Below are 42,021 nucleotides of genomic sequence, written 5' to 3' on the forward strand. Positions count from 1 at the left end.
GGGTCGTCGATGTCGTCCCATGCAAGGGGCCCGTGCCAGCCCTCGGCAACGGCTCGCCGCTCGTTCTTCCAGCTGTTCCCTCGTCGGCTGACGAGCTGCCGGTAGGCGTTGGCGAGGGCGGTTGCCGCCCGGTTGTCGATGATCTTCCAGCGGCCGTCGGCGAGGAGGCTGATGCTGGCCTTGCTGAGTCCGCTGAGGGCGGCGATGTCGGCGCGGCTGTGGCCGAGGCTGTACAGGGCGCGGACACGGCGGGTGGAGCCGACCGCGGGTCGCTCGGCGTTGCCGTCGAAGCGGCGNNCGCCGGCCTGCCGGGCGATGAGTGTCTGGCTCATGCCGCTGGCGCGGAGCATCTGGATGTGGGGCAGCACTTCCTCGATGGGGACGAGGTTGCGTTCGCCTCTCTGCCGTCGCAGTTCTCGCTGGAGGTCGGCCTGTCGGTGGGCGCGGGTGCAGCGGGCGCATCGGCAGGGCGGTCGGGTGCCGGTGCGGTTGCCCTTGTAGCGGGCGTCGGTGCCGTGCGGGGGCATTGTGGTGGTCTTCACTGGGTCTCCTCCTTCCGGCTGTAGCGGGCGATGACGGCGGGGTTGGCGAGGTGGGCTTCGAGGTGCCGGGTGCGGGCCCTGTCGCGGAGGCAGCGGCCAGCGGCGCCGAGGGCTCCGCCGATCGCTCCGACCGCGACCGCGGCCAGCCACAGAAAGGCGAGGTAGCGGGCCATCACGCCACCTGCCGCTGCTGCTCGGCGCAGGCGGCCTGCCGCTGCTTGATGTAGTCCCGGCCGGGCGCCGTCAGCGCGTAGACGTTCACCGGCTTGCCGTGGGCCCGCGGGTTGATCGACGGCTCGTCGCCGACCCGGATCAGGACGCGCGGGGTGCGCAGGTGGGTGAGCCGGGCGAAGTACAGGCCGCAGGCGGCGCGTCCGGTCTCGGGCAGCACCTGCCACAGGTCGTTCGCGGAGAACGGCCGGCCGTCGCCCGCTATGGCGAGCAGGGCCTGGTCGAAGAGGGCCTCGGTCCAGTCGGTGACGGCGGCGTACAGGGCGGCCAGCTGTTCGTTGGCCTGCTGGCGGGACTGCTCGGGGGTAAGCGTCATGACGTAATCTCCTGGGGAGTTGCGGGGTCGCCGCAGGTTCGGGCCGCGGCGACCCCGGGGCGGTTACTCGGTGGGCTCGGTGTTGAGCCAGGCGAGGAGCGGGGCAGCGATGTCGCGGGCCCCGACCGGCCGCTTGATGACCTTGCGGTGGAGGTCCGGGCAGCGGGACTTGAGGACTTCGAGGGTGTTCTCCAGGTCCATCGCGAGGGCGACGTCGAACTCGTACTCGATGCCCTTGCGCTGCTCGGGCCGCATGCCGACCCGCTCGGGCTTGCCACCGTTCAGCACCCACTCGGTGTAGGAGCGCATCGAGCAGACGACGTGGCCGGGGTAGGCGAGGATCGCGGCGACCATGTCGTTCTGCAGCGGGGTGCCGTCCTTCCAGCCGGCGAACTTGTTGCCGCCGTACCGGCTGCTGGCCTTCTCGACCTGGTCGAGGGTGCCGTCGGTGCCCTTCCAGAAGTGGCTGAGGCTGTCGACGAACACGGTCGGGTAGCCGGCTTGGGCGGCGGAGTCGAGGACGCGGACGAGGTCGCGCGGGTCGTAGCGGTCCATGGAGACGGTGTCGAACTGGATGCCGCCGATCCCGGCGTAGAGGCTGGCGGCGCCCTTTTCGGTGTCGATGACGGCGAACTTGCGGCCCTCAGACAGGCCGTGGGCGATCGACAGGCCGGTCCACGTCTTGCCGGAGCCGGACATGCCCTGGATGGACAGGCGGGCCTTGCGGCCGGCCTTGCTGGCGGGGCGGAACGCGAACTGCTGCGGGGCACCGTTCTGTTCGGCGGCCGGGCGTCCGGTGCGGACGGGCGGCGGAAGCTGGGACATGCGGGAGGCTCCTAGGCGTACTGGCGCTCGACCCACGGGGGGAGCGAGATCATCGGGTTGGGGAGGTAGCCAGGCCACTCACCGCTGGCGCGGCAGATGGCGTAGGTGTTGAGGGCGACCTCGTTGAGGTGGCGGCCGATGCCGCGGGCCATCGGGTCGCAGGTCGTGACGACCACCAGGTAGGGCGGGTCCTTCTCCTGGACCACGAACTTCATGGGCTGCTCGGGGTCGGCGACGGCGAGGGCTTCGCCGCCGTCCTCGTACCAACTCTGCTGCTGGTGGTAGCCGTGCTCGTTGAACGCCTTCTCCAAGTCCTCCCGGCGGCAGGACCGGGCGGTCTTGTAGTCGACGATCTGGCCGTCGTGGCGGAGCCAGTCGAAGCGGCAGCGGCGCCAGACTCCGCGGTCCTCCCAGAAGGCGGACATTTCGGCGAGCCCGGAGCCGGGCTCCAGCAGCGCGGCGGCTTCCTCGTCGGCGCGCAGTGCGGCGGCCATGGAGCGGACTTGCTCCAGCTCGTGGCGCTTGAGCGGGATGTCGCCGGCCGCCCTGATCGCGGCGACCTCGGCCCTGATGCTGTCGGTGTCCCACCGCGGGGCGTCGACGAGGACCAGCTCGGGTCCGTCGTCGAGAACCAGCTTGTGGGCGGCGGTGCCGAGATCGAGGGCCTTGTTGTGGGGCTGAGGGTTGTCGAGCTGCCACTTGAAGACGGCCGGGCAGTGCTTCACGAGCGTGCGGGCGCCGGTTGAGGAGAGGCTGCCGCCGGGGATCGGGTCGGCGTGGTACTGCTCGGCGGGGATGTCGTACAGGCCGGGCTCGACCTCGGCCGGCGCCGCGCTGGCGCCGTCCTCGCAGTCCTCGCAGAGGCCAGTGCCCGGGACGAACGGCCCGTCAGTGGAGCCGCACTGGCGGCAGGCGAGCGGGCTCACGCGGCCACCTGCCCGCCGGCGATGGCCTGCAGGACGGCGATGCCGTTCTCGTCGTACTTGGCGAGGAGGACCGCGTCGCCGTAGTCGGGGAACGCGGTGCAGAGCTTGGCCCGGTTCACCATGTCGGCGCGGTCGATGAGGCTGATCAGGGACTCGGTCCAGTCGCCGGCCGGGTAGCCGCCGCGGCCGAAGTGGGAGAGGACGTGGGAGGCGACCTCGGCGGGGATCCTGGGGCGCTTGGTGCTCATGTGAGGCTCCTGAGGGTGTGCTGGGTGGCGGCGGCCAGCCCCGGCTGGGGGATATCCGGGGCTGGCCGCCTCGGACGCCGCGGAGCGAGGGGGGCGCTCGACACGGCGGGCTCTGGTGCGGTCAGGCGGCGGTCTCGGCGGCCCGCTCGTCGGCGAGCTTCTTGAGGTGGGCCTCGTACTCGTCGTGCCACTTCTGCGGGTCGAAGCCGGCCTTCTCAGCCTCGTCCCGGGCCCACTCGTTGATCTCGCCGGACTCGCACTGCTGGGTGACGTCGTCGAGGGTCTTGCGCAGCAGGTCCGGTGCCGCCTTCTCCATGACCTTCAGCAGTCGGTACGCGAGCCACGACTGGGTACCGGCCAGCGCGTAGGCGGCGAGCGCGCCGGTGTCACCGGTCGCCACCTTGAAGATGTCCGTGGTGGAGCGGAGAGTCTGCTTCAGCAGATCCTCGATGTAGGTCTCGACCAGGTGGTCCTTCTCCTCCAGGGCGGCAGCCTCCCAGTGGTGCAGCGTCTGCTCCTGCTCGACCGTCGGGCCGGTCTCGCCGAGAGAGCCCTTCCACGACTCCCACCGTCCGGCCGGGGACTCGTCGTCGCCGATCCGCCTGGGCATCTGCAGGCCGACGAAGTTCGTGGCGTAGATGACCACGGGCTTGTCGAAGGCGGGCTGCCAGGTGGTGATGCCGTCTCCGACTTCCTGCCAGCGGGCGAGGAGGCGAGTCCGCCAGCCACTCCACGGGGACTCGGTCGGCGCGTGGTTGAGGGCGGTGCGAATGAGGTCGCGCCACTCGGGGAAGTAGCCGCTGCTGGCCTGCAGGACGAGCTTGCTGCGGTTGCTGCTGACGGTCAGCTCGTCGGCGCTGGCGGACAGGTGGACGTTTTCGCCGCCCGGGTGGGCGTCCGCCCAGGCCCGGAGCGCGGTGACGTTGTCGGTCCACTCGGCTGCGCTGATGGTGAGCTTCCAGGCGGGGGCGATGCCGACGGCGCGTTCGCGGGCGACGGCGAGGGTGTAGCGGTCGGTGGCGACGGCGTGCAGGTGCTGGCCGTCGTAGTCGAGGTGGACGCCCTCGATGGCGCCGGACCCGCTGTTCCGTCCGATGTGGGGGTCGACTCGGCGGAGCAGCTCGGTGAGCTGGTAGGCGGTCAGGCTGGTCAGAGACACGTGATCTCCCTGTGGAATGCTGGTGGTGGGTCCCCGGGCGTCTGCCGCGCTCGGGGTTTCTGCTTGGACGCCGACCCAGCGGGGGTGCTCACCGCCGGGCCGGCGGGTCAGTGGCCGGGCTGGGCCGGCTGGTCGCCTCCGAAGTCGGCGGGGATGTCGACGAGCCCGCACGCGATGGACTCGATGAGGCCCGGGTCGGTGATCCAGTCGGGCGCCCGGCGGGTGATGCCGAGGCCGGACAGCAGGCCGGGCAGTATCACCGGCTCGGCGTCGGCCGGCATCGGCGGCAGGTCCAGCGGGGCGGTCATCAGGCGTCTCCGCCGTCGCGTTCCGCCTTCAAGCGGGCAATCTCCTCGCGGGCGGCAGCCAGTTCGTCCGCGGCGGTGCGTTCGCGAGCCGCTTCCTCGACGATGGCGTTACGCCAGTCGGTGACGCCCTTCAGGAACGTCTCGGCGATCTTCACCCTGTCGTCGTGGCTCAGCTTGCTCGGCATCTGCAGCGCGATGTTCCCCGGGCCGTGCCAGCCGTCAGGCTCGATGTACAGAACCGGGTTGGCGAGCGAACTCCCTCGGACGTTGGTGCGCGGCTCCAGGAAGATGGTGATGCTGTAGCTGCTCACGACGCCTCCCCGAGCCCGAGCTGGGTGGGGAACGCGGCGGCGTAGTAGCGGTCCCAGGTCTCCTCGAACACCGGCCGGTGTCGCACCGTCCACGCCTTCGTCTCACGGACCGTGCCGTTCGGCAGCTCCGCCTGGCGCTTCCCGATCTCCTCGCCGGTCCGCTCCTTGTAGATGGCGGCGGCTCGGCGGCCGAACCAGGACTGCACCGAATCGATCTCCCGACGCCGCAGGCCCTTGCCCTTCAGGAAGTCGGGCACGTACAGGGGCACGTCCAGCGGGTCAACCTCGGGCTCCTCGCCCAGCGCCCGGGCGGCGACCACCCGCGCCTTCGTCTCCAGCCAGGCGGAGTCGACGATGCCCTCGGCGACCTTCAGCACCCGCATTCGGGCCTCGGCCAGTTCGATCGCCTCGACGGCCTCGGAGCGTTGCTGCGCGGTCGCCTTCTCCTCGACCTCAAGCAGGTAGGTGCGAACCTTGCGGGCGACCTCGGATTCGGCCAGCAACTGACCGACGTTGAGGATCGCGCGGCGGGTGAACACCGTAATGGCGGGCGCCTTTGTCTCCGTCAGGTTGGCGGAGAGAAAGGCCCTCCGCTCTGCGCCGCGGAGTACGCGGAGGCCGTTCTCGCTGAGCTCCTCGCGGTGCCGGCGGATGACGCTCTCGATGGCGTCCGTGCCGGTCTCAAAGAAGTTGGCGACGATGTCGATCGTGGCGTGCACGCCGTCGGGCAGCAGCGCCAGCGCCTTGACCTTGTCGAGTACGTCGACCCGGTCGGCGGTCTGCGCCCGCATCGTGCGGGACTCCGTCAAGACCAGCTCGCTGGGCTGGTCAGGCATACTGGGCACAGGCGGTCCTCTCGTTCAGTGCGTTCGGTTGGGGATCGCGAGGTCGTCCCGGGTCACTGTCGGGGCGGCCTCTTTGCGTGCCGCGTCAGGCGGCGGCGAGTGCCAGGTCGGCCGACTCGGAGTCGCTGTTCATCCAGGCGTCCAGGTCGGCGATCTTGTAGCGGTAGCGGCGCCGGCCGTGGAGCGTTCCCTGAGGGCCGTAGCCGTCACGGCGCCAGCGGTAGAGGGTGGTGACGCAGACGCCGAGGTAGTCGGCGGCGTCTTCACTCCAGAGCCAGCCCTTCGGTGCGGCCTTGGTTTGCTTGGTGGGCATTCGGTTCATTCCTCACTCGTGTGGGCTGCACTTCGAGACGTGCGGTTCAGTTTTGGAGACGCTGGGGGCGCGAAAAGGACGAGGATGGCGACCCCGAGGGCCTCCGCGAGGGCTGTGGCGTCCAGAACGTCCGCCGTGCGCTGTCGGCCAGTGAGGAGCTTTTCGATGACTCCCTGGCCGACACCCGAAGCGTCGGCCAGGGAGCGGACCGAGAAGGACTCCCCTCGGCCGGGATGCTGCATACAGTGCCTGAGTATTTCGATCTTGCGCAGGGCGTAGCGTCGACTCACGAGTCCCCCGTGTGTTGCGGAGCGGCTTGCCTGACATAGCTAAGCACAGCCGAGACGAGTCGTCTACAGAACGGAGACGACAAGGGTCGAGTATCGGCAAAGTTCATGGCTCGATAGCATGTTTCCGTAGACGGATCGTCTCCGATCTCGGATGGTTGTACAGACTGAGCTGGTATTTTCTCGACGTCCATCACCATCTACAGAGACAGTCGGTACTGACGTGACCCGAGAGGACGAGGACATGACGGCAGCGGCCACTGCCCCTGACCAAGGCGCGGCCGAGACGAGCCCCCGTGGTGCACTCTCACGACTGATCCGGGACGCCAACGACCGCGGACTGTCCTACTCGAAGATGTCCCAGCGAGCCGTCGACCCTGAATCGGGCACCAGACTGTCCAAACCGTACCTGCAGCGCCTCGTGACCAACCCGCCTGCCAACGCGCCCAGCCCAGCACAGATGCGGGCTCTGCAAGCCGCCCTCGGCGTGAGCCTTCGCCGCGTCAAGGCCGCAGCGGCCGAGCAGTGGCTGGAATACGAAGCCACCGAACTGGCAGGCTATAACGACGAAGTGCGCATCATCGTCGGCCACTTGGCCGGGATGCCCGAGGCTGAGCTGCGTCGTTGGCGTGCAATGATCGAAGCCGACGAGCGGGCCCGCCGCGAAAACGAGTAGCGCGCACCAGCAGATCGCGACGTCGAATGGCTGAAAAAGTATATAAGTAGACTTTCAGCTGAACGGATTGTCGCGCTCTGTTTACGCGACGTACCCTTCCATAACCGTGTGCGTTCGCGCTCTTGCGCCCACGCGCACCGCACCAACGGGAGGGCACATGCTGCGCGTCGTGTACGAAGCCACCACCGACATCGCTCCGGGCCGGCTGGTGCAGATCCAGGAGACCCGCGGACGGGTCAGCGTCAAGCTCCGCCAAGGCGTCACCGCCGACGAGTACATCCCGCAGCTGAACGCCGCGCTCAAGGACTTCGTCAGCCAGTGCAGCTGGTTCCAAATCTGGCGCGGGAAGATCATAAGCGCCAACTCCCCCGACAGCCCGCTCACCGTCCAGTACGAGGCAGACTCGAATGTCGACCGGAAGCAGGCCGTCCAGATCCGGGAACATCGCGGCGTCGTCAGGCTGCACATCTGCCCCGACCTGACCTCCGAGGAGCTGGCCCTCGCGGTGAACAAGCCGATCGAGCTGTTCCTGGCCGGCGGCCAGTGGTTCCAGCTCTGGCAGGGTGAGATCGTCACGATGGAAGAGCCAGGCAGCACTGCGGCCTGACATGCAACTCCAGGAGGTACCCGGTGCCCGGCTACATCGAGGACCGCTGGTACAAGAAGGGCCCCGACGGCAAGCGCACCATCCCCACCGACCGGTGCAACCAGGGCAAGCGCTACCGAGTGGCCGGCGTACCCGGCGTGCGGGACCGCAGCTTCGACAAGCTCACGGGAATCGACGGCGCCAAGGCCTGGCTGGCCAAGGCCCAGCACGAGTCGACTCGGGGCGAATTCATCGACCCGCGCGACGGCACGATGCTGCTCCGCGAGTACGTCGAGGACCATTGGTGGCCGAACCAGAACTACCCCGACCCCATCACCAGGGCCACGATGCGCGGCAAGCTGCGCAACCACATCCTCGCCCACCTCGGGGCGAAGCCGCTGAACACCATCAAGACGCCGCAGCTGCGGGCCTGGCTGAAGACGCTGAACGCCACATTGGGCCCGGGCACGGTCAACGACGTGTGGGGTGCGCTGTCGTCCATCCTGCAAGCTGCCGTCGACGATGAGCGGATCACCAAGAACTACTGCAGATCCCAGCGGACCGTGCGCCCGCCGGCCCGGCCCGAGCCGAGGGCGACCGCCTGGTCGCGCGAGCAGGTACTGCTGGTGCGGTCTCACATCGACTCTCGCGTGCAACTCGCCGTCGACGTAGGGGTTGGCGCCGGGCTGCGGCAGGGAGAGGTGTTCGGACTGGCCGTCGAGGACATCGACTATGACGCGCAGGTCATCCACGTGCGACGTCAGGTGAAGAAGGTCGGCTCCAAGTTGGTGTTCGCCCTGCCGAAGGGGCGGAAGGTCCGGTCTGTTCCGGTGCCTCCGCATCTTCTGCAGCGCGTGAGGGAGCATCTGGAGCGCTGGCCCGCCAAGACCGTCACGCTGCCGTGGGGGGATCCGGAGGAGGGGGCCACGGAGAAGGAGATGAAGGAGCGGGCGCCGCGGACGTTCGAGCTGCTCCTCACGTCAGCCCGCGGTGGTGCCTGGCGGCGTGACTACTTCAACGACACGCTGTGGAAGCCGGCCCTCGAAGCGGCCGGGCTCATCGGTCCGCCAGAGGAGAAGAAGCGGCCGATCGCCGGGAAGCCGGGGAGGTTCCGGACGGTCAAGCGGTACGCGGAGGAACGGGAGATGGGCTTCCACTCGCTGCGGCACACGTTCGCGTCGGTGCAGCTGGACGCCCGGGAGAACGTTGTGGCAGTCTCGAAGTGGCTGGGCCACGCGGATCCGTCGATCACACTCCGGATCTACGCGCACATGATGCCCGAGGCGGATGGCCGGGGCCGTACTGCGATGCAGAACTGGTTCGAGGGAGACACGAAAAAGATCTCCCCAGCCGCTCCCCGGGTTTTGGAAGCCCCTGTTCCAGTGCTCTCCGACACTCCCCAGGAGCAGGGTGCAGACGTCCCTGATTCCCTCGCGGTAGTCCTCTGACCTGTGCGTATCTTGCTGTCGCGCCACGCCGGGCGATGTCCGGCGTGGCGTCTGACGTGGCTGGCGGGGAGATGTTGTGCCAGATGGTGTTGTTCAGCCATGTCGCCTCGGGCACGGGTGTGTGGCCGTAGACCACCGCGGCGCGGCCCCGGTAGTCCTCCGCCCACGGGTAGCGCACCGGCAGCCCGAACTCGTCGGTCTCGCCGGTGGTGTCGCCGTACAGGGCGTGCGAGCGGACCCGGCCGGAGGTGCGGCCGTGGTACTTCTCGGGCAGCCCGGCGTGGCAGACCACGAGCCGGCCGCCGTCCAGGACGTAGTGGCTGACCAGCCCGTCGATGAACGCGCGGACCTCGGCCCGGAACTCCTCGCTCTCGCCCTCCATCTGCGCGACGGTCTCGGCGAGCCCGTGGGTGTGCTGGACCTTGCGGCCCTTGAGGTACCGCCCGTACTTGTTCTCGTGGTTGCCGGGGACGCACAGGGCATTGCCGGACTTCACCATCGACATCACGCGGCGCAGCACGCCGGGGCTGTCCGGGCCGCGGTCGACCAGGTCGCCGACGAACACGGCGGTACGGCCCTCGGGGTGCACGCCGTCGGCATAGCCCAGCTTGGCCAGCAGCGCCTCCAGTTCGGCGGAGCAGCCGTGGACGTCGCCGATGATGTCGAACGGGCCCGTGAGGTGGGTGAGGTCGTTGTAGCGCTTCTCGGTGACGACGGTGGCGTGCTCGGCCTCCTCGACCCCGCGCAGCACATGCACCTTGCGGAAGCCCTCGCGCTCCAGGTGGCGCAGGGAGCGGCGCAGTTCGCGGATGTGCCGCTGGATCACCCGGCGGGGCATGTCGGCCCGGTCGGTGCGGGCCGCGTTGCGCTCGGCGCACACCTCCTCCGGCATGTCCAGCACGATGGCGATGGGCAGCACGTCGTACTTCTTCGCCAGCTCGATCAGCTGCCGGCGGCTGTCCTGCTGCACGCTCGTGGCGTCCACGACGGTACGGCGGCCGGCGGCCAGCCGCTTGCCGGCGATGTAGTGCAGGACGTCGAAGGCGTCCCGGCTGGCGCTCTGGTCGTTCTCGTCGTCGGCGACCAGGCCGCGGCAGAAGTCGGAGGAGATCACCTCGGTGGGCTTGAAGTGCCGGCGGGCGAAGGTGGACTTGCCGGAGCCGGAGGCGCCGACGAGGACGACGAGGGAGAGGTCGGTGACGGGGAGGACCCGCCCCTGGTGCTGTGTGCCGGTCATGCCGCCTTCGCCTCCTTCTCGGTCCTGATCGTGAAAGTCGCCATCTGGGTGGGCGGGCCCACCTCGGGGTCGTCGGGGCCGACAGGCGCGAAGGCGACCTCGTACCCGTGCCGTTCCGCCACGGCCTCCGCCCAGCCGCGGAACTCCTCGCGCGTCCACTCGAAGCGGTGGTCGCCGTGCCGGACGTGTCCGGCGGGCAGGGCCTCCCAGCGGACGTTGTACTCGACGTTCGGGGTGGTCACCACGACCGTGCGCGGGCGGGCGTGCCCGAACACCGCGTACTCCAGGGCGGGCAGCCGGGGCAGGTCGAGGTGCTCGATCACCTCGCTGAGCACGGCGGCGTCGTAGCCCTTCAGCCGGTTGTCGGTGTAGGCGAGGGAGCCCTGGACGAGCCGGACGCGCGCGGCCTGCCGCTCGCCCATGCGGTCCAGCTTCAGCCGCCGGGCGGCGATGGTCAGGGCGCGCATCGACACGTCGACCCCGAGGATCTCGGTGAACCGCGCGTCCTTGAGCAGCGCCTGCACCAACTGGCCCTCTCCGCAGCCGAGGTCGAGGACCCGTGCGGCGCCGGCGGCCCGCAGCGCCTCGATGATCGCGTCCCGGCGCTGCACGGCGAGCGGGGTCGGCTTCTCCTCCGTCTCGGTCTCGTCCGCGACGGCGTTGTCGATGTCCGCCACGTCGCTGTCGTCGGCCTCCGCGAGCCGCACCAGTTCCAGCCGCTCCATCGCCTGGCGGGTCAGCGACCAGCGGCGCGCGAGATAGCGGCTGGTGATCAGCTTCTGTTCCGGGTGCTCGGGCAGCCAGCCCTCGCCGGCCCGCAGCAGCTTGTCGACCTCGTCGGCGGCGACCCAGTAGTGCTTGGCGTCGTCGAGCACCGGCAGCAGCACGTAGAGGTGGCGCAGCGCCTCGGCGAGGGTCAGCCGGTCCGACTCCAGCAGGAGCCGGACGTACCGCGAGTCGCCCCACTCCGGGAACGCGGTGTCGAGCGGCACGGGGTCGGCGGTGACGGTCCAGCCGAGCGGTTCGAAGAGCCGTCGTACGAGGTCGGGACCGCCGCGGGCGGGCAGCGCCGGGACCTCGACGCGCAGCGGCAGCGGGGCGGCGGCCCGCTCCGGGCGGGCGGTGCACACCCCGCGCAGGGCGCTGGAGAACACACTGCTCAGCGCGACCGCGAGCAGGGAGGAGGCCGCGTAGGGGCGGTCGTTGACGTACTGCGCGAGGGCGGCGTCGGGCGCGCCGCCGCGGCCCTTGCCCTTGCCCCGGCGGACCAGCGCGACCGTGTCGATCTCCAGCAGCAGGGCGGCCGTGCAGCGCTCGGCGTCCGCCTCGGGGTAGAAGACGTGCGCCGTGCCGTACGACGTGGAGAACGCCTGCGCCTTGTCGGGGTGCTTGTGCAGCAGGTACCCGAGGTCGGTGGCCGGGCTCCCGGCCGTCCCGGTGGTGGAGATCGTCACGAACATGCTGTCGAGTGTCCCTGGTCGGGGCCCCTCGGACCACCTGTTTTAGGGGTGCCCCGGCGGACGGCCGGGCGGGCCGGACCGACCCCCGCGCCGCTGCGCCCGGGGCCCCCTCGGGCGGAACTCGCCGCTCAGGACCGGTCGTCGACGATCTTCCGGGCGTTCGCCATGGCCCGCTCGGCGCCGGCCCGCTGCTCGTCCAGCTCCTTCTTGTGCGCGGCGATGGCCTTCTTCTGGGCGCGGCTCTCGACGGCGTGCACGGCCTGGATGTAGCCGGTGTCGAGTTTGCACCGGGCGTCCGCGGCGGCGGTCTTCTTCTCCTTCTGCGACGGCTTGTCGCCGCGGAACCAGGCGCTGTCGGTGGACGCCTCGTCCGGGTCCGGGTAGCGGAAGCCCTCGTCCTTCATGCAGTCCGACCACGCGCGGTCGGCCTTCTTCCAGGCGGGGTCCTTCCGCGCCGCCTTGTGCGCCTGGTACCAGTACTGCGCGGCGAGCGAGTAGTAGCCGCTGAGCTGCACGCCGCCCACCTTCACGGGCTTGGGCTCGGGGCCGTAGATCTTCCGCACCGCCTCCCCCATGCAGCCCTTCTTCGGGATGGGGTGGCCGTGCGCCCGGCGGCTGTCGCCGGACTCGAAGGTGCCGGTGAGGGCCGCGTACTGGTCGGCCGGCCACTCCATGGGCTGGGTGCCGGGCTCGTCGCGCTGCCGGTTGTGGTAGCCGTGCTCGGCGGCCAGGTCCGGGTCGTCCACCCCGTACGGGCTGTCGTCGCCGACCTTGCTGCTGCTCGCCAGGGTGCCCTGCCGCACCGGGTAGGTGCCGTCGACGGTCCTGATGTCGAGCGTCTTGAAGCCGGTGAACCCGAGCCGGACCATGCACTGTTTGGCGAGGATCCACTGCGCCGTGCCGACGGCCTTCCCGTCGGGGGAGGTCGCGTCCGGGATGTAGGCGTTCAGCGGGAACGACTTCATGGTGTTGAGGCGGCGGGCCTCGTCGTCGGAGTCGTCGTCGCCGACGAACTGGCATGCCGACACGGCGAGCAGGCCGGTCAGAGCCAAGGGGAGGAGTTTACGCACGCGGTCATACGACCAGCCGGGGATCATGTGCGCTGTGATGGAAGCCACAGTTCCGGCACACGGTGTTCACAGAAGACCCATGTGATCTCCGTTACGGCCGCACGGACCGGGACCTGATGGAGTGAGCCCCCGTCAACTGACCACTGACAGAAGGGGGAACCATGACCGACGACCAGGGCTTCCGGGTACGCAGGAGAGCCGCCGTCGCCGTGGCGACCGGTGCCGTCCTCGGCGCGGGGATCCTCGCGACCGCTCCCGCCCAGGCCGCCACGGCGACGCCCGCGGCCTCCGCCCCGCGCTCCGCCGCCGCGGCACCGGGGGTGTCGGCCCAGGGCGCGTACGCGATGAACGCGGCCACGGGCAAGCAGCTCTTCGGCAAGGCCGTGGACGGCCGGCTGCGCACCGGCTCCACCACGAAGATCATGACGGCGCTGGTGGTGCTGTCGCAGCGGAACGTGGACCTCGACAAGAAGGTGAGGATCAAGAAGGCGTACACCGACTACGTCATCGACCCCACGACGCACATCCAGCGCTACTCCAGCGCCAACCTCATCCTCGGCGACTCGATGAAGGTGCGCGACCTGCTGTACGGCCTGCTGCTCCCGTCGGGCTGCGACGCGGCCTACGCGCTGGCGGACACCTACGGTTCGGGCTCGACGACGGCCCAGCGGACCAAGTCGTTCATCGGCAAGATGAACAGCAAGGCGCGCGAACTGGGCCTGAGGAACACCCACTTCGACTCCTTCGACGGGGTGTCCAACGGGAAGAACTACTCCTCGCCGCGCGATCTGACCAAGCTGGCCGGGGCCGCGCTGAAGAACAAGACGTTCAAGAAGGTCGTCGGCACCAAGGTGTACGACGACATGCAGTCCTACCGGCCCGGCGGCGGCACGCACGCCATGCAGCCGTGGAAGAACTCGAACAAGCTCCTCGGCTCGTACCGCGGCGCGTTCGGCGTGAAGACCGGCTCCGGGCCGGAGGCGAAGTTCTGCCTCGTGTTCGCGGCCACCCGCGGTTCCCGGACGGTCGTGGGCACCGTGCTCGCGGACACCTCGGCGGACCAGCGGTTCAAGGACGCGGCGAAGATCCTCGACCACGGCTTCGCCCAGCGCGGCTGAGCCGGCCCGGGGGGATCAACGGATCCCCCCGGCACCGGGCAGCCCTCCCGGCGTCCCCGCCCTCTCACCCGACGCACGGGCCGGCCCAGGAGTCGGAGGAACCGACCGTGCGCCGGACCGCCCGGACCGGCAGCGGCGGGCGCGCGGGGGTCCTGGCCGCCGTGGCGCCGCTCGCGGCGTCCTGCGGCACCGGCCGCCGGTGCCCGCCGGTGCCGGCCCCTGCCGCGGCCCGCGACGCCGGCCGGCGCACCGGGAAGGCCGCGTCTCCCGGCCCGCTTCCGGCCCTGGGCCGCACGGCACGGCGCGGAGGGCCCCGCGGCCACGGCCACCCGGGGGTCCTCGTCCGCCTCGGCGAGGACGCCTACGACGTCGGACTCACCGGCGCCCGCGCCCCGGGCGACCGCGGGACGGGCCCGCAGCGGCGGCCGACGCGTTCCCGACGTGGTGGGACGGCGCCGGCGGGGACACCGGCGCCGCCTGGAACCTGCTCGTCCTCACACGGGACGGGGGCCGTCTCCTGACCCGGGGTCCGTGACCGGCACGCGCGGCTCCGGGCGGCGGTCGGCCCACGTCCGGGCGAGCACCCCGAGGGCCACGGCGGCCAGGCCCAGGGCGAGCACGAGGAGGTTGATCCAGAAGTAGCCGGGGCTGCTCGGACGGGTGCTGCCGTCGGCCAGGACGCAGTCGAAGCGGAGCGGCAGGAACGAGCCCGACTGGCCCACGAGCACGCCGGGCGGGAAGTCGTCACGGCACTCGTGGGCCGGGGTGGAGTCCGCGCCGGAGGAGGACTCGTGCACGGAGATCGCGACCGCTCCGGCGCCCAGCAGGTAGAGGACGAGGGCGGCCCAGCCCGCCATCCACGCCGACCAGCGCATCAGGTCGAGCCGCCAGTCCGGGCGCCGGCCGGGCATCGCGACGGAGCCGAGCTTGACGATCAGGGCGATCAGCCAGGCGGGGACCGCGAGCAGGGCCGGGAAGAGCAGGAGGCCGAAGAGGAGGCCGAGCGGGGAGTCGTCGTCCATCGGGCGATCCCAGCAGGGCCGCCCTCCCCCGGCCGTGACGGAAGCCATAGTTCCGGTCACAGGCTCGTCACAGCCGGGAGCGGGGTCCCGGGGCTCGTGGGCCGGGCTCCGGGACGGGCAGGACGGGTGGCTACGACAGCTGGGCCTGGACCTGGCTGGAGATCAGCTCCAGGTGGTCCAGGTCGTCGAGGTCCAGCAGCTGGAGGTAGATGCGCTGGGAGCCGATCTCGGCGTAGCGGCCGATCTTGTCGACGACCTCGGCCGGGGAACCGGCCAGTCCGTTGGCCTTCAGCTCGTCCACCTGACGGCCGATCGCGGCGGCGCGCCGGGCCACCTCCTGGTCGTCCCTGCCGACGCAGACGACGAGCGCGTTGGAGTACGTCAGCTCGTCCGCGGCACGGCCCGCCGCCACCGCCGCCTCCCGCACCCGGCCGAACTGCCGCGCGCTGTCCTCGATCGAGGCGAAGGGGATGTTGAACTCGTCGGCGTACCGGGCGGCGAGCCGGGGGGTGCGGGTGGCGCCGTGGCCGCCGATGAGCACCGGCACCTTCTTCTGGGCGGGCTTGGGCAGCGCCGGCGAGTCGGTGAGGTCGTAGTAGGCGCCGTGGAAGTCGAAGGTCTTGCCGACCTCGGTCGCCCACAGCCCGGTGACGATCGCGAGCTGCTCCTCCAGCCGCGCGAACTTCTCCTTCGGGAACGGGATGCCGTACGCCTTGTGCTCCTCCTCGAACCAGCCCGCGCCGAGGCCGAGTTCGACCCGGCCGCCGGACATCTGGTCGACCTGGGCGACCTGGATGGCGAGCACGCCGGGCAGCCGGAAGGTGCCGGCGGTCATCAGGGTGCCCAGGCGGATGCGCTTGGTCTCGCGGGCCAGGCCGGCCAGCGTGATCCAGGCGTCCGTGGGACCGGGCAGCCCGTCCACGTTGCCCATGCGGAGATAGTGGTCCGAACGGAAGAAGGCGTCGAACCCGAGGTCCTCGGTGGCCTTCGCCACGGTGAGCAGGGTGTCGTAGGTGGCCCCTTGCTGGGGCTCGGTGAAGATTCGAAGGTCCATACATCTATCCTGCACGGCGCCGGCCGCGCCGACCGCGCCGGTACCGGCCGCACGGCCTTGCCCGGTCGGGTGAAATTCGTCCACCCTGCGCGCGGGCCTCGCCCCGGGCCAGTGACCGGCCCCGGCGGTGATCGTTGGGCCGTCGGAGCCGGACCGCCCGGCGCCCGCGCCGGACGGTGGCCGCCGTCGCGCGTCACCGCGCCGGCCCGGCCGGGCCGGGGGCCGAGGAGGCCGTCATGTCCGAAGAGTCCGTTCCCCCGCAGGGAGGCGCCGCCGGTCGGCCGAAGGGGTTGCTGGAGCAGATGGAGGAACTGATGGCGGCACTGAACGCGGACCTGTCGGCCCTGGCGGACCTACAGGCCTCGGCACCGGCACGGGGCACGGCCGACGAGGCGGACTGAAACACCCCGCCGCGCGGCACGACCCACGCTCCGGCCCAGGTCACCCGGCTCACGGCACCCGGCCCACGGTTCAGGGCTCACGGCTGTGCCGTGCGGCTTGCCCCGTACGGTCCACGGCGCGGTCCTCGCTCGGCACGGGCTCCGGGCATCGCTCCGGCACGGGCTGGGGACATCGCTCCGGCGCGGGCCCGGTCGTTCACACCCCGGACGGGCTGTCCTGGGCGTCCTCCGGCAGCACCTCCTCCCGGGCCGCCAGCTTGCGCAGCATCTCCAGGACGCGGTCGCGGGACTCGTCGGCCGCGTCGATCGCCTCCATGCACTGCCAGTACGTCGTCTCGTCGGCCGCCGCGCTGGCCATGCCGACCAGGGCTATGCCGACCTCACCGAGCAGGCCGCCGAGGCAGAGCAGGGTCTCGCGGGCGTCGTCCAGCTCGGTGAGCTGGGCGGCACGCAGGTCGCCCGGGTCGAGTTCGGGCGGGTCCAGGACCCCGCAGCCCCGGCCCGCCAGCTCGGTCAGTCCCAGCGCCTCGCCCCGCAGCTCCGGCGGGCCGGAGACCGCCAGCCGGCTCCCGATCGCCTGCGCCAGGGCCTGCGCCTGCCAGACCTCCGCCATCATCTCCGGCGTGTCGACGCCGCCCGCCAGGGCTCGCCTGCTCGTGAGGATGAGCCGTACCGCATCCATCCGATGCCCCCGTCCCTCCGCCGCGCCATCCTGCACGGCTCACTGAACTCTCCTGTCCACTACCCAGAGTGAGGGCCCGTGAGACGAAAAGCCAGAGGAAGGCGGAAAATTCTGGACAACAATTCGGAGTCAACCGGCGATTTGACTGCGGAGAGTAATAACGGACTTCAGGAGTCCGCTTGTTGCTCCCCGGCTCGCTCCTCCGCACCCGGAACCGGGAACCGGCGTTCGTTGCGCTCGATCTTGGCGGCCAGGGCGGCCAGCGGGTCGATGCCGAGGACCTCGCACAGCTGGAGCAGGTAGGCCAGGACGTCGGCGACCTCGTCCGTGACGCGGTGCGCGGTGCCGGGGTCGTCCATCACCCGGGCCGACTCCTCCGGCGTCAGCCACTGGAAGATCTCGACCAGTTCGGAGGCCTCCACGGAGAGGGCGGCGACCAGGTTCTTGGGCGTGTGGTAGGGCTGCCAGTTCCGCGCGGCGGCGAACTCGGCCAGCCGGCGCTGGAGTCGGGCCAGGTCGGGGTGTTCCGTCACGGGTTCAGGTGTACCACCGTGACGCCCGGGGCCCCGGCGGCCCAGGAGGCGTCCTGCACGGCGGCCACGCAGCGGATGTGCCCGCGCTCGCCCATCCGGGCGGCCGTCCGCAGCAGTTCCCGGCGCTGGCGGGGGTCCAGGCCGCGGTCGAAGCCGTCGGCGAGGACGGTGAGGGTCCGCAGGGCGTCGGGCACCTCGCCCGGGGCGTCCACCTCCAGCACGCCCGGACCGGTCAGCAGCACCAGCGTCAGCGCGACATAGCGCAGCTCGCCGTCGCCGAGCCGGGCGAGTTCGGTGCGGAAGCCGTCGCCGCGGTCGAGCAGCGCCCGTACCGTGCCGTCCGCCAGCGGCTCGGCGACCAGGTCGGCCACCCGGCCGGAGCAGCCCCCGCGCAGCGCCTCGACCAGCTGGCCGTGCCGCCGGCCGCACTCCGCGCGCGTGCGCCACAGCACATCGGCGAGGTTGTCGCAGCCGGGCAGCAGCCGGCCGGAGCCGGTGGGCACGGGGACGCGCATGTACTCGGGGCGGGGATCGCAGGGGAAGACCGAGCGGAGGGCGACGACCATCTGCTCGGCCGCGGCGAGCACACGGCGCTGGCCGTCCGTCTTGCCGGCCACCCGCAGCGGCAGCAGGGCCGTGCCCAGGCGGTCGTCGGGGAGCGGGGCGCGGGTCACCGGGGCGGTGCCCGCGGTGTGCCAGGCGGCCTGGACGGTCCGGCGCCCGGGGTCGCGCAGCGCGGTCTCCAGCAGGACGACTCCGCGCGCGGTCAGCCGTTCGCCGACGATCCGCAGGTCGGGTTCGGCCTGTACGGCGAGGTCGAGCCGGACCGGGCCCTCGGCGCCGTCGGCCGTGCAGCCGATCCGGAAGCCCCGGCGCCGCTCGGCGTCGGGCCGCGCCCGTTCCGGTACGCAGGCGACCGGGTCCGGGAACGCCTCGACGAGCGGAGCTCCGCCGCCGAGCCGGGCCAGCGCCTCGAACACGGCGAGCGCGGTCGTCTTGCCGGATCCGCTGGGTCCCGCGAAGACCGTGACCGGTCCCAGCGGAAAGCCGGCCCGCCGGTGTCCCGCGAAGGCCGACAGCCGCAGCTCGGTGATGCGGGCGCGGATGTCGAGGGGGGCGCGGGACTGCGCGGGAACGGTGGCGGACGCGTGGGCCGCCGGCGGCTCAGCGGACACGGAGGGCACGGCCATAGGCGGACCGTATGGGGGCGTTCCCGCGAGGAAGCGTTTCACCGCCGTGACGTTCCTACGATCGGGGGACGGTCCGCTGCGGCGCGGTGCGGCTACGGCTACCGGGGCGGGGCTGCCGGCTCGCTGCCGAGTGCCGGGCCGTTCGTGGTTGCTCGCGCCGTTCCCCGCGCCCCCAGCGGGGCGCTGCGGCCTGGGGGGTCAGCCGCCCGAGAGGCCGGCCCCTTCCATCAGGCCGCTGACCTCCGTGCCGGGTGGGGTGAGGAGGAAGACGTTGCGGTCGACGCGGTGCATCCCGCTGCCCAGGCCGAAGACGACGCCGGTGCTGAAGTCGAGGACGCGCTTGGCGACGTCGCCCTCCGCGCCGGAGAGGTCGAGCAGGACCGGTACGCCGGCCATCAGGGTCTCGGCCACCTCGCGGGCGTCCGCGAAGACGTTGACGCGCAGGACCACGAACCGACGCCGCGTCTCGGTCTCGGCGTCGGGCAGCGAGCGGTGGTTCACCGCGGACGGCCAGGCGTCCCGGCCCCGCAGCGGCACGACCTGGGCGAGCCCTTCCCACTGTTCATCGGTGACGTCGTAACGGCTCACCGGCTCCCCCTGACCTGACTCGCATTCGATCCCTGCACCAGCCAATTCTTACGCCAAGTCACCCGTTCGGCCCAACAACGACACGGTGCGCGACCGGCCCGGTCGCCCCTCCCGCGGCAGGGGCGAGGAGTTGTGTCCGCATATGGCCCGCTTCTCACCGGGTTCACACCCGGCTCTTCACCGGCCGGGGCATGAGCCGGTCCCGGTCGCTGGTGCTCGCCTGCCTCCAGCGGGCCGGCCGCGACCTGCTGCGCGACACCTCCGCCCGGCTCGCCGGCACCGTCCGCCAGGCCCTCGCCGACTCCATGGGCCCCGAACAGCGAGCGGCCATGTGCGCCCGCGGGCCGGCCCCGCGGAACCGGAGCGACACAGGTCACCACCGCAAGAAGAGAAACCTCACAGCCCGTGCTCCGCCTAGGCTCCATCGGCCTGCCCTAGCATCCGAGCCATGACGGTCCTGCCTGACGACGGGCTCTCACTGGCCGCCGAGTTCCCTGACGCGACACACGAGCAGTGGCAACGCCTGGTCGAGGGCGTACTGCGCAAGTCGGGCAAGGAATTCTCCGGCGCGGCAGCTGAGGACGCCCTGTCCACGACGCTGGAGGACGGGCTGCGCACGCGGCCCCTGTACACCGCGCGCGACAGCGCGCCCGACCCCGGCCTGCCGGGCTTCGCCCCCTTCGTGCGGGGCGGCCGCCCCGAGGGCACCAGCCCGAGCGGCTGGGACGTACGGCAGCGGCACACGGCGCTCACGGACGGCGCCGTGCTCGCCGACCTGGAGAACGGCGGCACCTCCCTGTGGCTGGTGCTCGGCGAGGGCGGCATCCCGGTCGCCGAGCTGGACCGCGCCCTCGACGGCGTCTACCTCGACCTGGCGCCGGTCGTCCTGGACGCCGGCCGCGACACCGAGCAGGCCGCCGAGGCCCTGCTGCGGCGGTACGCGGAGCAGGGCGTGGCGGCCGAGGCCGTGCGCGGCAACCTGGGCGGCGATCCGCTCGGGTACGAGGCGCGCACCGGGACCGCGCTCGGCTTCGCGCCGTACGCCGCCCTGGCCGAGCGGTGCGCCGAGGGGTACCCGGGGCTTCGTGCGCTGACCGTGGACGCGCTGCCGTACCACGAGGCCGGCGGCTCGGCCGCGCAGGAGCTGGGCGCCTCGCTGGCCACCGGGGTGGCCTATCTGCGGGAGCTGACCGAGGCCGGGCTCGGCGTCGAACAGGCCGCCGCCCAGCTGGAGTTCCGCTACGCGGCCACCGCCGACCAGTTCCTGACCATCGCCAAGCTGCGCGCGGCACGCCGGCTGTGGGCGCGGGTCGCCGAGGTGTGCGGGGCGCCCGGCGCGGGCGCGCAGGTGCAGCACGTGGTGACCTCGCCGGTGATGATGACCCGCCGCGACCCGTGGGTGAACATGCTCCGCACGACGGTCGCGACGCTCGCCGCGGGGGTCGGCGGCGCCGACTCGGTGACCGTGCTGCCGTTCGACCACGCGCTCGGCCTGCCCGACGCGTTCGCCCGGCGGATCGCCCGCAACACCTCCACGATCCTGATCGAGGAGTCCCACCTGGCCCGGGTCATCGACCCGGCGGGCGGCTCCTGGTACGTCGAGCGGCTCACGGCCGAACTCGCCGAGGCCGCCTGGCAGTTCTTCCGGTCCATCGAGCGCGACGGCGGCCAGCCGGCCGTGCTGCGCTCCGGCCGGCTGCGCACCGACCTGGCGACGACCTGGGCGGAGCGGTCCAAGCGGCTCGCCAAGCGGCGCGAACCCATCACCGGCGTCAGCGAGTTCCCGCTGCTGGCCGAGAAGCCGGTGGAGCGCGCGCCCGCGCCCGAACCGCCGTCCGGCGGCCTGCCGCGGGTGCGTCGCGACGAGGCGTACGAGGAGCTGCGCGCCCGCTCCGACGCCCATCTCGCGGCGACCGGCGCCCGGCCCCGGATCTACCTCGCCACGCTCGGCTCCCCCGCCGAGTACACCGCCCGCGCGACCTTCGCCGCCAACCTCTTCCAGGCCGGCGGCATCGAACCGGTCACCGAGGGAAGCTTCGAGGACAGCGGCGCCACCGAGGCCGTGCTGTGCTCCAGCGACGCGCTCTACGCCGAACAGGCCGAGCGGACCGCGGCGGCGCTGCGCGCGGCCGGCGCCCGGCATGTGTTCCTGGCGGGCCGGGGCGAGCACTCCGGCATCGACTCGTACGTCTTCGCGGGCTGTGACGCCGTGGATGTGTTGTCCGCGACCCTCGACCGCATGGGAGTGTCCTGATGGGAATCCCCGATTTCTCCGGCATCGAGCTGGGGACCCCGGTCGCCGACGCCACCGACGCCGAGTGGCGGGCGGCCCTGAAGCAGGCCACCGGGGGCACCGAGCCGCTGTGGGAGACCCCGGAGGGCATCGGGGTCAAGCCGCTGTACACCGGCCGTGACCTGGAGGGCCTGGACTTCCTGGGCACCTACCCGGGCATCGCGCCGTACCTGCGCGGCCCGTACCCGACGATGTACGTCAACCAGCCCTGGACGATCCGCCAGTACGCGGGCTTCTCCACCGCCGAGGAGTCCAACGCGTTCTACCGGCGCAACCTGGCGGCCGGCCAGAAGGGCCTGTCGGTCGCCTTCGACCTGCCCACGCACCGCGGCTACGACAGCGACCACCCGCGCGTGACCGGTGACGTCGGCATGGCGGGCGTGGCGATCGACTCGATCTACGACATGCGGCAGCTGTTCGACGGGATCCCCCTCGACAGGATGACCGTGTCGATGACGATGAACGGCGCCGTGCTGCCGGTGCTGGCGCTGTACATCGTGGCGGCGGAGGAGCAGGGCGTACCGCCCGAGAAGCTGGCCGGAACCATTCAGAACGACATTCTGAAGGAGTTCATGGTCCGCAACACCTACATCTACCCGCCGAAGCCGTCGATGCGGATCATCTCCGACATCTTCGCGTACACCTCGCAGCGGATGCCCCGCTACAACTCCATCTCCATCTCCGGCTACCACATCCAGGAGGCGGGCGCGACGGCCGACCTGGAGCTGGCGTACACGCTCGCGGACGGCGTGGAGTACATCCGGGCGGGCCGGGAGGCCGGTCTGGACGTGGACGCGTTCGCGCCGCGCCTGTCCTTCTTCTGGGCGATCGGCATGAACTTCTTCATGGAGGTCGCCAAGCTGCGGGCGGCGCGCCTGCTGTGGGCCAAGCTGGTCGCCCAGTTCGACCCGAAGAACACCAAGTCGCTGTCCCTGCGCACGCATTCGCAGACCTCGGGCTGGTCGCTGACCGCGCAGGACGTCTTCAACAACGTCACGCGCACGTGTGTGGAGGCGATGGCGGCGACCCAGGGCCACACCCAGTCGCTGCACACCAACGCCCTGGACGAGGCCCTCGCGCTGCCGACCGACTTCTCGGCGCGCATCGCCCGCAACACCCAGCTGCTCATCCAGCAGGAGTCCGGCACCACCCGGGTCATCGACCCGTGGGGCGGCAGCGCCTACGTGGAGCGGCTGACCTACGACCTCGCCCGCAAGGCGTGGGCGCACATCCAGGAGGTCGAGCAGGCGGGCGGCATGGCCCAGGCCATCGACGCCGGCATCCCGAAGCTGCGCGTGGAGGAGGCCGCGGCCCGCACCCAGGCCCGCATCGACTCCGGGCGGCAGCCGGTGATCGGCGTGAACAAGTACCGGGTGGACAGCGACGAGGCGATCGAGGTCCTCAAGGTCGACAACTCGGCCGTGCGCGCCCAGCAGATCGAGAAGCTGCGGCGGCTGCGCGCGGAGCGGGACGAGACCGCGTGCCGGGACGCGCTGGACGCGCTGACCCGGGCGGCCGACGGTGACGGCAACCTGCTGGAGCTGGCCGTGCGCGCGGCCCGTGCCAAGGCGACGGTCGGCGAGATCTCCGACGCTCTGGAGAAGGTGTACGGGCGGCACGCGAGCCAGATCCGTACGATCTCCGGTGTGTACCGCAACGAAGCAGGCCAGTCCCCGTCCGTGGACCGCACCCGGGCCCTGGTGGACGCGTTCGAGGAGGCCGAGGGGCGCCGGCCGCGCATCCTGGTCGCCAAGATGGGCCAGGACGGCCACGACCGCGGCCAGAAGGTGATCGCGACCGCCTTCGCCGACCTCGGCTTCGACGTCGACGTCGGCCCGCTGTTCCAGACGCCGGAGGAGGTCGCCCGGCAGGCGGTCGAGGCGGACGTGCACGTGGTCGGCGTGTCCTCGCTGGCCGCGGGCCATCTGACCCTCGTCCCGGCGCTGCGCGAGAAGCTCGCCGAGGAGGGCCGCGAGGACATCATGATCGTGGTCGGCGGGGTGATCCCGCCGCAGGACGTGCCGACGCTGCTGGAGATGGGCGCCACGGCCGTGTTCCCGCCCGGGACGGTGATCCCGGACGCGGCCCGCGACCTGGTCAAGCAGCTGTCGGCCGACCTCGGCCACGAGCTGTAGCGCCGATGGCAGCGATCGATCTCGACACGTATGTGAAGGGTGTGCTCGACGGGAAGCGGGCCCTGGTGGCCCGCGCCATCACGCTCGTCGAGTCCACCCGGCCACAGCACCGGTCGCTGGCGCAGCAGTTGCTCACCGAGCTGCTGCCGCACAGCGGCCGGGCGCGGCGGATCGGCATCAGCGGGGTGCCGGGTGTCGGCAAGTCGACGTTCATCGACGCGTTCGGCACGATGCTGACCTCGCTGGGGCACCGGGTGGCGGTCCTCGCCGTCGACCCCTCGTCCACCCGGACGGGCGGCTCCATCCTGGGCGACAAGACGCGGATGGAACGCCTGGCGGTCGACCCGGCGGCTTTCGTCCGCCCCTCCCCCAGCGCGGGCACGCTGGGCGGGGTCGCGAAGGCCACCCGCGAGTCGATGGTGGTGATGGAGGCGGCCGGCTACGACGTGATCCTCGTGGAGACCGTCGGCGTCGGCCAGTCCGAGACGACGGTCGCCGAGATGGTCGACTCCTTCCTCCTGCTGACCCTGGCCCGCACCGGTGACCAGCTCCAGGGCATCAAGAAGGGCGTGCTGGAGCTGGCCGACGTGATCGCCGTCAACAAGGCCGACGGCCCGCACGAGCGCGACGCCCGCGCCGCCGCCCGGGAACTGGCGGGCGCCCTGCGCCTGATGCACGGCAAGGACGCCTTCTGGACCCCGCCGGTCCTGCACTGCAGCGCCCGCGAGTCGACCGGCCTGGACACGGTCTGGGAGCGGCTCGAACAACACCGCACCCTGCTCGACTCCACCGGCCGGCTCGCCGCCAAACGCCGGGACCAGCAGGTCGGCTGGACCTGGGCGATGGTCCGGGACGAACTCCTCGGCCGCCTCCACGCCGACCCCGCGGTCCGCGCCACCGCACCGGACCTCGAACGGCAGGTCAGAGAGGGGCGGTTGACGGCGACCCTGGCCGCGGAACGGATTCTGGCCGCGTTCGAGGGCCGTACGACATCCTCGGCCGACGGCTGAACGACCCGGCCCGCCGCGTCCGCCGACGCGGCGGGCCGGCCGTCTTCCACGGCCCTGGCGAACAGAAGAGACGACATCCCGTGCAGAGCTACGACATCAAGAGGGAACGGCGCGACCTCTACTCGGCCGCGCGGGGCCGGTTCGAGATCGTCGATGTGCCGCGCATGGGCTTCCTGATGGCGGACGGCCGTGGCAACCCGAACGCCTCGGCCGACTACCGCGCGGTGGTCGAGGCTCTGTACACCACCGCCTACGCCGTGCGCGCGATCGCCAAGGACCGGCTGGACCGGGCCCACACCGTCGGCCCGCTGGAAGGACTGTGGTCGGCGGACGACCTCAGCGTCTTCCAGACCCGTGCCCGCGACGAGTGGGTGTGGACGCTCATGATCGTCCAGCCGGGGTGGGTCACCGCCGCGATGGCCGACGAGGCGATGGACCGCGTCCAGCGGACGAAGGACCTCGCCGCCGGACACCGCGTGCGGTTCGACCACTACACCGAGGGGCGGTGCGTACAGACCCTGCACGTCGGACCGTACGACGAGGAGGCGCCCACGATCGCGCGCCTGCACGACGAGTTCCTGCCCGCCGAGAAGCTGGTCCCGCGCGGTCACCACCACGAGATCTACCTCTCCGACGCCCGCAGGACGGCCCCCGCCCGACTGCGCACCATCCTCCGCCAGCCCGTCGGCCCGGCGCACGGCTGAGGGCCGGCTCCCCATCCCGAGCCGGGCGGCAACTGAACCGCAACTAAACTTAACCGGTTTCGTTCGAACGGTTGTAACGGTCGGAAGACTTGTTCTAGCCTCACTGCCAGCCGCCGACCGGAGGGTCTTCTCCCCAGCTCTTTCGATGGCGAGCACGGCCATGCGTGTCCTTCGTCGGCGACTCGCGTCCCGCTGCCCGGTATGAGCCGCTGTCCAGAACGCGGGCGGCGGGATGTCCAACCGGCTCGGACCTTTTCCTTTCCACCGGTGCTCGCCGGCGGAAAGGGACGAGCCGGAAAGCGCCACCCCCACCATGACCGGCAGTGCCGTGCGACCCGGGCGTGTCCGGCGTCCGGCCGCACGAGCCACCACCTCGGGAGCAGCATGAGGAAGAGACTGGCCACCGCAGCGGGAGCGTTGCTGGCCCTGGCCGCCGCGGTCCTGGCCGCGCCGTCCCCCGCCCAGGCCGGGACAGCCGCCGGAACCCAGGCCGCACCGGGCTTCCACGTCGACGCCGGCCGGCTGGTGGACGCGGGCGGCAGGGACTTCGTCCTGCGCGGCGTCAACCACGCCCACGCCTGGTACCCCACCAGGACCGCGCAGGCCCTCAAGGACATCAAGGCGCTGGGCGCCAACTCCGTGCGGGTGGTGCTCGCCACGGGCGACCGCTGGGCCAAGAACGACACCGCCGACGTCGCGGCCGTCGTGTCGCAGTGCAAGCAGAATCGGCTCGTCTGCGTCCTGGAGGCGCACGACACCACCGGTTACGGCGAGCAGGACGGCGCCGTCCCGCTCTCCCGCGCCGTCGACTACTGGATCGGTGTCGAGGACGCGGTGAAGGGCCAGGAGAAGTACGTCATCCTGAACATCGGGAACGAACCGTACGGCAACGGCAGCTCCGGAGCCACACCCTGGACCGCCGACACCAAGAACGCGATCGGCCGCATGCGGGCGGCCGGATTCGAGCACACGCTCATGGTGGACGCCCCCAACTGGGGCCAGGACTGGTCGTTCACCATGCGCGACCACGCCGCGGAGGTATTCGCCGCGGACCCCGCGAAGAACACCGTGTTCTCCGTCCATATGTACGGTGTGTTCAACACCGCCGCCAAGGTGAAGGACTATCTCAACCGGTTCACCTCCCAGCGCCTTCCCCTCGTCGTCGGGGAGTTCGGCCACCTGCACTCGGACGGTGATCCGGACGAGGACGCCGTCATGTCGGCCGCGCGGCAGCTCGGGGTGGGGTATCTCGGCTGGTCGTGGAGCGGCAACGGCGGCGGTGTCGAGTACCTGGACATGGCCACCGGTTTCGACGCCGCGCGCCTCTCGGCCTGGGGGCGGCGCATCTTCTCCGGCGCCGACGGCATCCAGCAGACGGCCAAGGAGGCCGGCGTCTTCTCCGACGGCGGTCCGGCCGCCGGGAACTGCGAGGTCGGCTACCGCCTCAGTGACTGGGGCAACTGGTTCAACGCGGACGTCACCATCCGCAACACCGGTCCGACGGCCGTGAAGGGCTGGCAGCTCACGTTCTCGTTCCCCGGCGGGCAGCAGCTCCACCAGACGTGGAACGCCAAGGCCGTCCAGCAGGGCAGCGAGGTCCGGGCCGTCAACGAGTCCTGGACGGAGACCATCCCGGCCGGCGGCACCGTGAGCTTCGGCTTCAACGGTTCTTCCACCGGCACCAACGGCGTCCCGGCCGCCTTCGCCCTGAACGGCGGCACCTGCGCGAAGAGCTGACGCCCGTCTCCCGGGAGGACAGAGGGCCGCGTCCGTACCGGACGCGGCCCTTCGCGGATCACGGGGAATGCGTGCCCGGTGCCGGAGCGGTGGAACCGCGCGGGGTCAGCGACGGCGTCGGCACCTGAAGACCGGCGGTGCGCGCGCCGCCGATCACGTCGAAGAGCACGCGCGCCACCTCGGCGCCGAAATGGTGCACGTCGTGGCTCATCGCCGACATCGTGGGATGGGTGATCCGGCACAGCTGGGAATCGTCCCACGCCAGCAGCGACAGGTCGTACGGGATGGTGAAGCCCATCTCCGCCGCGACGCCCGCCCCCGCGACCGCCATGATGTCGTTGTCGTAGACGATGGCGGTGGGCCGCTCGGCGGCGAGCAGCAGGGTACGGGTGGCGCGGGCGCCCTCCTTCTCGTCGAAGCCGGTGGCGATCTGCCGCGCCTCCCCCAGGCCCAGTTCCCGGGTCGTGGCGGCGAAGGCGCGGGCCCGGATGGCGCTGTGCCCGAGCTCGGCCGGGCCGCCGACGCGCGCGATGCTGCGGTGGCCGAGAGCCGCGAGGTAGCGGACGGCCTCGGCGACCGCGGACGCGTCGTCCGTCCACACCGCCGGGAAGGGGCCGGTGAGGGAGGGGTGGGCGACGGCGACCGCGGGCATGCCCAGCCCCCGCAGGGAGGGCACCCGGGGATCGTCCTCGTGGAAGTCCACCAGGATCGCGCCGGCGATCATCCGGCCGCGCCACCACTCCTTGTAGAGCGTGATCTCCTCGTCGAGGTCGCGCACCAGCCGCAGCAGCAGGGAGCAGGACCGCTCCACGAGGACGCTCTCGATGCCCGAGATGAAGTCCATGTAGAACGGCTCCAGGCCGAGCAGCCGGGCCGGCCTGCGCAGAGCCAGCCCGACGATGTCGACCCGCTGGCTGGACAGGCTGCGGGCGGTCGCGCTGGGGGCCCAGCCCAGCTCCCGGGCCGCCGCGAAGATCCGCTCGCGGGTGGCTTCGGAGACGCCGGGTTTGTGGTTGAAGGCGAGCGACACCGCCCCCTTGGACACCCCGGCCCGGGCCGCGACGTCCTTGATGGTGACACGCTCCGCTGAGCCGCTCACGCCGGTTCCACGCAGAACAGGGCGGCCCTGGCGGCGTCGGCGGTGAGGGTGCCGCAGCCGTGCACACGGATGCGTGTCCGCTCGCCGGGCAGCAGGGTCTGCGGGCCGCTGTCGCAGGCGGCGGCCGGGCCGAGCCGGTCGGGCTGGAGCAGGAGGTCTCTGACGAGGGTACGGGCACTCACCACGATGTCGACTCTATCCCCCGGGCCGGGCACGGGCTCCAGAGTGACGTCGAAGCGGGGACGGGGGTAGGCGAAGTCCTTGTCGGGCACGGGAAAGTGCAGCGCGCGCAGCCCTCCCCCGCTCCCGGCGCCTCCCCCGCTCCCGGCGCCGGCCGGGCGGGCGGGCTCCCACGCGTCGGCGACCAGGAACTCCTTCGCGGACCGCTCGTCCGGTACGAGCCCCTCGGGCACCGCGATCCGGGCGACGGCACGGGGATCCGCGGTCACGTCGAGAGCGGCCTCACCGACCGTGGTCCCGTCCGCCCCCGTCCGCCGCAGCGTCACCGTCGTACGCCAGGGCTCGGCGGACTGGTTCACCGCGGCGAGCACCAGGCCGCCCGCGCCCGGCTGGAGAGTGAGGAGCCGGTCCGCGTACACCCGGCGCAGCTCGTGGTAGAGGGGCTTGAGGCGGCCGTCGCCGTCGATGGCGGCCCAGGAGGTGACCGGCCAGCAGTCGTTGAGCTGCCAGACGACCGTGCCGGCGCAGACGGGCCAGTGCGAGCGCCAGTGCTCGATGCCCGCGGCGACCGCGCGTGCCTGCACGAGCTGGGTCAGGTAGTGCCAGCGGTCGAAGTCGTCCTCGGGAAGCGGGAAGTGGCGGGCGACACCGCGGTCCAGTTTGCCGTTGCCGTCCTCGGCCTTCTGGTGGTGCAGCATCCCCGGGGAGTCCGGGGCGAGCCGCTCCCCGGGCAGGGCGCGGCGCAGGGTGGCCAGCGCGGGCGGTGCCTGCCAGCCGAACTCCGCGACGAAGCGGGGCACGCTCGCCCGGTACTCGGCGTAGTCCTGCCGGTTCCACACCTCCCACGAGTGATGCGTACCGTGCGCGGGGTCGTTGGGGTGGTGGTCCCAGGACCCGGACCAGGGGCTGCCTGCCGTGTACGGGCGGGTGGGGTCGAGTTCGGCGACGATCCGGGGCAGCAGGCCGAGGTAGTAGCCCTCCCCCCAGGAGTCGCCCGCGAGGGGCGCCTCCCATTCCCAGTCGCGGAAGCCCCACAGGTTCTCGTTGTTGCCGTTCCACAGCACCAGCGAGGGGTGCGGCATGAGCCGGACAACGTTGTCGCGGGCCTCGGCCTCGATCTCGCCCCGCAGCGGCTGTTCCTCCGGGTAGGCGGCGCAGGCGAAGAGGAAGTCCTGCCAGACCATGAGGCCGAGTTCGTCGCAGGCGTCGTAGAAGGCGTCGTCCTCGTAGATGCCGCCGCCCCACACCCGCACCAGGTCGACGTTGGCCTCCGCGGCCCGGGTGAGCCGTGTGCGGTAGCGCTCGGGGGTGACGCGGGAGGGGAAGGCGTCGTCGGGGATCCAGTTGACTCCGCGGGCGAAGATCCGTACGCCGTTGACGACGAGGGTGAAGCCGGTGCCGTGCTCGTCGGCCGAGCGGTCCAGCTCGACGGTGCGGAAGCCGATCCGGCGGTGCCAGGTGTCGAGCGGGCCGCCCTCTTCGTCGCTCAGGGTGAGCCGGAGGTCGTACAGGGGCTGCTCGCCGTAGCCGCGGGGCCACCACAGCCGTGCGTCCGGCACCTCCAGGCGCAACACCGCCTCGTCGCCGTTCAGTTCGGCCTCGGCGCGGGCGCCGGCCACCCGGGCCTCGGCGCGCAGCGTACGCCCCCGCCCCTGCGCGGTGCGTTCGATCGCCAGCCGTACCTCCACCCGGCCGGTGCCCTCCGCCACGGTGACCAGGGGGCGGACGTGGGCGATGCGGGCGGTGGACCAGTGCTCCAGCCGCACCGGCCGCCAGATGCCCGCGGTCACCAGCGTCGGTCCCCAGTCCCAGCCGAAGTTGCAGGCCATCTTGCGGATGTACTGCGACGGCTCCGGATAGACGTTGGGCCGTTCCCCCGTGACGGCACGGACGGCGGCGGCCTCGTCGTAGGCGGAGGCGAACCGGATCTCCAGCCGTCCGGTCCGGCCCGTGACGTCGAACCGGTACCGGCGGTGCATGTTGCGGGTCCTGCCGACCGGGCGGCCCCCCAGGGTGATGTACGCGGCCGTGTCCAGCCCGTCGAAGACCAGGTCGGTGCGCTCGTGCGCGCTGCCGTGGCCGAGGTCGCGGACGTAGGTCCAGGCGCGGCGGCCCACCCAGGCGACGTCGGTCTCGTTGCGGCCGAGGAACGGATCCGGGATGACCCCCGCGGTCAGCAGGTCGGTGTGGACGCAGCCGGGCACCGTGGCCTCCAGCGATTCCTCTCCATGGCGCAGGCTCCAGCCCTCGGTGAGCTGGGTGACGTCCTTCATGGCGCGGCTCCAATCGCCTGACTCAGGCAGGTGGACGGACAACGGCGGACAACCTAACCCGCTGACCAGCCCTTGTCCATAAACCGGTCAAGCCGCTTACTCCCATCCTGGAGTCTTCGGTATCCGCACGTGGACGCCACCCACCGAACTAGCCGAATAACGATTAGGCATCGTGCTCGAAACGCAAGCTTTACCGGTTCACCAGCGGCTGACATAGTGCCGACATCCCGCTCGCAGAGCTGAGCCGCGATCCTGAAGGAGCTGGGCACATGGGGAAGAAGAAGGCGCTCACGGGAGCGCTTCTGGCCGCCGCGATCATGACGGTCGCGGGATGCAGTGGCCGGAGCACGGCGTCCGGTGAGACGGCGAAGGCACCCGCCGACCCCGCCGACGCCTCGGGCACCATCAAGGTGCTGACCCACCGCACCGACCTGGTCCAGAACGGGACGATGGCCGAGTACGCCGCCGAGTTCAACAAGACCTACCCGGACGTGAAGGTGACGTTCGAGGCCCTCACGGACTACGAGGGCGAGGTCAAGATACGGATGAACACCGACGACTACGGCGACGTCCTGATGATCCCGGCCGCCGTCGCCAAGAACGACTACCCGAAGTTCTTCGCCCCGCTGGGCAACGCCGGGGAGCTGGGCGGCAGGTACCGCTTCAGCGACAAGGCCGAGGTCGGCGGCAAGGTCTACGGCATCAGCACCTTCGGCACCGCCAACGGCTTCCTCTACAACAAGGCGGTCTGGAAGAAGGCCGGCATCACCAAGTGGCCCGCCACGCCGGAGGAGTTCGTCGGCGACCTGAAGGCGATCAGGTCCAGGACGGACGCGGTGCCGTACTACACGAACTTCAAGGACGGCTGGCCGCTGACCGCGTGGAGCAACAACATCGGCTCGGTCACCTGCGACGCCAAGGCCAACGACAAGCTCGCCGGCCCGGTGTCCCCGTGGAAGCGGGGCGGCGAGCTGCACACGATCGACTCACTGCTCCACGACATCGTCGAGGAGGGCCTGTCCGAGAAGGACCCCAACACCACCAACTGGGAAGCCTCGAAGGACATGATCGCCAAGGGCGAGGTCGCCACCATGCAGCTGGGCTCCTGGGCGATCACCCAGATGCGTGACGCGGCCCGGAAGAACGGCGCCGACCCGGAGGACATCGGCTTCATGCCCTTCCCGGCGCAGAAGGACGGCACGTACTGCGCCGTCCTTGCCTCCGACTACCAGCAGGCGGTCAACATCCACTCCGGCCACAAGACGGCGGCGCGGGCCTGGATCGACTGGTTCGCGGAGAAGTCCGGCTTCTCGGTGAAGGAGGGCGCCGTGCCCGCCCTGAAGTCCGCTTCCCTGCCCAGCACGCTCAAGGACTTCGTTGACAACGATGTCACCTTCGTGGAGCGGTCCGAGGCGAAGACCGGCCAGGTCAACGCGATCGACAACGCGGCCGAGATCGGCCTGAACAAGCCGGACTACCGGCAGAAGCTCGTCGACACCGCGCGCGGCGCGCAGCGGGGCAGCCTCGACGACTTCTTCGCGGACCTCGACAAGCGGTGGAACGAGGCGGCCGGCACCGCCGGCTCCTGACCTCGCCGGCTCCTCTGCCCCCAGTCGACACCGGCCCCGCCCGGACCAGCGGACGGGGCCGACCGCCCGTCGCAGATCAGCGGACGAAGAAAGGCCGACATGACCGAGACGACCCACACGGCACCTGCCAAGGTGCCGCGCGCCACCGCCCCGCCCCCCGCGACGGGGCGCCGCTCCTCGCCCCCGCGCGGCGGTCCGCTGCGCCGCCTTACGCCGTGGCTCTTCCTCGCCGTCCCCCTGGTCCTGCTGGTCACGTTCACCTACGTGCCCGTGGGCAACATGATCTACTACTCCCTCACCGACTGGGACGGCGTCAGCCCCGACCGGAACTTCACGGGCCTCGACAACTACGAGCAGATCTTCACCCGGCCCGAGCTGTTCCGGGTGTTCTTCGTCAGCCTCTACTACCTCGCGGCCTCGGCCGTGCAGATCGCGATCGCCCTGTACTTCGCCACCGTGCTCAGCTTCGACCTGCGCTTCCGCAACCTGTTCAAGGGGATCCTGTTCTTCCCCTATCTGATCAACGGCGTGGCGATCGGCTTCGTGTTCCTGTACTTCTTCCAGGACGGCGGCACGCTCGACTCGGTGCTGTCATGGTTCGGCGCCGGCTCCGACCACGCCTGGCTCGGCGACCCCACCTCGGCGAACGTCTCGCTGGCCGGGGTCTCCGTCTGGCGCTTCACCGGCCTCAACTTCGTACTGTTCCTGGGCGCGATCCAGTCCGTCCCGGCCGAGCTGTACGAGGCGGCCCAGCTGGACGGGGCCACGCGCTGGCAGCAGTTCCGGCACATCATCGCCCCGAGCATCCGCCCGGTGGTCAGCCTGAGCGTCATCCTGGCGATCTCCGGCTCCCTGGCGGTGTTCGAGATCCCGTACATCATGACCGCCGGCGCGACCGGTACGACGACCTTCGTCATCCAGACGGTCAAGCTCGCCTTCCAGTTCAACAAGACGGGCCTGGCGTCGGCCGCGGCTGTCGTCCTGCTGCTGATCATCCTGCTGATCACCTGGATCCAGCGCCGCCTCGTGCCCGACGAGAAGGTGGACCTCGTATGACCACGCCCCTGCCCGCACGGCGCCGCCGGCTCGCGCCCGCCCTGACCTACCTGTCGCTGGTCGTCGCGTCGCTGGTGGTCCTGATCCCGCTCGTCGTCGTCTTCCTGACCTCGCTGAAGACCTCCCAGGAGGTGACCGACGGCGGTGCCCTGTCGCTGCCGGGCGACTGGCTCAACTTCGACAACTACGTGACGGCGTTCACCGACGGCAAGATGCTGTCCGCCTTCGCCAACACCGCCGTCATCCTGCTGTTCTCCATCACCGGCACGGTGATCATCGGCTCGATGACCGCGTACGCCATCGACCGCTTCGACTTCCGGGCGAAGAAGCCGGTCATGGCGCTGTTCCTGATCGCCACGCTGGTCCCCGGGGTCACCACCCAGGTCGCGACCTTCCAGGTGGTCAACAGCTTCGGCCTGTTCAACAGCCTCTGGGCGCCCGTCCTGCTCTACATGGGGACGGACATCGTCTCGATCTACATCTTCCTCCAGTTCATCCGGGGCATCCCCGTCTCCCTCGACGAGGCCGCGCGGCTGGACGGGGCGAACTCGTTCACCATCTACTGGAAGATCATCCTGCCCCTGCTGAAGCCGGCCATCGCCACCGTGGTGATCATCAAGGGGATCACCGTCTACAACGACTTCTACATCCCCTTCCTCTACATGCCCTCGGAGGACCTGGGCACGATCTCCACCGCCCTGTTCCGCTTCAAGGGGCCCTTCGGCGCGCACTGGGAGAACATCTCGGCCGGCACCATCCTGGTGATCGCCCCCACCCTGCTCGTCTTCCTCTTCCTCCAGCGCTACATCTACAACGGCTTCGCGCGGGGGGCGACCAAGTGAGACGGCCCGGCTGCACGCAGACGGGCTGCGGAGCCGACGCCACGGGAAGCGCGCGATGTCCCCCGGGGCGCCGAACGAACGCCGAGGCCACCCGTCCGTGCCTCCCAGGCGGGGCAGGACGGGCTGCCGTCCCCTGACGGTGGGACAGGGGCCGCGGAGGACCTCACCACGGCCGATCGCGGCCGGCTCCCGGCCCCGCGGCCGACCGACATCGTCGTACGGCAGGCTGCTGCTGGACCGGGCGTGGCCCAGCAGGCGCACCAGGTCGGCGAGATTGCCACGCTCCAGATGCGCCTTCCGGCCGGTCAGGCCGCCCTGGTGCGTACCCGGACCTGTCCTTGGACGCCGTTTCTCTCGGCTTGCGACATGAGACGGCGTCTTAGGGGCGCGGTGAGCCATTGAGCAAGCGTGCCCGCGATGAGCCGGTCGTAGAGCCCGGGACGTCTGTACTGGGCCGGGCGGGCTGCTGCCGTCGACGGCCGGCGCAACAAGGCTCCGCCGCCTGCAACCTTTCCCCCCGTCCGACTGTCTCCTGATCATCAGCCGCTCCTTGTGGTCCGTGAGAGATCAATCGGCACGGGAGCGGTCGCACGGAATCTGGAGACACTTCATGCGCATTCGCCCCGCAGCCTGCGCGGCACTCCTCGTGGCGGCCCTCGCCCCCGTCCTCACGGCACCTCCCGCCGGCGCGGCGGCGGCCAGGTACGCGGACGACTTCAACGGCGACGGCTACCGCGACTACGCCAGCTACACCTACGAGCAGTACAGCAAGGGCGGCGGCGTCCGGATCACTTTCGGTACCGCCTCCGGACCCGGCACCCAGACCCAGTTGATCACCCAGGACAGCCCCGGTGTCCCCGGCGCCGACGAGACGGAGGACCAGTTCGGCGACGTCCGGGTGCCCGCCGACTTCAACGCCGACGGATACGGGGACCTCGCCGTGTCGGTGTCGCGTGAGGACGTCGACGGACGCACGGACGAGGGCGGCGTCGTCATCCTGTGGGGCAGCGCGACCGGCCTCTCGGGTGGCACCGCGATCCCCAACGCCGGCGCCAAGGTGTCGAACGCCCGCTTCGGCCGCGACCTCGCCGCCGGGGACTTCAACGGGGACGGCAAGAAGGACCTGGCCGCGATCAGCGGGAGCAAGGCCTACGTCTACCGCAGCATCACGCGCACCGGTGTGGCAGGCTCGGTCACCAGCCACGACAAGACGACGAGATTCGCGCCCACGTCCCTGGTCTCGGGCAACATGAACGGGGACTCCAAGACCGACCTGGTGATCATCGGAATCACCGACGAGCCCGACAACTTCGGCACGGACGCGTGGTTCGTCAAGGGCGGTTCCCCGCTCAGCGCGGGCAAGACCCTGCGCCTCGTCACGAACTACGGCGACCCCAGCGAGGCGGTGATCGCCGACTTCAACAAGGACGGCTACGGGGACCTCGCGGCGGGCAGCCAGATGTACAACAACTACCAGGGCCGGGTGTCCCTCTGGTACGGCTCCTCCACCGGCCCCGCCACCTCCGCCCGTATCACGCAGGCCACCACCAACGTCGCCGGCACCCCAGAGTCCGGCGACCTGTTCGGCTCCTCCGTCTCGGCCGCCGACATCAACGGCGACGGCTACAAGGACCTCGCGATCGGCGTCTACGGAGAGAAGATCAGCCAGGAGACGACCGAGGGCGGCGTCCACGTCCTGCGCGGCGGCGCCAGCGGGATCACCGGCACCAACTCCCAGTGGCTCGCCCGCAACACCGCCGGCGTCCCCGGCGATGTCGCGTGGAACGACTGCTTCGGCGAGCCGGTCCGCCTCCGCGACACCAACCGCGACGGCAAGGCCGACCTCCACATCGGCGCCGTCAACGGCTCGCTGCGCTTCCCCGGCACGTCGTCCGGCGTCACCACGACCGGTGTGACCGACGCCGACAGGGAACTCATCTGGGGCATGCTCCAGTAGGCCCGGCCTCCCGCCCAGCTGCCTGGGCTCGCCTTGTTCGTACGAGTGCGGCCGCGTCGTGGCCGCACGCGCAGTTCCCCGCGCCCCTGAGACGCCGTTTCATCTCGTGAGCCAGCGGTAGCTGATGAGGGCTGCGGCGATGCCGACGAAGGCCAGGAAGTGCTCGGCCTCGCGCTCGTAACGGCGGTGCAGCCTTCGGCAGCCGGCCAGCGAGGACACGGTCCTTTCGACAACCCAGCGGTGTCGGCCGAGCCGGGTGGAGGACTCGATGCCCTTGCGGGCGATGCGGTGGCGGATGCGACGCTCGCGAAGCCATTTCCGCTCCGCATGGAGTTTGGCCGGATGCCGGCGGCGCGGGCCCCGGCGGGAGCGGACGGGCGGGATCCCGCGCACGAGCGGTTGCAGGCCGAGGCTCTCGTGCACGGTGGCGCCGGAGATCCCCAGCGACAACGGCACGCCTTTTCGGTCGGTGATGAGGTCAATCTTCGATCCCGGCTAGCCACGGCCGGTCGGACTCGGTCCGGTCAGTGGCCCCCTTTTTGCCGCCCGGACGCTGACGGAGTCGACGAAGCGCCGGTAGACGGTGGGCCAGGCCGGCTCGAACACCGGCGGCACTGCCGCCAGGTGCAGCGTGGGCAGTGCCTCCGGTCCTGTCCAGCCGGTTGGCCAGTCGGCGACCGGCCGGGCCGCGCGGGTCCGGGGTGCGGCGCCGGCGGTCAACCCACGACGTTTCCGGCGCGCAGCCCGAAGCCGGCCGGGACGTCGGCGGGGTCGCCGCCCTGGGTGACGATCTTGTTCTCGCCGTCGACGAAGACGACCCGGGGGACGAGGTCGCGGGCCTCGCGGTCCTCGACGGAGGCGTAGGCGATGATGATGACGAGGTCGCCAGGGCTGATCAGCCGGGCGGCCGCGCCGTTGATGCCGATGACGCCGGAGTCGCGGGGCCCCTCGATGACGTACGTGGACAGGCGGGCGCCGTTGTCGATGTCGACGATGTCGACCTTCTCGCCGGGGAGCAGGTCGGCCGCCTCCATCAGGTCCCTGCTCACCGTGAGGGATCCCACGTAGTGCAGGTCCGCCTGGGTCACGGTGGCCCGGTGGATCTTGGACTTCATCATGGTCCGGTACATGTCGCTCATTCCTTCTGGGTCGGGCGTCGGGCGGGCCGGTGCCGGGGTGTCCGGTGTGTCGGTCAGAGGAGGGCGCCGAGGCGCCGCCGGATGTCCCCTGTCACCTCGGCCTCGTGGTCGACGAGGAAGAAGTGGCCGCCGGTGAAGGAGCGCGCCTCGAACGGCGCGGTGGTGAGCTCGGACCAGGCCCGCACGTCCTCGGCGGACGGGCCGGGGTCCGCCTCCCCGTAGTAGGCGGTGATCGGGATGCTCAGGGCAGGGGCCTTGGGGCCCGCGACATAGGCGTCGAGCAGCTCGTAGTCGGCGCGGATCGGCGGGAGGACCAGTTCCCGCAGTTCGGGGTCGCGCAGCAGCTCCGCGCCGGGCCCGCCGAGACCGTGCACGGTGGCCAGCAGTTGCTCGTCGCCTAGGTCGCCGTCGCCCACGCGCACCAGGCGGTGCGGTGCCGCCCGGCCGGAGACGAACAGCGCGACCGGGGCCTTCGTCGCGTCACGCCGGGCGAGCAGGGCGGCCACCTCGTGGGCGACCGACGCGCCCATGCTGTGCCCGAAGAAGACCGTGGGTGTGCTCATGTGGGGCGCCAGCGCGTCGGCGATCCGTCCGGCGAGTTCCGCCATGTCGCCGACGAGAGGTTCGGCGATGCGCTCCTCGCGGCCCGGGTAACGGACCGCGCTCACCTCCCAGTCCTCCGGCATCGCCGAGTGCCAGGTACGGAAGAAGCTCGCCGTGCCGCCGGCGTGCGGGAAGCAGACGATCCGTGTCCGGGGTGAGGCGACGGGCCGGAAGGTACGCAGCCACGGTGTGCGGAGGGCGGAGGAAAGGGACATGGCCGGGACCCTAGGCGCGCGCCTTATCGACGGCGTATCGGTTCCCCAACCGGACGGCGTGATCCGCCGGACGGACCGGGACACGTCGCTGCGAAGCGCGCGCGATAACAAGACGAAAGCTGTGCGACCTACCTTCTGAGCTGGCGTGATGACGGTGGTCAGGGGTGCCCGGGCGGCACGGACTCCCGGTCGCTCGCCGCCGGTCTCCCCGTTCGTCCGCGCCGGTCCTCAAGATCTCGCCGCACTGCGCGCGGGCGCGGAACACGGGGCTCCGGGCCCTCGGCGCCCGGGCGCCCCGACGGGCCGTTCTGGCCGGCGTACCACGAGCATCACTACGACTGCACTAGGAGTCAGCGGCATGGCTGGAACATCGGGGCACGGTTCGGATCTGCCGGGCGTGGACATTCAGGTGCCGGCCGCGTGGAACGACACCGAGCGCGAGGTGCCCGACGCGAGCTTGCGCGCGTTGTTCGAGGAGCAGGTGGCGCGGACGCCGGACGCCGTGGCGGTGCTGTGCGGGGACGACCGGCTGACCTACGCGGAGTTGGACGCCCGCGCCAACCGCCTGGCCCGTCTGCTGTGCGGCCGGGGCGCCGGACCGGAGCGCTACGTGGCCGTGGCGCTGCCCCGGGACGTGGACCTGCCCGTCGCACTGCTCGCGATCGCCAAGACCGGCGCCGCCTATCTGCCGGTCGACCCGGAGCACCCGGCCGAGCGCATCGGCCACATCTTCGCGGACGCCGACCCGGTGTGCGTGCTGGCCACCACGGACACGGCACCGCGGCTGCCGGTGGATGCCTCGCTGCTCGTCGCCGTGGACACCGCGGAGGTCCGGGACGAGCTGGCCGCCCTTCCGGACACCGCGCCGGCCGCCGCCACGGACTCCCTCGAACACCCCGTGTACGCCATCTACACCTCCGGTTCGACGGGCCGTCCCAAGGGCGTCGTCATCACCGGCCGCAACCTGGTCAACTTCCTGGCCGCCATGCGGGAGCACTTCGCCCCGGCGCCGTCGGACCGGCTACTGGCCGTGGCCACGGTGGCCTTCGACATCGCGGGCCTCGACTTCTACCTGCCGCTGCTGTCCGGTGCCTCGGTGGTGGTGGCGACGTCCGAGCAGGCCCGGGACACGGCCCGCATCGCCGAGCTGCTGACCGCCGGCGGGGTCACCGTCATGCAGGCCACGCCGTCGCTGTGGCAGGGTCTGGTCGCCCAGCACCCCGAGGCCGTGCGGGGGCTGCGCATCCTGGTCGGCGCGGAGCCGCTGCCGCCGGCGCTGTCCCGGCGGATGCGGCAGCTCGCCGCGAGCGTGACCAACCTGTACGGCCCGACGGAGACCACCGTCTGGTCGGTCCTCGCGGACGTCACCGAGGACGGGCGCGCACCGATCGGCCGGCCGATCGGCAACATGCGGATGTACGTCCTGGACGCCGAGCTGCGCCCGGTCCCGGTCGGCACGCCGGGCGAACTGTACATAGCCGGGCACGGCGTGGGGCGCGGCTATCTGGGCCGCCCCGACCTGACGGCGGAGCGCTTCGTCGCGAACCCCTTCGACGCGGCCGGGTCGCGCATGTATCGCACGGGCGACCTCGTGTCCTGGCGTCCCGACGGCCTGCTGGACTACCACGGCCGTGTCGACTTCCAGGTGAAGGTGCGCGGCTTCCGCATCGAGCTGGGCGAGATCGAGGCGGTCGTCGCGGCCGACCCGGCCGTGGCCCAGGTCGTCGCGGTGGTCCGCGAGGACCGGCCCGGTGACCAGCGGATCGCGGCCTACGTCGTGCCCGTGGACGGCGATTCCGCCGTCGACGTGGCCCGGCTCCGGGAGCGCGCCGCGCAGGCCCTGCCGGCGTACATGGTCCCGGCGGCGTTCGTCGTGCTCGACTCCTTCCCGCTGAACCCGAACGGCAAGGTCGACCGCAAGGCCCTGCCCGCGCCGGACTTCGCGGCGGCCGCCGGGGCGGCGAGGGCGGGTGGCGCCGGGCGCCGGCCGCGCGACGCGCGCGAGGAGATCGTGTGCGGGCTGCTCGCCGAGGTGCTCGGCGTGGAGCGGGTGTCGGTGGACGACAGCTTCTTCGACCTCGGCGGCCACTCGCTGCTGGCCACCCGTCTCATCAGCCGGATCCGTGCGGCCTTCGGGGTGGAACTGACCCTGCGGGACCTGTTCGAGGCGCCGACCGCGGCCGGTGTCGCCGGTCGGCTCGGGGAGGCCGTGAGTGCCCGGCCGGCGCTGACCAAGGCGGAGCGGCCGGAGCGGCTGCCGCTGTCCCCGGCCCAGCGGCGCCTGTGGTTCCTGCACCAGCTGGAGGGTCCCAGCGCCACCTACAACCTGCCCGCGGCACTCCGGCTGTCGGGCACGCTGGACGTGCCGGCCCTGCGGGCGGCGGTGGCCGACCTGGTCGCTCGGCACGAGAGCCTCAGGACCGTGTTCCCCGAGACGGACGGCACGCCCTACCAGCGGGTGCTGGACGCGGAGGCGGCCCTGCCCGCCGTCGAGGTCGTCGAGACGACCGCGGACGGTCTGGCGGCGGCCCTGGCCCAAGCCGCGGAGTACACCTTCGACCTGGCGTCCGAGGCCCCGCTGCGGGCCACCCTGTTCACGGTCGGGCCGAAGGAGCACGTGCTGCTGCTCCTGGTGCACCACATCGCCGGTGACGGCTGGTCGATGGACCCGCTGATCGGTGATCTGTCGGCGGCGTACACGGCCCGCTGTGCGGGCGGGGCGCCGGAGTGGGAGCCGCTGCCGGTGCAGTACGCCGACTACACGCTGTGGCAGCAGGCTCTCCTCGGGGACGAGTCGGATCCCGGCAGTGTGATCGCCCGTCAGATCGACTACTGGCGCACGGCCCTGGCGGGGCTGCCGGAGCAGCTGGAGCTGCCGACGGACCGGCCGCGTCCGGCCGAGGCCAGCCACCGCGGCGAGCGGGTCGGGTTCACCTGGGACGCCGAGCTGCACGGCGCGATCGTCCGGCTGGCGCGGCAGCAGCAGTCGAGTGTGTTCATGGTGGTGCAGTCCGCCCTCGCGGCCCTGCTCACCCGGCTGGGCGCCGGCACCGACATCCCCATCGGCACGGCGGTCGCCGGCCGCGCGGACGACGCGCTGGACGGCCTCGTCGGCTTCTTCGTGAACACGCTGGTGCTGCGCACGGACACGTCGGGCGACCCGTCCTTCGGCGAACTGCTGGACCGCGTGCGGGAGTCGAACCTCGGCGCCTACGCCCACCAGGAGCTGCCGTTCGAGCGGCTGGTGGAGATCGTCAACCCGCATCGCTCCCTCGCCCATCACCCGCTCTTCCAGGTGATGCTGACCTTCCAGAACAACGACGCCGAGGCCGACCTGCCGGGTCTGCGGGCCCGGTCGCTGCCGCTGGAGGTCGAGGCGGCGAAGTTCGACCTGGCCTTCGACGTCGAGGAGCGCACGACGGAACAGGGCCGGCCCGCGGGGGTCCGGGGTTCCGTCGAGTTCGCGACGGACCTCTTCGACCGGGAGACCGCCGTCGCGGTCGCGGACCGGCTGGAACGGCTGCTGCGTTCGGTGACCACCGACCCGTCCCGGCCGCTCAGCACCCTCGACGTGCTCTCCCCCGACGAGCGCGACCGGATACTCACACGGTGGAACGCCACCGCGCACGCCGTGCCCGACGCCACGCTGCCCGAGCTGTTCCAGGCCCAGGCCGCCCGCACCCCGCAAGCCATCGCCGTACAACACGACGACGCCACCCTGACCTACGCGGAACTCAACACCCGCGCCAACCGGCTCGCCCACCACCTGATCGGCCGGGGCATCGGACCCGAACAGTACGTCGCCCTCGCCCT

General features: G+C 71.4%; 37 protein-coding genes and 2 pseudogenes. 15 read left to right on the forward strand and 24 right to left on the reverse strand.

Going from position 1 to position 42,021, the window contains the following annotated elements; all coding sequences use genetic code 11:
• Positions 1–538: 538 nt before the first annotated feature.
• The 10 genes from CCN44_RS44405 to CCN44_RS13020 form a co-directional block, all read right to left on the reverse strand.
• The gene (locus CCN44_RS44405; RefSeq protein ID WP_158103099.1) at positions 539–715 is read right to left on the reverse strand and encodes a hypothetical protein; all 177 of its coding nucleotides are present in this window, start codon (positions 713–715) and stop codon (positions 539–541) included.
• On the reverse strand, positions 715–1,089 hold the full coding sequence (locus tag CCN44_RS12980; protein WP_086697727.1) for a hypothetical protein: 375 nt from the start codon (positions 1,087–1,089) through the stop codon (positions 715–717). The genes CCN44_RS44405 and CCN44_RS12980 overlap by 1 nt, the downstream gene beginning before the upstream one ends.
• Before the next feature lie 63 nt (positions 1,090–1,152).
• Positions 1,153–1,914, reverse strand: a complete 762-nt coding sequence (locus CCN44_RS12985) for an ATP-binding protein (protein WP_086697728.1) — start codon at positions 1,912–1,914, stop codon at positions 1,153–1,155.
• Between the two features lie 11 nt (positions 1,915–1,925).
• Complete coding sequence (locus CCN44_RS12990; protein WP_086697729.1) at positions 1,926–2,840, reverse strand: PD-(D/E)XK nuclease-like domain-containing protein; 915 nt, start codon at positions 2,838–2,840, stop codon at positions 1,926–1,928.
• Positions 2,837–3,088, reverse strand: a complete 252-nt coding sequence (locus CCN44_RS12995) for a hypothetical protein (protein WP_086697730.1) — start codon at positions 3,086–3,088, stop codon at positions 2,837–2,839. The genes CCN44_RS12990 and CCN44_RS12995 overlap by 4 nt, the downstream gene beginning before the upstream one ends.
• 121 nt (positions 3,089–3,209) lie before the next feature.
• Positions 3,210–4,247 carry a hypothetical protein gene (locus tag CCN44_RS13000; protein WP_086697731.1) on the reverse strand — a complete coding sequence of 346 codons (1,038 nt, stop codon included), beginning with the start codon at positions 4,245–4,247 and terminating at the stop codon, positions 3,210–3,212.
• A gap of 107 nt (positions 4,248–4,354) precedes the next feature.
• The gene (locus CCN44_RS13005; protein WP_086697732.1) at positions 4,355–4,555 is read right to left on the reverse strand and encodes a hypothetical protein; all 201 of its coding nucleotides are present in this window, start codon (positions 4,553–4,555) and stop codon (positions 4,355–4,357) included.
• Positions 4,555–4,866 (reverse strand): hypothetical protein, encoded by a 312-nt coding sequence (locus CCN44_RS13010; RefSeq protein WP_086697733.1) that lies wholly within the window; start codon positions 4,864–4,866, stop codon positions 4,555–4,557. Before CCN44_RS13010 ends, CCN44_RS13005 begins: the two co-directional genes overlap by 1 nt.
• Positions 4,863–5,711, reverse strand: coding sequence for a hypothetical protein (locus tag CCN44_RS13015; protein ID WP_143649722.1), 849 nt, complete (start codon positions 5,709–5,711; stop codon positions 4,863–4,865). Before CCN44_RS13015 ends, CCN44_RS13010 begins: the two co-directional genes overlap by 4 nt.
• Positions 5,712–5,796: 85 nt before the next feature.
• Entirely contained in the window at positions 5,797–6,024 is a 228-nt protein-coding gene (locus tag CCN44_RS13020; protein WP_086697735.1) for a helix-turn-helix transcriptional regulator, read from the reverse strand.
• Between the two features lie 510 nt (positions 6,025–6,534).
• Between CCN44_RS13020 and CCN44_RS43990 the strand changes: the two genes are divergently transcribed.
• The 3 genes from CCN44_RS43990 (at position 6,535) to CCN44_RS13035 (ending at position 9,021) form a co-directional block, all read left to right on the forward strand.
• Positions 6,535–6,987: a hypothetical protein gene (locus CCN44_RS43990; protein ID WP_143649724.1), complete on the forward strand. Its 453-nt coding sequence runs from the start codon at positions 6,535–6,537 to the stop codon at positions 6,985–6,987.
• A 157-nt stretch (positions 6,988–7,144) separates the two neighbouring features.
• Positions 7,145–7,594, forward strand: coding sequence for a hypothetical protein (locus tag CCN44_RS13030; protein ID WP_059253168.1), 450 nt, complete (start codon positions 7,145–7,147; stop codon positions 7,592–7,594).
• Positions 7,595–7,617: 23 nt separating this feature from the next.
• Positions 7,618–9,021, forward strand: coding sequence for a tyrosine-type recombinase/integrase (locus tag CCN44_RS13035; protein WP_079081194.1), 1,404 nt, complete (start codon positions 7,618–7,620; stop codon positions 9,019–9,021).
• A gap of 82 nt (positions 9,022–9,103) precedes the next feature.
• Here CCN44_RS13035 and CCN44_RS13040 read toward each other — a convergent pair.
• The 3 genes and pseudogenes from CCN44_RS13040 to CCN44_RS13050 form a co-directional block, all read right to left on the reverse strand.
• Positions 9,104–10,258 (reverse strand): annotated as a pseudogene (locus CCN44_RS13040) (AAA family ATPase); the annotation flags it as partial.
• Entirely contained in the window at positions 10,255–11,718 is a 1,464-nt protein-coding gene (locus CCN44_RS13045; protein WP_059253162.1) for a 3' terminal RNA ribose 2'-O-methyltransferase Hen1, read from the reverse strand. The pseudogene CCN44_RS13040 and the gene CCN44_RS13045, both read right to left, overlap by 4 nt.
• Positions 11,719–11,846: 128 nt before the next feature.
• Positions 11,847–12,770 (reverse strand): hypothetical protein, encoded by a 924-nt coding sequence (locus tag CCN44_RS13050; protein ID WP_237481346.1) that lies wholly within the window; start codon positions 12,768–12,770, stop codon positions 11,847–11,849.
• A 179-nt stretch (positions 12,771–12,949) separates the two neighbouring features.
• On the opposite strand from CCN44_RS13050, the gene CCN44_RS13055 reads away from it, so the two are divergent.
• A complete protein-coding gene (locus CCN44_RS13055) occupies positions 12,950–13,906 on the forward strand; it encodes a D-alanyl-D-alanine carboxypeptidase family protein (protein ID WP_086697736.1) in 957 nt (318 codons plus the stop codon).
• 494 nt (positions 13,907–14,400) lie between these two features.
• Here the strand turns inward: CCN44_RS13055 and CCN44_RS13065 are convergent, their stop codons facing one another.
• Positions 14,401–14,928, reverse strand: coding sequence for a hypothetical protein (locus CCN44_RS13065; RefSeq protein ID WP_059253157.1), 528 nt, complete (start codon positions 14,926–14,928; stop codon positions 14,401–14,403).
• Between the two features lie 130 nt (positions 14,929–15,058).
• Positions 15,059–15,982 carry an LLM class F420-dependent oxidoreductase gene (locus CCN44_RS13070; RefSeq protein WP_059253155.1) on the reverse strand — a complete coding sequence of 308 codons (924 nt, stop codon included), beginning with the start codon at positions 15,980–15,982 and terminating at the stop codon, positions 15,059–15,061.
• 236 nt (positions 15,983–16,218) lie between these two features.
• Between CCN44_RS13070 and CCN44_RS45000 the strand changes: the two genes are divergently transcribed.
• The gene (locus CCN44_RS45000) at positions 16,219–16,383 is read left to right on the forward strand and encodes a hypothetical protein (RefSeq protein WP_167403975.1); all 165 of its coding nucleotides are present in this window, start codon (positions 16,219–16,221) and stop codon (positions 16,381–16,383) included.
• 196 nt (positions 16,384–16,579) lie between these two features.
• On the opposite strand, the gene CCN44_RS13080 is transcribed toward CCN44_RS45000, so the two are convergent.
• The 4 genes from CCN44_RS13080 to CCN44_RS13095 form a co-directional block, all read right to left on the reverse strand.
• Complete coding sequence (locus tag CCN44_RS13080) at positions 16,580–17,065, reverse strand: DUF6099 family protein (RefSeq protein WP_167403976.1); 486 nt, start codon at positions 17,063–17,065, stop codon at positions 16,580–16,582.
• A gap of 167 nt (positions 17,066–17,232) precedes the next feature.
• The gene (locus CCN44_RS13085; RefSeq protein WP_086697738.1) at positions 17,233–17,598 is read right to left on the reverse strand and encodes a nucleotide pyrophosphohydrolase; all 366 of its coding nucleotides are present in this window, start codon (positions 17,596–17,598) and stop codon (positions 17,233–17,235) included.
• A complete protein-coding gene (locus CCN44_RS13090) occupies positions 17,595–18,788 on the reverse strand; it encodes an AAA family ATPase (RefSeq protein WP_086697739.1) in 1,194 nt (397 codons plus the stop codon). Before CCN44_RS13090 ends, CCN44_RS13085 begins: the two co-directional genes overlap by 4 nt.
• A 198-nt stretch (positions 18,789–18,986) precedes the next feature.
• Positions 18,987–19,376, reverse strand: a complete 390-nt coding sequence (locus CCN44_RS13095) for a cell division protein SepF (RefSeq protein ID WP_059253147.1) — start codon at positions 19,374–19,376, stop codon at positions 18,987–18,989.
• 448 nt (positions 19,377–19,824) lie between these two features.
• On the opposite strand from CCN44_RS13095, the gene CCN44_RS13105 reads away from it, so the two are divergent.
• The 5 genes from CCN44_RS13105 (at position 19,825) to CCN44_RS13125 (ending at position 27,255) form a co-directional block, all read left to right on the forward strand.
• Complete coding sequence (locus CCN44_RS13105) at positions 19,825–21,630, forward strand: methylmalonyl-CoA mutase family protein (RefSeq protein WP_086697740.1); 1,806 nt, start codon at positions 19,825–19,827, stop codon at positions 21,628–21,630.
• Entirely contained in the window at positions 21,630–23,804 is a 2,175-nt protein-coding gene (scpA, locus tag CCN44_RS13110; protein ID WP_059253141.1) for a methylmalonyl-CoA mutase, read from the forward strand. Before CCN44_RS13105 ends, scpA begins: the two co-directional genes overlap by 1 nt.
• A 5-nt stretch (positions 23,805–23,809) precedes the next feature.
• Positions 23,810–24,814: a methylmalonyl Co-A mutase-associated GTPase MeaB gene (gene meaB / locus CCN44_RS13115; RefSeq protein ID WP_086697741.1), complete on the forward strand. Its 1,005-nt coding sequence runs from the start codon at positions 23,810–23,812 to the stop codon at positions 24,812–24,814.
• Between the two features lie 80 nt (positions 24,815–24,894).
• Complete coding sequence (locus CCN44_RS13120; protein WP_059253136.1) at positions 24,895–25,518, forward strand: GyrI-like domain-containing protein; 624 nt, start codon at positions 24,895–24,897, stop codon at positions 25,516–25,518.
• A gap of 384 nt (positions 25,519–25,902) precedes the next feature.
• Positions 25,903–27,255, forward strand: a complete 1,353-nt coding sequence (locus CCN44_RS13125) for a cellulase family glycosylhydrolase (protein ID WP_086697742.1) — start codon at positions 25,903–25,905, stop codon at positions 27,253–27,255.
• Positions 27,256–27,313: 58 nt separating this feature from the next.
• Here the strand turns inward: CCN44_RS13125 and CCN44_RS13130 are convergent, their stop codons facing one another.
• The gene (locus tag CCN44_RS13130; RefSeq protein WP_086697743.1) at positions 27,314–28,354 is read right to left on the reverse strand and encodes a LacI family DNA-binding transcriptional regulator; all 1,041 of its coding nucleotides are present in this window, start codon (positions 28,352–28,354) and stop codon (positions 27,314–27,316) included.
• Positions 28,351–30,807, reverse strand: coding sequence for a glycoside hydrolase family 2 protein (locus CCN44_RS13135; protein WP_086697744.1), 2,457 nt, complete (start codon positions 30,805–30,807; stop codon positions 28,351–28,353). The genes CCN44_RS13130 and CCN44_RS13135 overlap by 4 nt, the downstream gene beginning before the upstream one ends.
• Positions 30,808–31,076: 269 nt before the next feature.
• Here CCN44_RS13135 and CCN44_RS13140 point away from each other — a divergent pair, with 269 nt between their 5' ends.
• From CCN44_RS13140 to CCN44_RS13155, 4 genes are all read left to right on the forward strand, one after another.
• Positions 31,077–32,396 carry an ABC transporter substrate-binding protein gene (locus tag CCN44_RS13140; protein ID WP_086697745.1) on the forward strand — a complete coding sequence of 440 codons (1,320 nt, stop codon included), beginning with the start codon at positions 31,077–31,079 and terminating at the stop codon, positions 32,394–32,396.
• A gap of 99 nt (positions 32,397–32,495) precedes the next feature.
• Positions 32,496–33,452: a carbohydrate ABC transporter permease gene (locus tag CCN44_RS13145; protein WP_086697746.1), complete on the forward strand. Its 957-nt coding sequence runs from the start codon at positions 32,496–32,498 to the stop codon at positions 33,450–33,452.
• Positions 33,449–34,294 carry a carbohydrate ABC transporter permease gene (locus CCN44_RS13150; protein WP_059253125.1) on the forward strand — a complete coding sequence of 282 codons (846 nt, stop codon included), beginning with the start codon at positions 33,449–33,451 and terminating at the stop codon, positions 34,292–34,294. Before CCN44_RS13145 ends, CCN44_RS13150 begins: the two co-directional genes overlap by 4 nt.
• A 610-nt stretch (positions 34,295–34,904) precedes the next feature.
• Positions 34,905–36,251, forward strand: coding sequence for an FG-GAP and VCBS repeat-containing protein (locus tag CCN44_RS13155; RefSeq protein WP_059253123.1), 1,347 nt, complete (start codon positions 34,905–34,907; stop codon positions 36,249–36,251).
• A 99-nt stretch (positions 36,252–36,350) separates the two neighbouring features.
• On the opposite strand, the pseudogene CCN44_RS13160 reads toward CCN44_RS13155, so the two are convergent.
• The 3 genes and pseudogenes from CCN44_RS13160 to CCN44_RS13170 form a co-directional block, all read right to left on the reverse strand.
• Positions 36,351–36,818: pseudogene (locus tag CCN44_RS13160) on the reverse strand (transposase); the annotation flags it as partial.
• Positions 36,819–36,967: 149 nt separating this feature from the next.
• Positions 36,968–37,381, reverse strand: a complete 414-nt coding sequence (gene panD / locus CCN44_RS13165; RefSeq protein ID WP_059253121.1) for an aspartate 1-decarboxylase — start codon at positions 37,379–37,381, stop codon at positions 36,968–36,970.
• 62 nt (positions 37,382–37,443) lie between these two features.
• Positions 37,444–38,208, reverse strand: a complete 765-nt coding sequence (locus CCN44_RS13170) for a thioesterase II family protein (RefSeq protein WP_086697748.1) — start codon at positions 38,206–38,208, stop codon at positions 37,444–37,446.
• A gap of 358 nt (positions 38,209–38,566) precedes the next feature.
• Between CCN44_RS13170 and CCN44_RS13175 the strand changes: the two genes are divergently transcribed.
• Positions 38,567–42,021: amino acid adenylation domain-containing protein (locus tag CCN44_RS13175; RefSeq protein WP_244203912.1), on the forward strand; the 3,455-nt coding region annotated here is incomplete at its 3' end.

The organism is Streptomyces tricolor (genome assembly GCF_002155905.1).
GTDB classification, from domain to species: Bacteria; Actinomycetota; Actinomycetes; order Streptomycetales; family Streptomycetaceae; genus Streptomyces; species Streptomyces tricolor.

Coding starts and splice junctions, on each gene's coding strand:
- scpA (WP_059253141.1), top strand. CDS start 21,630: ATGGGAATCCCCGATTTCTCCGGCATCGAGCTGGGGACCCCGGTCGCC.
- CCN44_RS13140 (WP_086697745.1), top strand. CDS start 31,077: ATGGGGAAGAAGAAGGCGCTCACGGGAGCGCTTCTGGCCGCCGCGATC.
- CCN44_RS45000 (WP_167403975.1), top strand. CDS start 16,219: ATGTCCGAAGAGTCCGTTCCCCCGCAGGGAGGCGCCGCCGGTCGGCCG.
- CCN44_RS13150 (WP_059253125.1), top strand. CDS start 33,449: ATGACCACGCCCCTGCCCGCACGGCGCCGCCGGCTCGCGCCCGCCCTG.
- CCN44_RS13155 (WP_059253123.1), top strand. CDS start 34,905: ATGCGCATTCGCCCCGCAGCCTGCGCGGCACTCCTCGTGGCGGCCCTC.
- panD (WP_059253121.1), bottom strand. CDS start 37,381: ATGTACCGGACCATGATGAAGTCCAAGATCCACCGGGCCACCGTGACC.
- meaB (WP_086697741.1), top strand. CDS start 23,810: ATGGCAGCGATCGATCTCGACACGTATGTGAAGGGTGTGCTCGACGGG.
- CCN44_RS13030 (WP_059253168.1), top strand. CDS start 7,145: ATGCTGCGCGTCGTGTACGAAGCCACCACCGACATCGCTCCGGGCCGG.
- CCN44_RS12985 (WP_086697728.1), bottom strand. CDS start 1,914: ATGTCCCAGCTTCCGCCGCCCGTCCGCACCGGACGCCCGGCCGCCGAA.
- CCN44_RS13005 (WP_086697732.1), bottom strand. CDS start 4,555: ATGACCGCCCCGCTGGACCTGCCGCCGATGCCGGCCGACGCCGAGCCG.
- CCN44_RS13065 (WP_059253157.1), bottom strand. CDS start 14,928: ATGGACGACGACTCCCCGCTCGGCCTCCTCTTCGGCCTCCTGCTCTTC.
- CCN44_RS13090 (WP_086697739.1), bottom strand. CDS start 18,788: ATGGCCGTGCCCTCCGTGTCCGCTGAGCCGCCGGCGGCCCACGCGTCC.
- CCN44_RS13055 (WP_086697736.1), top strand. CDS start 12,950: ATGACCGACGACCAGGGCTTCCGGGTACGCAGGAGAGCCGCCGTCGCC.
- CCN44_RS13125 (WP_086697742.1), top strand. CDS start 25,903: ATGAGGAAGAGACTGGCCACCGCAGCGGGAGCGTTGCTGGCCCTGGCC.
- CCN44_RS13045 (WP_059253162.1), bottom strand. CDS start 11,718: ATGTTCGTGACGATCTCCACCACCGGGACGGCCGGGAGCCCGGCCACC.
- CCN44_RS13020 (WP_086697735.1), bottom strand. CDS start 6,024: ATGCCCACCAAGCAAACCAAGGCCGCACCGAAGGGCTGGCTCTGGAGT.
- CCN44_RS13080 (WP_167403976.1), bottom strand. CDS start 17,065: ATGGATGCGGTACGGCTCATCCTCACGAGCAGGCGAGCCCTGGCGGGC.
- CCN44_RS44405 (WP_158103099.1), bottom strand. CDS start 715: ATGGCCCGCTACCTCGCCTTTCTGTGGCTGGCCGCGGTCGCGGTCGGA.
- CCN44_RS13135 (WP_086697744.1), bottom strand. CDS start 30,807: ATGAAGGACGTCACCCAGCTCACCGAGGGCTGGAGCCTGCGCCATGGA.
- CCN44_RS12995 (WP_086697730.1), bottom strand. CDS start 3,088: ATGAGCACCAAGCGCCCCAGGATCCCCGCCGAGGTCGCCTCCCACGTC.
- CCN44_RS13145 (WP_086697746.1), top strand. CDS start 32,496: ATGACCGAGACGACCCACACGGCACCTGCCAAGGTGCCGCGCGCCACC.
- CCN44_RS13170 (WP_086697748.1), bottom strand. CDS start 38,208: ATGTCCCTTTCCTCCGCCCTCCGCACACCGTGGCTGCGTACCTTCCGG.
- CCN44_RS13070 (WP_059253155.1), bottom strand. CDS start 15,982: ATGGACCTTCGAATCTTCACCGAGCCCCAGCAAGGGGCCACCTACGAC.
- CCN44_RS12980 (WP_086697727.1), bottom strand. CDS start 1,089: ATGACGCTTACCCCCGAGCAGTCCCGCCAGCAGGCCAACGAACAGCTG.
- CCN44_RS13105 (WP_086697740.1), top strand. CDS start 19,825: ATGACGGTCCTGCCTGACGACGGGCTCTCACTGGCCGCCGAGTTCCCT.